The organism is Candidatus Babeliaceae bacterium (assembly GCA_041660765.1).
Classification (GTDB): domain Bacteria; phylum Babelota; class Babeliae; order Babelales; family Babelaceae; genus JBAZVR01.
Genome location: JBAZVR010000001.1, coordinates 344824 through 399925 on the forward strand (window position 1 = coordinate 344824; position 55102 = coordinate 399925).

At 37.5% G+C, this 55102-nt stretch carries 67 protein-coding genes and 1 tRNA gene (2 of these 68 running past the window's edge); 45 read left to right on the top strand and 23 right to left on the bottom strand.

Going from position 1 to position 55102, the window contains the following annotated elements; genetic code table 11:
• Positions 1-985: the 3' portion of a hypothetical protein gene (locus tag WC707_01835; GenBank protein MFA6065899.1), read on the top strand. The gene continues 194 nt to the left of window position 1, outside the view; the window shows 985 of its 1179 coding nt (coding positions 195-1179); the start codon falls outside the window, past its left edge; it ends in the stop codon at positions 983-985.
• A gap of 11 nt (positions 986-996) precedes the next feature.
• On the opposite strand, the gene WC707_01840 is transcribed toward WC707_01835, so the two are convergent.
• Both WC707_01840 and argS read right to left on the bottom strand, forming a co-directional pair.
• Positions 997-1407 (bottom strand): hypothetical protein, encoded by a 411-nt coding sequence (locus WC707_01840; protein MFA6065900.1) that lies wholly within the window; start codon positions 1405-1407, stop codon positions 997-999.
• A 91-nt stretch (positions 1408-1498) separates the two neighbouring features.
• The gene (argS, locus tag WC707_01845; GenBank protein ID MFA6065901.1) at positions 1499-3145 is read right to left on the bottom strand and encodes an arginine--tRNA ligase; all 1647 of its coding nucleotides are present in this window, start codon (positions 3143-3145) and stop codon (positions 1499-1501) included.
• 111 nt (positions 3146-3256) lie between these two features.
• Between argS and WC707_01850 the strand changes: the two genes are divergently transcribed.
• The 6 genes from WC707_01850 to WC707_01875 all read left to right on the top strand — a co-directional run bounded on the left by WC707_01850 (position 3257) and on the right by WC707_01875 (position 7178).
• Entirely contained in the window at positions 3257-4024 is a 768-nt protein-coding gene (locus tag WC707_01850; protein ID MFA6065902.1) for a hypothetical protein, read from the top strand.
• Between the two features lie 71 nt (positions 4025-4095).
• Complete coding sequence (gene mnmA / locus WC707_01855) at positions 4096-5154, top strand: tRNA 2-thiouridine(34) synthase MnmA (GenBank protein ID MFA6065903.1); 1059 nt, start codon at positions 4096-4098, stop codon at positions 5152-5154.
• A gap of 14 nt (positions 5155-5168) precedes the next feature.
• Positions 5169-5732, top strand: coding sequence for a CDP-alcohol phosphatidyltransferase family protein (locus WC707_01860; protein ID MFA6065904.1), 564 nt, complete (start codon positions 5169-5171; stop codon positions 5730-5732).
• A complete protein-coding gene (locus WC707_01865; GenBank protein ID MFA6065905.1) occupies positions 5729-6085 on the top strand; it encodes a hypothetical protein in 357 nt (118 codons plus the stop codon). Before WC707_01860 ends, WC707_01865 begins: the two co-directional genes overlap by 4 nt.
• A 32-nt stretch (positions 6086-6117) precedes the next feature.
• Positions 6118-6606, top strand: coding sequence for a single-stranded DNA-binding protein (gene ssb, locus WC707_01870; protein MFA6065906.1), 489 nt, complete (start codon positions 6118-6120; stop codon positions 6604-6606).
• Between the two features lie 128 nt (positions 6607-6734).
• On the top strand, positions 6735-7178 hold the full coding sequence (locus WC707_01875) for a hypothetical protein (GenBank protein MFA6065907.1): 444 nt from the start codon (positions 6735-6737) through the stop codon (positions 7176-7178).
• Here WC707_01875 and WC707_01880 read toward each other — a convergent pair.
• Positions 7172-8182, bottom strand: a complete 1011-nt coding sequence (locus WC707_01880) for a hypothetical protein (GenBank protein MFA6065908.1) — start codon at positions 8180-8182, stop codon at positions 7172-7174. The two genes, WC707_01875 and WC707_01880, sit on opposite strands and share 7 nt — an antisense overlap.
• 172 nt (positions 8183-8354) lie before the next feature.
• Between WC707_01880 and WC707_01885 the strand changes: the two genes are divergently transcribed.
• A complete protein-coding gene (locus WC707_01885; GenBank protein ID MFA6065909.1) occupies positions 8355-8837 on the top strand; it encodes a nucleotide exchange factor GrpE in 483 nt (160 codons plus the stop codon).
• Between the two features lie 54 nt (positions 8838-8891).
• Here WC707_01885 and WC707_01890 read toward each other — a convergent pair whose 3' ends face one another.
• From WC707_01890 to lepA, 4 genes are all read right to left on the bottom strand, one after another.
• Entirely contained in the window at positions 8892-9368 is a 477-nt protein-coding gene (locus WC707_01890; protein MFA6065910.1) for a hypothetical protein, read from the bottom strand.
• An 89-nt stretch (positions 9369-9457) separates the two neighbouring features.
• Positions 9458-9754, bottom strand: coding sequence for a DUF1653 domain-containing protein (locus tag WC707_01895; GenBank protein MFA6065911.1), 297 nt, complete (start codon positions 9752-9754; stop codon positions 9458-9460).
• 118 nt (positions 9755-9872) lie between these two features.
• The gene (locus tag WC707_01900) at positions 9873-10955 is read right to left on the bottom strand and encodes a hypothetical protein (GenBank protein MFA6065912.1); all 1083 of its coding nucleotides are present in this window, start codon (positions 10953-10955) and stop codon (positions 9873-9875) included.
• 19 nt (positions 10956-10974) lie between these two features.
• Positions 10975-12801: a translation elongation factor 4 gene (lepA, locus tag WC707_01905; GenBank protein ID MFA6065913.1), complete on the bottom strand. Its 1827-nt coding sequence runs from the start codon at positions 12799-12801 to the stop codon at positions 10975-10977.
• Between the two features lie 166 nt (positions 12802-12967).
• Here lepA and WC707_01910 point away from each other — a divergent pair, with 166 nt between their 5' ends.
• The gene (locus tag WC707_01910) at positions 12968-13789 is read left to right on the top strand and encodes a glycerophosphodiester phosphodiesterase family protein (protein MFA6065914.1); all 822 of its coding nucleotides are present in this window, start codon (positions 12968-12970) and stop codon (positions 13787-13789) included.
• Here WC707_01910 and WC707_01915 read toward each other — a convergent pair.
• On the bottom strand, positions 13781-14401 hold the full coding sequence (locus WC707_01915; protein MFA6065915.1) for a hypothetical protein: 621 nt from the start codon (positions 14399-14401) through the stop codon (positions 13781-13783). The genes WC707_01910 and WC707_01915 overlap by 9 nt on opposite strands.
• Before the next feature lie 134 nt (positions 14402-14535).
• On the opposite strand from WC707_01915, the gene WC707_01920 reads away from it, so the two are divergent.
• From WC707_01920 to WC707_01955, 8 genes are all read left to right on the top strand, one after another.
• Positions 14536-15453, top strand: a complete 918-nt coding sequence (locus tag WC707_01920; protein ID MFA6065916.1) for a hypothetical protein — start codon at positions 14536-14538, stop codon at positions 15451-15453.
• A gap of 147 nt (positions 15454-15600) precedes the next feature.
• Positions 15601-18081: a DNA gyrase subunit A gene (gene gyrA, locus WC707_01925; GenBank protein ID MFA6065917.1), complete on the top strand. Its 2481-nt coding sequence runs from the start codon at positions 15601-15603 to the stop codon at positions 18079-18081.
• Positions 18041-19171, top strand: a complete 1131-nt coding sequence (gene dprA / locus WC707_01930; GenBank protein MFA6065918.1) for a DNA-processing protein DprA — start codon at positions 18041-18043, stop codon at positions 19169-19171. The genes gyrA and dprA overlap by 41 nt, the downstream gene beginning before the upstream one ends.
• An 84-nt stretch (positions 19172-19255) precedes the next feature.
• A complete protein-coding gene (gene rpmF, locus WC707_01935) occupies positions 19256-19543 on the top strand; it encodes a 50S ribosomal protein L32 (protein ID MFA6065919.1) in 288 nt (95 codons plus the stop codon).
• Positions 19544-19581: 38 nt separating this feature from the next.
• Positions 19582-20244, top strand: a complete 663-nt coding sequence (locus WC707_01940) for a hypothetical protein (GenBank protein MFA6065920.1) — start codon at positions 19582-19584, stop codon at positions 20242-20244.
• Positions 20245-20254: 10 nt separating this feature from the next.
• Entirely contained in the window at positions 20255-21676 is a 1422-nt protein-coding gene (gene gltX, locus WC707_01945) for a glutamate--tRNA ligase (GenBank protein MFA6065921.1), read from the top strand.
• Between the two features lie 11 nt (positions 21677-21687).
• Positions 21688-21933, top strand: coding sequence for an acyl carrier protein (gene acpP / locus WC707_01950; protein ID MFA6065922.1), 246 nt, complete (start codon positions 21688-21690; stop codon positions 21931-21933).
• Positions 21934-21954: 21 nt separating this feature from the next.
• Entirely contained in the window at positions 21955-22227 is a 273-nt protein-coding gene (locus WC707_01955) for a hypothetical protein (GenBank protein MFA6065923.1), read from the top strand.
• Between the two features lie 92 nt (positions 22228-22319).
• On the opposite strand, the gene WC707_01960 is transcribed toward WC707_01955, so the two are convergent.
• Positions 22320-24305, bottom strand: coding sequence for a hypothetical protein (locus WC707_01960; protein MFA6065924.1), 1986 nt, complete (start codon positions 24303-24305; stop codon positions 22320-22322).
• A 507-nt stretch (positions 24306-24812) separates the two neighbouring features.
• Between WC707_01960 and WC707_01965 the strand changes: the two genes are divergently transcribed.
• From WC707_01965 to rsmH, 5 genes are all read left to right on the top strand, one after another.
• A complete protein-coding gene (locus WC707_01965; protein ID MFA6065925.1) occupies positions 24813-25562 on the top strand; it encodes an undecaprenyl-diphosphate phosphatase in 750 nt (249 codons plus the stop codon).
• 67 nt (positions 25563-25629) lie between these two features.
• Positions 25630-27582: a DNA translocase FtsK 4TM domain-containing protein gene (locus WC707_01970; protein ID MFA6065926.1), complete on the top strand. Its 1953-nt coding sequence runs from the start codon at positions 25630-25632 to the stop codon at positions 27580-27582.
• 116 nt (positions 27583-27698) lie between these two features.
• Positions 27699-29090, top strand: a complete 1392-nt coding sequence (murF, locus tag WC707_01975) for a UDP-N-acetylmuramoyl-tripeptide--D-alanyl-D-alanine ligase (GenBank protein MFA6065927.1) — start codon at positions 27699-27701, stop codon at positions 29088-29090.
• Between the two features lie 72 nt (positions 29091-29162).
• On the top strand, positions 29163-29669 hold the full coding sequence (locus WC707_01980; protein ID MFA6065928.1) for a DUF2807 domain-containing protein: 507 nt from the start codon (positions 29163-29165) through the stop codon (positions 29667-29669).
• 73 nt (positions 29670-29742) lie between these two features.
• Positions 29743-30624, top strand: coding sequence for a 16S rRNA (cytosine(1402)-N(4))-methyltransferase RsmH (gene rsmH / locus WC707_01985; protein MFA6065929.1), 882 nt, complete (start codon positions 29743-29745; stop codon positions 30622-30624).
• 299 nt (positions 30625-30923) lie between these two features.
• Here rsmH and WC707_01990 read toward each other — a convergent pair whose 3' ends face one another.
• The gene (locus WC707_01990) at positions 30924-31046 is read right to left on the bottom strand and encodes a hypothetical protein (protein MFA6065930.1); all 123 of its coding nucleotides are present in this window, start codon (positions 31044-31046) and stop codon (positions 30924-30926) included.
• 26 nt (positions 31047-31072) lie between these two features.
• Positions 31073-31504 (bottom strand): hypothetical protein, encoded by a 432-nt coding sequence (locus tag WC707_01995; protein MFA6065931.1) that lies wholly within the window; start codon positions 31502-31504, stop codon positions 31073-31075.
• Between the two features lie 245 nt (positions 31505-31749).
• Here WC707_01995 and spoVG point away from each other — a divergent pair, with 245 nt between their 5' ends.
• The 3 genes from spoVG to WC707_02010 all read left to right on the top strand — a co-directional run bounded on the left by spoVG (position 31750) and on the right by WC707_02010 (position 32451).
• Positions 31750-32028, top strand: a complete 279-nt coding sequence (gene spoVG / locus WC707_02000; protein ID MFA6065932.1) for a septation regulator SpoVG — start codon at positions 31750-31752, stop codon at positions 32026-32028.
• Between the two features lie 10 nt (positions 32029-32038).
• Positions 32039-32113 (top strand) — tRNA-Gln (locus WC707_02005).
• Positions 32114-32262: 149 nt separating this feature from the next.
• The gene (locus tag WC707_02010) at positions 32263-32451 is read left to right on the top strand and encodes a hypothetical protein (GenBank protein ID MFA6065933.1); all 189 of its coding nucleotides are present in this window, start codon (positions 32263-32265) and stop codon (positions 32449-32451) included.
• On the opposite strand, the gene WC707_02015 is transcribed toward WC707_02010, so the two are convergent.
• Positions 32420-32788 (bottom strand): hypothetical protein, encoded by a 369-nt coding sequence (locus tag WC707_02015; protein MFA6065934.1) that lies wholly within the window; start codon positions 32786-32788, stop codon positions 32420-32422. The two genes, WC707_02010 and WC707_02015, sit on opposite strands and share 32 nt — an antisense overlap.
• 204 nt (positions 32789-32992) lie before the next feature.
• Here WC707_02015 and WC707_02020 point away from each other — a divergent pair, with 204 nt between their 5' ends.
• From WC707_02020 to WC707_02030, 3 genes are all read left to right on the top strand, one after another.
• Entirely contained in the window at positions 32993-33298 is a 306-nt protein-coding gene (locus WC707_02020; protein MFA6065935.1) for a hypothetical protein, read from the top strand.
• The gene (locus WC707_02025; GenBank protein MFA6065936.1) at positions 33298-33420 is read left to right on the top strand and encodes a hypothetical protein; all 123 of its coding nucleotides are present in this window, start codon (positions 33298-33300) and stop codon (positions 33418-33420) included. The genes WC707_02020 and WC707_02025 overlap by 1 nt, the downstream gene beginning before the upstream one ends.
• 128 nt (positions 33421-33548) lie before the next feature.
• On the top strand, positions 33549-34169 hold the full coding sequence (locus WC707_02030; protein ID MFA6065937.1) for a hypothetical protein: 621 nt from the start codon (positions 33549-33551) through the stop codon (positions 34167-34169).
• A gap of 12 nt (positions 34170-34181) precedes the next feature.
• Here the strand turns inward: WC707_02030 and WC707_02035 are convergent, their stop codons facing one another.
• Genes WC707_02035 through WC707_02045 form a run of 3 tightly spaced genes read right to left on the bottom strand, consistent with a single transcriptional unit; the run spans position 34182 to position 36436 of the window.
• The gene (locus tag WC707_02035) at positions 34182-34733 is read right to left on the bottom strand and encodes a peroxiredoxin (GenBank protein ID MFA6065938.1); all 552 of its coding nucleotides are present in this window, start codon (positions 34731-34733) and stop codon (positions 34182-34184) included.
• Positions 34734-34748: 15 nt separating this feature from the next.
• Positions 34749-35843, bottom strand: a complete 1095-nt coding sequence (locus tag WC707_02040) for a hypothetical protein (protein ID MFA6065939.1) — start codon at positions 35841-35843, stop codon at positions 34749-34751.
• 14 nt (positions 35844-35857) lie between these two features.
• Positions 35858-36436 carry a peroxiredoxin gene (locus WC707_02045; GenBank protein ID MFA6065940.1) on the bottom strand — a complete coding sequence of 193 codons (579 nt, stop codon included), beginning with the start codon at positions 36434-36436 and terminating at the stop codon, positions 35858-35860.
• A gap of 172 nt (positions 36437-36608) precedes the next feature.
• On the opposite strand from WC707_02045, the gene WC707_02050 reads away from it, so the two are divergent.
• Positions 36609-36968: a hypothetical protein gene (locus tag WC707_02050; protein MFA6065941.1), complete on the top strand. Its 360-nt coding sequence runs from the start codon at positions 36609-36611 to the stop codon at positions 36966-36968.
• Here the strand turns inward: WC707_02050 and WC707_02055 are convergent.
• On the bottom strand, positions 36965-37603 hold the full coding sequence (locus WC707_02055) for a hypothetical protein (protein ID MFA6065942.1): 639 nt from the start codon (positions 37601-37603) through the stop codon (positions 36965-36967). The two genes, WC707_02050 and WC707_02055, sit on opposite strands and share 4 nt — an antisense overlap.
• A gap of 250 nt (positions 37604-37853) precedes the next feature.
• On the opposite strand from WC707_02055, the gene WC707_02060 reads away from it, so the two are divergent.
• Positions 37854-38798, top strand: coding sequence for an ankyrin repeat domain-containing protein (locus tag WC707_02060; protein ID MFA6065943.1), 945 nt, complete (start codon positions 37854-37856; stop codon positions 38796-38798).
• 33 nt (positions 38799-38831) lie between these two features.
• Positions 38832-39440 carry a Maf family protein gene (locus WC707_02065; protein ID MFA6065944.1) on the top strand — a complete coding sequence of 203 codons (609 nt, stop codon included), beginning with the start codon at positions 38832-38834 and terminating at the stop codon, positions 39438-39440.
• Here WC707_02065 and WC707_02070 read toward each other — a convergent pair.
• From WC707_02070 to ychF, 5 genes are all read right to left on the bottom strand, one after another.
• The gene (locus tag WC707_02070) at positions 39421-40329 is read right to left on the bottom strand and encodes a hypothetical protein (GenBank protein ID MFA6065945.1); all 909 of its coding nucleotides are present in this window, start codon (positions 40327-40329) and stop codon (positions 39421-39423) included. The genes WC707_02065 and WC707_02070 overlap by 20 nt on opposite strands.
• 122 nt (positions 40330-40451) lie before the next feature.
• The gene (locus tag WC707_02075) at positions 40452-40598 is read right to left on the bottom strand and encodes a hypothetical protein (GenBank protein MFA6065946.1); all 147 of its coding nucleotides are present in this window, start codon (positions 40596-40598) and stop codon (positions 40452-40454) included.
• A 116-nt stretch (positions 40599-40714) separates the two neighbouring features.
• On the bottom strand, positions 40715-41188 hold the full coding sequence (locus WC707_02080) for a hypothetical protein (GenBank protein ID MFA6065947.1): 474 nt from the start codon (positions 41186-41188) through the stop codon (positions 40715-40717).
• Positions 41189-41205: 17 nt separating this feature from the next.
• Positions 41206-41601, bottom strand: coding sequence for a MerR family transcriptional regulator (locus WC707_02085; protein ID MFA6065948.1), 396 nt, complete (start codon positions 41599-41601; stop codon positions 41206-41208).
• 87 nt (positions 41602-41688) lie between these two features.
• Positions 41689-42798 carry a redox-regulated ATPase YchF gene (ychF, locus tag WC707_02090; protein MFA6065949.1) on the bottom strand — a complete coding sequence of 370 codons (1110 nt, stop codon included), beginning with the start codon at positions 42796-42798 and terminating at the stop codon, positions 41689-41691.
• Positions 42799-42983: 185 nt separating this feature from the next.
• Here ychF and WC707_02095 point away from each other — a divergent pair, with 185 nt between their 5' ends.
• Complete coding sequence (locus WC707_02095; GenBank protein MFA6065950.1) at positions 42984-43244, top strand: hypothetical protein; 261 nt, start codon at positions 42984-42986, stop codon at positions 43242-43244.
• Positions 43245-43308: 64 nt separating this feature from the next.
• Here WC707_02095 and dnaK read toward each other — a convergent pair whose 3' ends face one another.
• Together dnaK and WC707_02105 are read right to left on the bottom strand one after the other, a co-directional pair.
• Positions 43309-45189, bottom strand: coding sequence for a molecular chaperone DnaK (gene dnaK / locus WC707_02100; protein ID MFA6065951.1), 1881 nt, complete (start codon positions 45187-45189; stop codon positions 43309-43311).
• Positions 45190-45436: 247 nt separating this feature from the next.
• Positions 45437-45937, bottom strand: a complete 501-nt coding sequence (locus WC707_02105) for a hypothetical protein (GenBank protein MFA6065952.1) — start codon at positions 45935-45937, stop codon at positions 45437-45439.
• A 126-nt stretch (positions 45938-46063) separates the two neighbouring features.
• On the opposite strand from WC707_02105, the gene WC707_02110 reads away from it, so the two are divergent.
• From WC707_02110 to WC707_02170, 13 genes are all read left to right on the top strand, one after another.
• Positions 46064-46684 (top strand): hypothetical protein, encoded by a 621-nt coding sequence (locus WC707_02110; GenBank protein MFA6065953.1) that lies wholly within the window; start codon positions 46064-46066, stop codon positions 46682-46684.
• A 98-nt stretch (positions 46685-46782) separates the two neighbouring features.
• Positions 46783-47316 carry a CarD family transcriptional regulator gene (locus WC707_02115; protein MFA6065954.1) on the top strand — a complete coding sequence of 178 codons (534 nt, stop codon included), beginning with the start codon at positions 46783-46785 and terminating at the stop codon, positions 47314-47316.
• Between the two features lie 60 nt (positions 47317-47376).
• Positions 47377-48354: a tRNA (adenosine(37)-N6)-dimethylallyltransferase MiaA gene (miaA, locus tag WC707_02120; protein MFA6065955.1), complete on the top strand. Its 978-nt coding sequence runs from the start codon at positions 47377-47379 to the stop codon at positions 48352-48354.
• On the top strand, positions 48335-48619 hold the full coding sequence (locus WC707_02125) for a hypothetical protein (GenBank protein MFA6065956.1): 285 nt from the start codon (positions 48335-48337) through the stop codon (positions 48617-48619). The genes miaA and WC707_02125 overlap by 20 nt, the downstream gene beginning before the upstream one ends.
• Positions 48612-50528 carry a SurA N-terminal domain-containing protein gene (locus tag WC707_02130; protein ID MFA6065957.1) on the top strand — a complete coding sequence of 639 codons (1917 nt, stop codon included), beginning with the start codon at positions 48612-48614 and terminating at the stop codon, positions 50526-50528. Before WC707_02125 ends, WC707_02130 begins: the two co-directional genes overlap by 8 nt.
• Positions 50529-50538: 10 nt before the next feature.
• The gene (gene recA / locus WC707_02135) at positions 50539-51594 is read left to right on the top strand and encodes a recombinase RecA (GenBank protein ID MFA6065958.1); all 1056 of its coding nucleotides are present in this window, start codon (positions 50539-50541) and stop codon (positions 51592-51594) included.
• Entirely contained in the window at positions 51591-52139 is a 549-nt protein-coding gene (infC, locus tag WC707_02140) for a translation initiation factor IF-3 (GenBank protein MFA6065959.1), read from the top strand. The genes recA and infC overlap by 4 nt, the downstream gene beginning before the upstream one ends.
• A 19-nt stretch (positions 52140-52158) precedes the next feature.
• The gene (rpmI, locus tag WC707_02145) at positions 52159-52353 is read left to right on the top strand and encodes a 50S ribosomal protein L35 (protein ID MFA6065960.1); all 195 of its coding nucleotides are present in this window, start codon (positions 52159-52161) and stop codon (positions 52351-52353) included.
• 42 nt (positions 52354-52395) lie between these two features.
• A complete protein-coding gene (rplT, locus tag WC707_02150; protein ID MFA6065961.1) occupies positions 52396-52743 on the top strand; it encodes a 50S ribosomal protein L20 in 348 nt (115 codons plus the stop codon).
• Positions 52744-52826: 83 nt separating this feature from the next.
• Positions 52827-53102, top strand: coding sequence for a hypothetical protein (locus tag WC707_02155; protein MFA6065962.1), 276 nt, complete (start codon positions 52827-52829; stop codon positions 53100-53102).
• Positions 53103-53113: 11 nt separating this feature from the next.
• Positions 53114-53374 (top strand): hypothetical protein, encoded by a 261-nt coding sequence (locus tag WC707_02160; GenBank protein ID MFA6065963.1) that lies wholly within the window; start codon positions 53114-53116, stop codon positions 53372-53374.
• A gap of 86 nt (positions 53375-53460) precedes the next feature.
• Positions 53461-55017 (top strand): ribonuclease Y, encoded by a 1557-nt coding sequence (rny, locus tag WC707_02165; protein ID MFA6065964.1) that lies wholly within the window; start codon positions 53461-53463, stop codon positions 55015-55017.
• 13 nt (positions 55018-55030) lie between these two features.
• A protein-coding gene (locus WC707_02170) for a TIGR00282 family metallophosphoesterase (GenBank protein MFA6065965.1) crosses the window boundary here: on the top strand, positions 55031-55102 show its beginning. It continues 759 nt past the right edge of the window; only the first 72 of its 831 coding nucleotides appear in the window; its start codon is at positions 55031-55033; its stop codon lies beyond the right edge, outside the window.

The following is a 55102-nucleotide window of genomic DNA, read 5'->3' on the forward strand; positions in this document are numbered from 1 at the left end:
ATATATAACGCGGGAAAAAAATGTTAATAATAAATTATTGCAATCAGAAGGGCTGAATACGCTCAGTAAGATTGAACTGTTGCTTTTGCAGCCGGGTTATTTGGTTAGAAGATGTAAATATGTAATCAATAATTTGTGGGAGGCCAGTAATCCGATGAGAGTTAAAAATAATAAACAATACGCTATCACTTCTGAAATTAATGAAAAAAATTCTATAGCATTGAATGATTTAAAAGATTTTTTAAAAAAATTTAATCTTAAAGCTGACGTGCACATTGTAATTAATGATACTTTTATTCATGAGAATATCTATGAGTTGATTGCAATGGTACCGAATATGATTTTTGCTGAGATGCGGCTTTCAAAAGATTTTTTTTCTTATTCTCGTGAAGATCAAGAAGTTGCAACAATGTATGCTTTAGCTAGTTTGAAGTATTTGAGATATTTCGAGATTGATTCGACCAATAAATTTGCTTCAAAATATGAAGAAGAATATAAAAAAAAACAGGGCAGCTTATTTAAACGCAATCTGTTTTTTGTTGGTAAAGTTGTTTATAGACACTTTTTTGGGATAAGTTTTCCTGATACAGCTTATATTCAGCGCAATGCCTATATTGAGGAAAAAGCACAGTCGAGTTCTTTTTTTAGGGATATGGTGCAATATAAAGAATATTTTGCTGATCAGTATTTTGCTCGTAAAAAATTAGAGTATGCTCTAAAAATTGAAGATATGTTATTTCGCATGAGTAAAGATGAAAAGTTTAATAAAGAGGTTAAATCTCATGGGTATGGTATGGCTCCTTTGAAATCGCGTTATGAGGCGGTGCGAGAAATAAGACGATTATTAGAAGCAGAGCAGCGCTGGTATGCGGGGCCGCAGGGCTATGAAAAGTATAGTGAACCTGCATATGATAAAGCGTATTATGCATGGGCAGAAAAAAACAAGCCGTCGACTCCGGCAGAATGGTGGGAATCGCGGGACTAGCTATAATAGATTTACGGAAGTTTGGCGAGCAGTCTTTCTAATACATATCGATAAAAATTTTCGCCTTCACCAGAGAGTCTTTTTGATCCAGCAATGGATCCTCCGGCGACTTCAAATTGTCGGGCGGTTTCTTGAATGTTTGCCACCAGTCTCTTTGCATCCGGCGATAAAACGTCAAAATAGATCGCTGGTGGTGGTGTTACCGATTGATACCAAGAATGAAAATAGGACATGTACCTATATAAATTGTTGAGATCTTGTTCAGTATTATGTGCTCTATAATCTTTAATCGCAGTCTCTATTGCTTGGAATGCAACAAGGCTTGCAGGTTGCGGCGCATTCATGGTACTAAAAAATGACGCATAACTTTGTCCACAGAACAAGAGACTGAATGTTATTATATTCGCTTTTATACTATTCATACTATCTTTACCCATTTTTAATAGATTTTTCAGGTTATTAATTAAAGTATATATAAAAAAATATAATTTTATCAATAGAAATTATTAAAATTTACATGCTTTCTGGTGTGGTGAGGCCAAGAAGTTCTAAGACATGTTTAAAAGTTCTTTGCGCTATAGAAACAATCAGCAGGCGGGACTTTGTTAAGCCCGGGTCTTCATGAGTAATAACTCGATTGCTTGAGTAATAATGATGAAAATGATGGGCAAGTTCAAGCAAATAGTACGACAATACGTGTGTTTGATAGGTTCTGCCAATATTTTCTAATACATCTTTGAGCGCGGCTATTTTTTTAAGTAATGCCACTTCTGGGGCGCCAATGTAGGCGATGTCTTCTGGGCCGAATGCAAATTCTGCATGTTCAGAAGCCTTTTCTAAAATGCTGCCTGCGCGGACGTACGCATATTGAATGTAATAAACAGGATTTTTTTCGCTGTGCTCCAAGGCTAAAGTAATATCAAAATCTAAATGAGCATCGGCTTTTCTATTTAAATAAAAGAATCTTGCAACATCTTTGCCGACGGTTTCTATAATGTCATTGAGTGATACTATTTTTCCTGCACGCTTAGAAAGACGTACTAACTCACCAGTTTCTTTGACGGTGACGAGCTGATACAAAATAACATCAAGTGTGTCAGGGTTATGGCCTAATGCTTGCATGATCGCCTTAAGCCGTGCAACGTAACTGTGATGATCTTGTCCGAGTATCATAATAAGGTGATCGGCGGGGCGCTGTAGTTTATTCTGAAGGTAAGCTATATCGGCAGCTATGTAGGTCAGTTCACCGGTGTTTTTCTGAACAACTCTGTCCTTGTCGTCGCCAAATTGCATTGCAGTAAACCAAAGCGCGTCATCTTTTTTATATGTGTAGCCGCGTGATGCTAGATACTCTAGTTCTTTCTGAATAGCGCCGCTTGTATGTAATGTTTTTTCGGAAAACCATATATCAAATTCTATGCCATATGAACGCAATGTTTCTGTAATGTTCTGTAATAAATGTTTTTGCGCATATTCTTCAAAAAAAGTTTGTGGCTGTTCAATAACCTGGTTGCCATATTCTGCAATGCATTGTTCTGCAAGACGTATAAGATATTCGCCTTGGTATGCATCTTCAGGCAACTGTTCATTGCTACCATTTTGCTGTAAACAACGAATTTTAAGAGACAGGCCAAGTTTGCCAATCTGGTTGCCGGCATCGTTAATATAATATTCGGTAATAACGTTGTGTCCCAAAAATCTGAGCACTTGTGCTAAAACATCGCCGATAATGCCGCCACGGCCATGGCCAATGTGTAAAGGGCCTGTTGGGTTTGCGCTGACAAATTCAAGTGAGTACGTAAGCGGTTTTATAATGGTCGGTTTAAAAAAATCTTTGTCTTGATGATACAATTCTTGTGTAAGAACTTTAAATGCTTGAATGGTAAGGAAAATATTAATAAATCCTGGACCTGCAATATCAATTTTTTGAATATGCGGGTGGGATAATGATGCAGCGAGTGCTTGAGCAACAGTTCGCGGATTGGTACCTATCTCTTGTGCAATAATAAGAGCGGCATTGGTGGTTATGTCGCCAAAATCAGCTTTTTTATCATCAGTATTTATAGTTATATCTATTTTTTTGCAGGTTTCTATCGTGATATTATATGTTTGTTGTATATGTGTCAGTATAATGTGCTGTAAGTTTTCTAGTATATTCATGATTAATTGCCTTAAGTAAAAGTTTGGTACTATTAATTATATCACAAATATATTGTCTTTAGCCACAGCGGTCTGTTATGTCTCATAAAAATTATGAACGAGGGTTGTAGTATGAAGTTTGTTTCTTGCATGGTATTTATTGTTGGGTCTCTTGGATTGAGCTGTTCTGCTGAAGATAATAATTTTTTTGACCAAATGATGTTTGATCAAGTGCGCGGATCCAGCATAAAAACGGTGAATAATTTACGCGTGTTTGGTTGTTTGAGTGCCAATAGGCTTACTGTCTATGACCAATCAACGCTGGGAGGCTTAACAACGCTTTCTAATATGCATATTAGAGGCAATGTGGTATTAGACGGTAATATGATTGATAGTCAAGGCATATTGCTGATTGGTCCTGGTGGCGTTTCGCCGGGAGCAACGGGTCCGACGGGCCCTACTGGTGCTACGGGTGCAACGGGAGCCGGGCTTTCAGCCTATGGCTATGCGTTTACACCAACGCCTGCTGCAGCCGTGTTGGCAAATGGAAACATTGTGTTTACTACCAATGGCCCTTTGGTGGGCGTTACTAATTCTGCAGGCGGTTTGACCATTACCAATGCAGGAACCTATAAAATAAGCTTTATTATAACGAATAATGCTGCAATTACTGCAACGCAGTTTGCTATTGTGAGCCAAAATCTCTCAGGAGCTGTTCCTGGTGGGATCTATGGCACGGCGAGTGGCGGGACGAGCAACCAGCTTTTTGGTCAGGCAACGGTAACGTTGACAGCTGGCGATGTTATTAATATTCAAAACATCTCGGGCGCCACTTTTACCTTTGGTGATGTAACCAATTTGGCGGTAAGCGCTTCGATTAGTATAGAGCAGGTCGGGTAGTCGCGCTTTGTAGAAAAAAATGGTATACTTACTAAAAAAATATAATTTTCAGTACGTATATCGAGCATACAATGAAAACGGCCGTATTAATTTCTGGTGGTGTTGATAGCTCTGTTGCCTTGCGCTTATTGCAGGAACAGGGGCATGATATAACTGCGTTTTATCTTAAAATTTGGCTAGAGGATGAACTTGCCTTTTTGGGTAATTGTCCATGGGAAGAAGATTTGGCGTATGTTCGCGCAGTGTGCGCAGAGGCAAACGTCCCTTTGGAAATTATATCATTTCAGCAGGAATATCATGATGAAGTCGTTGCTTATACGTTAACAGAAATCAAGGCTGGTAGAACTCCTAATCCGGATATATTTTGTAATCAACGCATTAAATTTGGAGCTTTTTATAAAAAAATAGGCAACCAGTTTGATCATATTGCAACGGGACATTATGCCCAGGTGCGCGTCGTCGATGGTATTTATTCATTACATGCTGCTCCGGATCTCATTAAAGATCAGACCTATTTTTTGTCACATCTTTCGCAAGAACAGTTGTCCCGCGCGCTTTTTCCCATAGGTGGTTATACAAAGCCTCAAGTGCGAGAACTTGCAGAACGCTTTAATTTACCAAATAAGGCGCGCAAAGATAGCCAGGGTATTTGTTTTTTGGGAAAAATTAAATTTAGCGATTTTGTTAAGCATCATTGTGGAATCACGCCCGGATTACTTGTTGAATATGAAACAGACAAGATCGTCGGAGAACATGAAGGATATTGGTATTATACGGTGGGCCAACGACAGGGTATTGGTCTTTCTGGGGGGCCATGGTACGTGGTGTGTAAAAATACTGAAAAAAATATTGTATATATTTCGCGCCAGTATTATAGTCCTGATAAAATTCGTAATTCTTGTGAGCTTGCAGCGTGTCATTGGATTGCCGGTGTGGTGCCTCAGGTAGAAAGATTAGAAGTAAAATTGCGGCATGGAGCTCAGCGTTATACGTGCAGTTTGATTCAGGAAGCTGAACGGGTTATATTGAAGCTCGATGATCGTGATCAGGGAATAGCCCCTGGACAATTCGCTGTGTTTTATCGCAACGATGAATGTTTAGGCGGAGCAATGATAGTAAAAGTATTATAAGAAAAAAGGTTGTGATGACAAGTAAAAAAATTACGTTATCAACGGTTTTTACGCTTTTTCGTATATTTCTTGTTCCTTTCATTGGGCATGGTATCGTATATGGTTCGTGGGTTTATTCATGCATGTTGTTTATAATTGCGGCGGCCACTGATGTTATTGATGGTGCGCTGGCTCGTTTATTAAATGAACGAACGACATTGGGAGCATATCTTGATCCATTAGCAGATAAAGTTTTGATACTATCATGTTATACCGCTTTTGCCAGCACTCAATTGCCTTGTATTATTATGCCGTGGTGGTTTGTTATTGTGTTGTCTATAAAAGAGGCAATGTTGGTAATCGGAGCTTTTGTCGGCAAGATGATAAAGGTTTCTTATCATGTAAGACCCACATTGTTAGGTAAGGCAACGATGTTTTTGCAAACAATATTTATAGTATTGTTGTTCGCGTGTTTGATTATGGGTTGGAATTTAAGCGGTTTTTTATATATATGTATATGGATCATTACGGCTGTTGCGTTTGCATCTTTTGTTGATTATGCGGTGCGTGGCTTGCAAGAAATGTGGTTATTATTATGAAAAAAAAAATAATAAGCTTATTTTTTCTTAGTGGAATTATATGGTATATTGTTGGTGAGTCATTTACTGTTATGCCAAAAAAAAAGAAAATGTCCTATCAGAAATTGCAGGAATGTTTTGGAGAGATTCTTGAAGATATCGCTCATATGAAAAGTAAAGTTATAGAGTGTAACGCTCGAGCAACTTCTAAAATTATGACGATTGAGCGGCAACTTTTGGAAAATAATAAAGAGAGCGCTTTTGCGCGAGCAACGCCTGATGAGCGTGAGGTGATGGTCGAAAAAGCACGTAAGCATCGAGAAGAATTATCTCAATGGGTGCAACGTTCTCATGATTTTGAAATAAGTATTTAATAATTTTTATCTCTATTAACCGAGGAAATTACATGGCAGGATATAATCGTATCATTATGATTGGTAATTTGACGCGTGATCCAGAATTTAAGCAACTTCCTTCTGGCCAGGGGCTTTGCAAATTGGGTCTCGCTTCCAATAGACCATTTAAGAATAAGCAGACTGGTTTGCTCACGCAAGAAGTTTGTTTTGTTGATGTTGATGTGTGGGGGCCACAAGCGGAAAGTTGCCACAAATATTTACAAAAAGGGCGACCGGTTTTGATTGAAGGTCGTTTAAAATTAGATAGTTGGAAAGATGATGCTGGGCAGAATAGAAGTAAGCATTCTATTGTTGCGGATCGTGTTGTGTTCCTTGCGGCAGGACAAAGTGCTGAAATTGGCGATAGCGAATCAATTACCGACGAATCTTTTAATGTTGGTCAAAATAATAATCGATCCAAAGATTATGCGAGACCAGCACAGTCTGGTGCTGGCGTCTTTAAAGATGAAGCTCCATTTGAAGACGATTTACCATTTTAATATAAAGAAATAGGCGATAATATAAAATTATCGCCTATTTCTTTATTGTTTTAATTGACAAATATAGTATTTTTTTAAGATTATAAAAGTAAAGGCTTTCATTGTGTAAATAAAAGAGGTGGTTGTTTATGGAGTGTATTAAGCTAACGATATTATTATCACTGAGCTTTCAAGGTGCTTCAGCGCAATTGTTTTATGCGGATACTATTTCTGAAAATATGCTCATGCGAGATCAGTATACTATTGAATGTATATCTGAGTTAGTTCTGACCGTGTGGTCTAGGATTGACCTTTTGCGAGCTATTAGTATTTCTTATCAGGATCGAGCAGATTATTGTGAGCATTTTGTCGATGTTTTTTTACAGCTGTACGGTTCTGTGGCATTGTTTTATACATCTCATTCTGATTTTAGCCCCTATGTTCAGCAGTTAGAACATATTGAATGTATGTTGGACTCTATTAAAGAGGCATTTGGAGGTCTTTTTTGTGATATGGTTATTGATGAAAGTCGATGCATGTGGATTGTTATTAAAAAGGTAGATGCTCTGATTGGGAGCATGTTGCATCAATAGCACCATGATATATTAACGCCGGTATATCCTCCCACAAGAGAAGTATCAAAGATTTTTTTACCAGCAAGTATGTGATTATAAAAAAAGCCAATATGAGGTAAATTGGGATGTTCGAATGATGCCCAATCAAATTCTATGAGGCCGTATAGTGTATGCATAGACCAGTTTGATTGATGCGCTGCGCGTTGACAGGCAAAGCTATAACCTGCTATACATGACAATCCGCTGCAAAAATGATCAGCCTTACCGTAAACTTGTATATTTTCGATATACTTTTGTGAGTTCAAGAGCCATACAATATCATAATGAGTTCCCAGAGTTATCCATTCATAAAGCCCTGCACTAAGATCAAAAATAATTGGAAAACCTGCATGACCATTATTGCCAGATGAGACTGCATAGGGATGGGAATCCAGGTTGACGGTGTTACTTGTGGGAAACATAAAGCCTGTTTGGCCTGTAATATCGATATAATCGAGAAATTCAGTTTTTTCGTAATTACATGTCCATCCGCCTAAAAGGTAGAGATCTCCGGCATGAGTGTTTTTATATCCTGGGATGTGAGCACAAGCGATCATATCGCCTATGCATGGATTTTCTGGAATTGCGTGCATAATGGTTTGTCGCGCTATATTTGTTACGCTGATGCGTCGCATAGGAAAGTAGAGACGCAGGAAAAAGCCTTTAATAATATTTTGATAATAATATAGTTGCAATTCGGTGAGCTTAAATGTGCCGCATGTGCTATATGTTATGGGCGATTCATTAGATATTGGTTGTATAGTAGTGTTATACATGTCCAAGAGATTTGATTTTTGCTTGCAGGCATTTCTACTGGTGTCTGTTTTTCCATGGCCGAGTGTAGCAAATGCAGTTGTTAAAAATTGTTCTTCAAATCGTGGTTCCCAGCAAAAATAACTTGCTCTAAAGAAATGGTCGTCAAAGCAGTTGGTTACTTGACTAATAAGTAGTGATAGAAGTATATATCGATTCGGGTATTTCATTACGTATCTTTCTCTATATAGCTTTTTTCGCTCGTCCCGAGCATTGAGGGATGAGTAATGGTTTTGACTATACAACAAATAACAGAAAAAAGAATCCGATATATTTTTTTTTCTGTTGATGTAAACTGAACAAATATGTATATGTAAAGAACAATCGCCCAAAGGGTTATTTATGGAAAATACGCATTCTCAAGAAAATCAGTCTGAATTAGCACTTAAAGAGTGCCAAGAAAAACTACAGGTTGCTCAGGAAAAATATAGTTATTTAGTTGCCGATTTTGATAATTTTCGCAAAAGGACGGAAAAAGATCGCCTTACCTGGATGCAAACTGCCCAAAAAGGTGTTATCGATGACGTCCTCGTTGTTTTGGATAACTTTGATCGTGTTTACGCAGATTTAGCTCAATTACAAGATACAGATAAATCGCGCTTTGCAGGGTTTGAGCTTATCCACAAAGATATTGCCAAGTTTTTGTCACGCTACGATATTACCGAAATCACGGATATAACTGTTTTTGATCCTGAATACCATGAAGCGGTTATGCAAGTTGCTGATACGGGCAAAGAGCCCGGCACCATTATTAACGTGCTAAAAAAGGGCTACAAGCGTAAAGACTCTGTCCTTCGTCCTGCTCAAGTCAGCGTCGCTCAATAGTCAATTACATCGAAAAAAATCTAGTGAGCCCCTTTTAAACAGGGGCTCTTTTTTTTATTCATATTCAAGTGATACTTTTTGATTGGGGTTAAATGGCGCTGTACGATTGTCGGCGGTAATGAAAGTACCGCAATTCTTTTTATCGAATGACCAGAGGTTTATGGTAGTAATGTTAGCTGATGTGTGCGTAAAAATTTTGCTATTTTTGACGTTTATTTCGAATGGGCTCAGTTCCCATAATGTATGGTTTTTATCAAAAAATATATCGTAGAAGCGCTTATTTGGTGCGAATATAGAAAATGTATTTTCTGAATTTGGTTTTATTTCGATGGTTCTTTCTTGGCATAATGTCTGATTTTTATGATGACCGATTTCTCTATTGCTAAGCATCCGAGTTATGTTAGCTGGCGTGCGCTTAAATTTAAAAATGTACGATCTTTCACTTCTATTATTAATGGTAATTTGTCGCGTTTGCATTGCCTGTAGTGATGCAAAAGAAATAATAAGTGAAAAAAAATATATTTTATACATGATCTATTTCCTGGTTTTAAGTGTTTATATAAGTAGACAGATAGTGTATATTTATATAAATAACTAGGCAAATAAAAGCATAAAAATAATTATATAACTTTACTAAATCTTAATATTTCTTTGCCGTCGATAGTAATTGTTTCCATAAACATATCAAGTGGCCGTATCCATATGGCTTGATCACCGAATTCTTCTGAATCGTAGAGCGCTTGGTAGACGACGTAATGTTCCAGCGTTTCGCTGTGATGCGCTACGGCTATAACTTTATATAATTTATTCTTATAGTGTTTATAAATTGCACCAACTTCAGGAAGCGGGATATTTTTTTCGATAACAAGTGTGCTTGTTGATAACATAATACACCCTAAAATAAAACTAGTTTTCATGTAATACTCGTACGTTAATATATCTCGCTATGGTTCGATACGATTTCTGCGAAATCACTCACCACGAGCGAGAACTCTCATCCCATTCGCTTATCTCGAGAGATATCACAGCTTTTTTTTATTTAAAATAGTGTAAGATGCCTACAATAAATTCCATGAAAATTAAAATAATAATAAGAATGGAAAAAACATCTTGACGCATGACATCAACTTTATTTTGATACACACTACCAATATCATGAATAATGCTGAGCTTGTTATTGATAGATTCTTTCCAATTGGTCAAATCTAATTTTTGCACGAGCAGCGAGTATAGTTCTGAGTAATATTGTTCGCCAACGAGCTTAATACTATTTTCTAAGCGTTCGGTAATAACCGAAATATCAACACGCAGTTTACCTAATTCTCCAACTGGGTCATTGATGATGGTGCCCCAAAAAGGCAAATATGCTTGTATCGGCAATGTTTTTACTTCTTGTTCATAAACGGCATTCAATTTTTGATCAAGTACACGATCAAAATATTGCAGTTCTAAATGTTGCATGTTGGCAAACTCAAAAAGGTCCAAAATTTCTTCATATTCATCGTCGTACACAAAAGCAGCTTCTGTATCGATGATAATGAGATCGCCACGGTAATAACCGAGAGCTGTTTCCAAAATTTCATTTTTTTGATACTCAGATAACGTTTCTGTTTCAAAGCGTAGTGTTGATGCAATAATGTTGCCATACGTTTCTTTAATTTTTATGGCGTCAAATATATCCGGTTGTGTATTAACCTGTATGAGAACGTATGATTTTCTGAGATGAAAAAAACGCGGTTGTTTAATGGCGCTTTTTACACTTTTAAAAATCGCTCCAGCATCACTGACACTTTGATTATGATATGCATCGTCAATATCATTAATGTCGGTACGCAGTTGTTGTAGCGTTGAATTGAAAGGAATTTTGTAACGAAGCGTAATAACCCCAAAATTATGTAACTTCGCAATTTCTGCATGAATTGATTGCTGTTGGCTGGGCAGTTCAACAGCAAGAGGAATATGATAATTTTTGAAATATTTAGAATGAATCATCTGATGGCGTGTAATGAGATTATGTTGTTTTACATAGTCTAAATTAATGTCATCGCCTACATCAAAGCTATGGAATATATAGATATGGCCGGTAAAATTATGACGATCAATACTCATCTCTGACATAGTCTGTTCTCCGTAAAAATTATTCATCCTTTTTTAATATCGTTAAGAATGCTTCTTGCGGTATCTCTACGTTACCGACATTCTTCATTTTCTTTTTGCCTTCTTTTTGTTTTTCCAAGAGTTTGCGTTTACGTGTTATATCGCCGCCATAGCATTTTGCGGTAACGTTTTTACGTAATGCAGACACCGTTTCACGCGATATCACTTTTGCACCAATTGCAGCTTGGATAGCAACTTCAAAAAGTTGGCGTGGAATAACGTTTTTTAGTTTAGCTGCTAATCTTTTACCTGTATCATATGCTGAATCTTCATGCACGATAACAGACAGAGCATCAACCGGTTTTCCATTAAGCAAAATATCCATTTTTACAAGATTTGCCTCTTCGTATCCAGCTTCTTCATAATCCAAGCTTGCGTATCCTGATGATAATGATTTGAGTTGATCATAAAAATCAGTGGCAACTTCATTAAGTGGTAATCGATATACAATAATGAGGCGGTCTTCATTAAGATACGAGAGCTCTTTTTGTTTTCCGCGTTTATCAGCACATAGTTTCATAATAGCGCCCAGATATTCTTTGGGCAAAATAATGGTGGCATCAATAATCGGTTCTAATACAACATCAATTTTTTGTGGATCTGGAAAATCTGATGGACTTTCAATATTAACAATTTCATGTGTGTATGCAAGCTTGATTCTATATAACACGCTTGGAGCAGTGACAATCACCGATAAGCCATATTCTTGCTCAAGGCGTTGTTTAAATACGTCCATATGCAAGAGGCCTAGAAAGCCACACCTAAATCCGAGCCCAAGTGCAACGGAGCTCTTTTTTTCTACTTTTACACTGGCATCATTGAGTGTTAATTTTTCTATAGCATCACGTACCAACTCAAAATCGCTGCTATCTACAGGATAAATACCCGCAAAAACCATAGGCTTTGCCGGTTTAAATCCAGGGAATGGGGCAACAGTTTGTCGAGTATGACAAATCGTGTCGCCAACGCGAGCTTCACGCACTGTTTTCATACCAGAAATTAAATAACCAACTTGTCCAGCGTACAATGCTTCGAGCGGTGTTTCATTGGGGTACATGATACCCAATTCTAATACTTCGTATTGTTGATTCGTCTGCGCTAATTTTATCATGTCCCCTTTTTTTATCATGCCGTCATGTACCGCAATTAAGCAAATAACGCCGCGATAATCATCGTACCATGAGTCAAAAAGAAGCGCCTTGAGTGGTTCAGTAAGATGCCCTTTTGGAGCTGGCATGCGTTCTACAATTGCTTGTAAAAGGCCGTCAATACCAATGCCCGATTTGCCCGAGGCGCGTAGAATTTCTGAAGGAACATAATCAAAAAGCGTATTAAGTTCTTTTTCTACTCGCTCAGGATCTGCATTGGTCATATCTATTTTGTTGATCACAGGAATAATGGTTAAGTCTTGATCAAAGGCAAGATAGAAGTTGGCCATAGTTTGCGCCTGAACGCCTTGAGAAGCATCGACTAGTAACAGGGCGCCTTGGCAGGCATAGAGCGATCGAGAAACTTCGTAGCTAAAGTCAACGTGCCCGGGAGTATCAATTAAATTGAGCAGATACGTTTGTCCTTTATAATCATAAAACATGGACGCGCTTTGTGCTTTGACAGTAATCCCGCGTTCTTTTTCGACTTGTAATTTATCTAAAAATTGTTCATTTTTCTGCCGCGTTGATAATGTCCCGGTAACCTCCAAAAGCCTGTCGGCAAGGGTTGATTTACCATGATCGATATGCGCGATGATAGAAAAGTTTCTAATTTTATCTGGTGTGAACTGATTAAGTTGTATTTTTTTTGGATCCATAGGAGTAATTGAGTATTTCTAAATGTGTAAATATTATTGTTAGTTTACGCAAACCCCGAACTATTGTAAATAATTCTTCAAAAGTGACGAAACTTGAGTTTTTTGCACTACAAATTTTACAATAAAATTGATATTTTATACGTCATGTCGTTACAGAGGGGGTGGAGTGAAGCGGTTGTGTGCGGTGGGATTATGTATGATGGTGGCAGTTTTTGCGAAAGTACCTGTGGATAAAAAACTTATTAATAAAGAAGTTGTTGATAATGCACCTCTTGTTATTGGGCATCGGGGGGCGAGTGGGCACGAGCCGGAAAATACCTTGCGTTCATTCAAACGAGCGATTGATATGGGTGTGCCCATGATTGAGCTTGATGTGCGTGTCTGTAAAACGGGTGAGCTTGTTGTTATTCATGATGCGACAATTGATCGTACAACTAACGGTACCGGAAGCATTAAAGCATTAACGTGGGATACTATAAAAAAATATGATGCGGGGAGTGGTGAGCGTGTTCCATTATTGTCAGAAGTTTTTGATCTTGTTGATGGGCGCGTTATCATTAATGTAGAGCTTAAAGATGAGCGCGCTGCGGAACCGGTTGCGCAGTTGATTAATGAGTATATGCGCAATAAAAAATGGTCACCTGATGTTTTTATCGTATCTTCTTTTAATCGTCGTGCGGTGCGCACGTTTAAGCGGCATTGTCCTATGGTTAATACAGGACTTATTTTTGAACGCAACTCGACGGTGCGTCTTGATCGGGTGAAGCGTGTTCAGGCGCATTATGCAATTATCCATCATCAATCAATAACAGAAGCATTTATTAATAATGCGCATACATGTGGGATCAAAGTTTTTGTTTATACCGTCAATGATAAGGCTGTCGGTAAAAAATTGCAGCTGATGCATATTGATGGAATTATTAGCGATTATCCTGATATTTTGTTGCCCTTCGATACATCGATTCTGTCGGATCGCCACTCAGGGTGAGCGAAATTGTGAAAGCGTCTTTTTTTTATTGTACATGCGGTTTAATAGAATATGTGTTGGTAAAACAATACAGAATGGGACGAATATCATGAGAAAGCCAAGCCAGGCAAGTGGGGTGATCATGTGCAGGTTATGCGCTTGCGGAAAAAACATCCAATTGATGTTGTCTGCCGGGTTGGTATAAAAATAGGTTACGGGTGCAATAATCCAGTATAAAAAAGTAAAATAGAGAGGCGCTCGTTTATCGTAACCGTAATGTTTAAGATATATAATCCAGATAACGGGCGTAACGATGTGAAAGAGCGACAAGCCGCGAATTATGAGGGGATATGCTGGGTTGAACATGTAGTCGGCAAGAGAAAAGAGATTAATGTTAAAAATAAGCTGTGCTACATAATCTAGACACCATATTAATTCAAGAGCCAGAATGCCTACAGCGGCAATGCTGATAACGAGCTGCGAGTGTAACCATAATGCAATTACCGTTAGAAATAAGCCTACATCTGACAACCATAAAAAATTTTGTGGCCCGTAGTAATGCCAATACGCGGGGATAAGTATCAGTGTGAAAATCGTTAAACAAAATTGTAGATATTTGTTTTTTTTCATCATGTATATAATTGTAGATAACTTAATGTGTGCAAAGCAAGATATTTAATGGTATAGGGCGCTTTGTGCTTTTTGTTTTTTAAGATAAAATTTAAAATACTATTTTATCTTATTGTTTTTTACGTATAGGTTCTTGTATGAAAATAAATTTTAACGCTATTTGTGTTTTGATTTTAGTAAATTTATTAGTTTATTCCCACGTGCAATGTGGCGATATTGATTCTATCGATCAAGAGTTAAAGCAAAGTGTTGGTGACCATGAACAGTTTAAAAAATGCTGGATAAATCGTCAGGGCATGATTTTAGCCAATTCAACATTATATATTTCTGTGCTAGAGCATATGAAGTATGAGCGTGAAGAAGCTGTGCAAGCGATTGATGATTGGAAGTCTACAACTGATGCACGAAAAGACGGTAAGTTTAAGCATGTTAAAGCAAAAAAACTAGTGCCGGGTGCAGGGGCGGCATTGTTTGGTTGCACGGTTGGTGGGTTCGCAGGAAAAGTTTTGGTTAATAGCTTTATGCCGTTTTTATATAATTATTGGCTTGGCAATACTCATGCGCAGGCAAATTGGGTAACATTCGCTTCACCATTAGTTGTTATTGCTTCTGGTGTATGCGCTTTTGCTGGCATGCGGTCTGTAAAAAATTTGTGGAACTACACAGAATTTCTTAATAAAGAAGCAGTAACTCAAGAAGAAAATTTTGCGAAAAACCAAGAATTTATAACGTTACGATTGGCTGATAAAGTTCGTACGGTCAATAATATTGCAAGAGGTGTTATGTTAGCATTGCTACCGGATGTTCAGACAGAAAAAGAAGCTGACAAGCGATGCCAGGAATATATAAAGATTTGTGAAAAGAATAAGCGGCAACACGAATGGAATAGGTATATTGAGAGCGACAAGTATCCGACTAGCAATTTTGTCCCAGGTCAACTTCAGGATCTTCCAGGCATAGCTGACGTGGAACAAGATTATAATGAGCGGGTTATGATTGGTAATAATTTTTCTCCAGCACGGCAGGAAGAAATTCGTAAAATCCTGGGGATGTAGGGCTAAAAAATTTTGTCTAACTATGCTAGTATAGAATTATAAGAATACATTGATTTTAGTGGGGGGAATTTGTTAAAAATTGCTTCTAAGTGTATTCTAATCAGTAGATAAAAAATTATGAAATACTACCTGTGAAAGGTTTATTTAATGGAACCAACGACCAAGCGTGATGATGTAGTAACAAAATTAGTTCTTGTAGAAGAAGAACTCAAAACGTCTTTTCTTGATTATGCCATGTCCGTTGTTGTTGCACGTGCAATTCCCGATATTCGTGACGGCCTTAAGCCTGTCCACCGTCGTGTCTTGTATGCAATGTATCAATCAGGGTATCACTTTAATAAGCCGTACCATAAATCAGTACGCGTAGTCGGTGACGTGTTAGGTAAATACCATCCACATGGCGACCAGGCGGTGTATAATACGATGGTTGGCATGGTTCAGGATTTTTCTAAGCGTTATCCTCTCCTTGACGGACAAGGTAACTGGGGTTCTATCGACGGTGATAATGCTGCAGCGATGAGGTATACCGAAGTTAGGATGCAAAAAATTTCTCAAGAAATTTTGGAAGATTTAGACAAAGAAACCGTGCCATTTGTACCAAACTTTGATGAATCTACGGTTGAGCCGGTTATATTGCCCAGCAAGTTGCCAAACTTATTGATTAACGGCACGGCGGGTATCGCGGTTGGTATGGCAACGTCTATTCCTCCGCATAATCTTGGTGAAGTTGTTGATGCATGTTTAGCTCTGTTAAAGGACCCGTCAATTTCTGATCAAGAATTATTTGAGCTTGTTCCCGCTCCTGATTTTCCAACAGGGGGCATTATTTGTGGAAGAGCTGGAATTGTTAAAGCATATATGACTGGTCGCGGCAATGTTATTTTGCGCGGTGTGGTTGATATTGAAGAAACAAAAAGAGGCACGTCGCTTATTATTACAGAATTGCCGTATCAAGTGGTGAAAGCTGACTTGGCTATTAAAATTGCTGATCTGGTAAAAAATAAAGTGATAGAAGGCATTACTAACATTCGCGATGAATCCAATAAAAAAGGCATGCGTCTTGTTATTGATATTCGCAAGAATGAAATGCCGCAGGTTGTCATTAATCAGTTATATAAATTTACGTCGCTTCAAACGTCGGTTACCATGCTGTTATTGGGCTTGTTAGATAATCGACCGCTTGTCTTTACTTTGCGACAACTTATTACAGAATTTTTGGTTCATCGTGAAGTAATTGTTCATAGAAGAACGGTTTTTGATCTTAAGAAAGCGCAAGCGCGCCAACATATTTTAGATGGTTTTATTATTGCTCTTAATAATGTTGATCAAGTTATTGGTCTTATTAAATCTTCTGCTACAAGCGAAGAGGCTCAACTTAAATTACATGAACATTTTAAGCTTTCTGAAGAGCAAAGTAAGGCAATTTTAGAAATGAGATTGCAGCGCTTGACGGGGATGGAGCAAGAAAAAATTCATTATGAGCTGAAAATATTAAGCGAAGAAATTGAGTTTTTAGCATCAATTTTAAGTGATCGAACCATACTTATTAAAGAAATAGAAAAAGAATTAATCGCCATTAGGGCAGCATATGCCGATAAACGTAGGACGCGTATAGAAGCGCCTATCGACATTCTGAGTGAAGCTGATCTTATTCCTGATGAAGACGTTGTTGTTACATTAACACGCAAAGGCTACATGAAACGAGTTCCTCTCGCAGTGTACGGTGTTCAACATCGTGGTGGCAAAGGCAAAATGGGGATATCAGCACTTGATGAGAGCGATGACGTTATTGAAGATCTTTTTGCGGCAAAAAATCATGATGAATTATTATTTTTCACTAATTTAGGGCGTATTTATTCATTGTCTGTTTTTCAAGTTCCAGAAGCGTCGAGAACTGCTCGTGGTCGAGCTGTTGTTAATTTGCTTTCATTGAATCCAGATGAGCGCGTGGTTAAGCTGTTGTGCGCGCGTGATTTAGAAGATAAGTATCTTGTATTATTGACTAAAAATGGCGTTATTAAGCGTACGGTTGCATCAGCCTTTGCTAAAATACGAAGCACGGGTATACGTGCGATTACTCTTAATGATGGTGATGAGTTAGTATTTTGCTCGTTAAGTTCCGGTAATGATTCTATTGTTATTGCGACAGCGCGTGGCCAAGGTATTAGATTTCCTGAATCTGAAGTAAGAGCTATGGGCAGGCAGGCGGCCGGTGTTCGTGGCATTCGTTTGAGAAGCAAAGATCACGTTGTTGGTATGCAAGTTGTTCCTGAAGAAAAAGATATTCTTTTCGCTACAGAGCAGGGCTATGGAAAGCGTGTTCGTGTTGGTGACTTTAGAATCGCCCATAGAGGCGGAGTTGGTGTTCGCACCATTCCAACTGACGCGCGTAATGGTTTTGTGATAGGTCTTGTTGTTGTTCATGACGAGTCTAGTGTTCTTTTGATTGATGTTCTTGGTAAGATCATTCGATTAGCTTCTAAAGAAGTAAGAACAATGGGTCGCCAGGCAAAAGGGGTGCGATTGATTCGTCTTGATGAAGGGCAAAAGCTTTCAACGATAGTGGTAGCAGGCGAAAAAGAAGACATTGAAGTCGAAAGTGCTGTGGTTGCTGGTGAACAACAATAAAAATAGCATTCTTCACTTGTCGCTGATTCCACAGGTGGGGCCGGCGACGGTGGCAAAGCTTGTTGAGCGCATTGGCATCGATAATATGCATACTATATATGCATATCGATTTGAAGATTTTGTACGCATGGGGTTATCGCCTCATGCGGCGAGACTTGTGTGTGACGGGCTTGCATCGAAAAAAATAGTTGATGATGAGTTGCAGTTGTGTGAAAAACATGCAATCAAGTGGACGACGGTATATGCAGTAGATTATCCCGTTTTGTTGCGGCATATAACATTGCCTCCCTCTGTTTTGTATTGGCGGGGTGGCTCGTTTGAACACTATCCCAAAATGGTGGCAGTTGTTGGTTCTCGTTCAGCAAATAATTATGGAGAGTCTGTTATACAGCAGGTTGTTCCTGAGCTGGTAAAGTCTGGATGGACGATAGTGAGTGGAGGAGCTTTGGGCGCTGATAGTATGGCCCATAAAGCCGCAATTGCAGCGGGTGGGACAACGGTTGCTATTATTGGTGCTGGGTTATTGAGGCCGTATCCCCTTTCGCATAAATCGCTTTTTGAAAAAATTATTGAAACGGGTGGCATGTATGTCAGCCCATTTCCATTAACTATGAGTGCATTGCCAGGAAATTTCCCTGCGCGAAATCGTATTATTTCTGGGATGTGTAAGGGTGTTGTTGTTGTGCAAGCGGCGTATGAGAGCGGAACGCGCACGACAGCGCTCTATGCTTTAGAGCAGGGACGCGAAGTTTGCGCAGTTCCTGGGCGCATAGATGATCCGTTGAGTAGCGGTTGCCACCGACTCATTAATGAGGGTGCTACGTTGATTACGCAGGCGTCAGATGTTTTGTCGACATTGGGCGATAGTAATGTTCAGAGATATGCGACAAAAGTTGTACAGGATTGCGTGCAGCAGAAAATACCATGTGATGATCCTATTGTACGCGCATGTCAGCAGTCCATCAGCTTTGATGAACTATTGCAGTTTGTGCCAAATCATGCTGATTTGCATGAGCGGCTGTGTGCTTTGCAGTTTGAGGGCGTTATAGAGCAAGATTTTATGGGGCGTTGGCGTGTAGCGTCACGTTAGTCTTTTTTGCCATATGCCTATTTTTGATGTACAATAATCATTAAAAAATTGTGTTATTACTTAATTTTATTTGGAGTATATATTATGCCAGTACCAAAACGTAAAGTCTCTCGTGCTCGTAGAGATAAAAGACAAGCTAATAAGGGAATAGAACCACATTTGGTTATTACCTGTTCACACTGTGAAGCGCCTTCATTGCCTCACCAGGTTTGTGAAACATGCGGTTATTACAAAGGGAGAAAGGTTCTTGCGACAAAATTAGATCGTTCTGTAAAGAGAGATCAGTTGAAGTTAGTGCAAGCCCAGCGTAAAGCAGAACGTGAATCAGCGGGCGACAATCAAGCTGGTGCCCACGGTACAGAAGCCGCTTAAAAAAATAGTAATACTTGCCCATTTTTGAGGAGTACAGGATGACAGTATCTCATGGATTGTTGAATGTTTTTCATTATCTTACTCGTTACGAAACATTAAAAAAAATAGCCCTAGGCCTTCTGTTTGCAGGTGCCTTTGCCGGTGGTTATGGATTGTATTATTGGTATTCGATTCGATGTGATAAAGAAGCTCAAAAAATATTTGCTGAATGTTTGGAGCATTTTGAGAGAGCATCAGCTTCTGAAGACAATGCAGCGTGGGATGATGTTGTGCGTGCTTTTGATGTGGGTTTTGATCGTTACAAAAAAACTTCCTTCGGGCCATACTTTTTGGCCTTTAAGGCAGATGCTTTAGTCAGACTGAATAAGCAGGCGGAAGCTATAACGACTATGGGGCTTATGGTGGAGAAGTTGTCAACCGCTTCTCCTTTATATTATCTCTACGCAATAAAACATGCTCTTTTGAAAATCGATAGTAGCGATACTATTATAAAGAGTGAAGGCTACGCCGATTTGGAAAAACTTTCTGAAGCGAAGAAGAACCCTTATCAAGATATGGCATTATACTATATTGGGTATAATGCATATGTGTATGGAGATCCTGAACGGGCTCAAAAGGTATGGACAAAGTTGATTCGTCTTCACGGAGCTTCTTCCATATGGAGCCAAATGGCACAGGCAAAATTAGAATTTACTGCATAAGAGGCCATGCATGGACAAACGTGATACAAGAGTGAGGGTCCGTTTTGCGCCCTCTCCGACCGGTCACCTTCATGTTGGAGGGTTGCGGTCGGCATTATTTAATTGGCTTTTTGCCCGTCATCATGGCGGGTCTTTTTTACTTCGTATTGAAGATACCGACAAAGAGCGGTCGCTACCGGAATATACCAATTCTATTACAGAGGCTTTATCCTGGTGTTCACTCATCAGTGATGAGCCCATTGTCATTCAATCAGAGCGCGCTGCTGAGCATGTAATGGTTGCTCAACTCATGTTAAAAAACGGAAGAGCGTATAAATGTTATTGTACGCAAGAAGAGTTGCAGCAGCGATTGGGTGCAAATGCTGCTGAAGGGCTTGGTTATGTTAAGTATGATCAGGCATGCCGCAATACAGAAGATAGAGCTGGGGTGCCTTACGTTATTAGATTTAAGTTACCTGATACTATTCAGGAAGTTGTTTTTAATGATCTTGTTCATGGTGATATAGTATTCAATCTTGATACGCTGGATGATTTTATTATTGTGCGGTCTGATGGAACGCCCATGTACAATTTTGTCGTGGTTGTTGATGATGCGTCTATGAATATTACTCATGTTATTCGTGGTGAAGATCATATTTCTAATACGCCAAAACAAATATTATTATATCAAGCATGTGGATTTACCGTTCCGCAGTTTGCGCATGTGCCCATGATTTTGGGACCACAGGGTAATAGATTAAGTAAACGCGACGCAGCGACGGCTGCGCTTGATTACAGAAGGCAAGGATTTTTACCTGAGGCTTTATGTAATTATCTTGTTCGATTGGGCTGGTCGCATGGTGATCAAGAAATTTTTAGTATGGCCGAAGCTATTTCGCTTTTTTCTTTGAAAGAAGTTGGTAAAAAAGGCGCCATTTTTGATATGAAAAAGCTTGAATGGTTGAATGGCATGTACATGCGCTCTTATACAGCTCAAGATTTATTGCATAAAATACAGCACAACTTTAATCAAAATTTTGTGGATCGATTCCATCTATGGACGCAAGAGCAGCTGTGTGCTGCGATAGATTTGTATAAAGAGCGAGTTAAAACCTTGCGAGAGTTGCAAGATTCTTTATATATTTTGCATGATGGTCCTATCATTGAAAATCTTGTAGACGCGTCTCGTTCTTTGGCGCAACAGGTGCAGGTACAACAAAATATGCAGATGTTTGAAAAAAAACTTATGGATATATCAGATTTTACCAAGCCGGCGTTGGAGCGTGTTGTTCAAGAAATGTGTCATGATCAAGGGTGTAAAATTTCCGACATTGGGCAGCCTGTTCGTGTTGCTCTTACAGGAGTTACATCAAGTCCATCATTTTATGACCTTATGTGTATTCTTGGTAAAGAAGAGACACTAAATCGGTTGCGCATGTTACAAAAAGCATAAGGAGATATTCTATGCCCTTTGATCGTCAAGATACGTATGCAAAAATTGTGAGCATTATCGCTGATCAGTTATCGATTGATAAAAATAGTATTATAGAAGATTCGTCGCTTGAAAGTTTGGGCGCTGATTCACTTGATAGAGTTGAAATAGTAATGAATGTTGAAGAAGCGTTTGGCATTCAAATTCGTGATGAAGATGCTGACACTATTCAAACGGTTCGACAAGCAGTTGATTACGTACAGCACTTAAGAAAATAATTTATTTTGGGGAAGTTATTTATGATGCAAAAAAAAATATTATTTTTTTTATTATTAAGGGGAGCGCAGCTGTGTACTATGGAGCAAGCTTTTGCGAATATTAGTACGACAAAAGCACCCACGATGGAAACTCCCATTATACAAACTATGAATAAATTAGAATCAAGATCTTGTCCGCAAACACTTAAGCAACATGTCAAAGATTCGTGTTGTAATTGCGTCGAATGCGTAGGCGCATGCGTATGCTGCCCGTGTAGTTCTTTACTCATTCTTTGTTGTGGTGTGGCACATTAAGAAAATAATTTATTTTTTTTAAATAGATACAAGAAGAGGCTCGGTTATTAACCGAGCCTCTTTTGCTAGTTTTGTGTGCACTAAATGTTAGATTAGAAGGTTATACCACCTTTAATCCATACACCCCATTGGCTGAGGCTTGCGCTTTCTTTGCGTTGTGCAAATTCAGCTTCACCGCCAACACCCAAGTAAGGGGTCCAGTCACAATCCATCCATGCGTAGTCCACATGAGCATACACTTTGTGTGTAATGATGCGGTCTGATGCAGCAGATTGTGGGTCCAAGTTTGCAATAGTTACAAGTGCTGGAGTTTCAACGCCATTGACTCTGGAGTCATAAACGATATCGCCCGCAGCGCTTAAAGCAGCAACGGTTGTTGTATTAAGAACAACTGTTGTACCAGGAACGACAGAAACAGAAGTAGGAGTTGATAATAATGTTGCATTATCAACTGGTCCACAAGCATATGCAGTTGCAGTGCTTTCTGTTGCTGCATAGACTGCAGGTGTTACAGGGCCAGCTGTTACAACGCCCGATGTAACTGTGTAGGTTGGTGCTTGAACAGGTGCGCATCCTTTGATACCCCAATTGAGTGTATCAAGATTGGTTTGACCACAGAGGGTACCACTCTTAATGCTGCAGATTTTTTCATGTGCACGGCCGTAGAAGTTGTAACCAAGACCGGTGCTCCATCCACAAGTATTTTGATAGAGAAGTTCAACTAATGCTTCACCTTGTACGCTTACACTGACATCAGCACGACGTGTGTTGAAGTTAATTGCGTTGATCAAGTTGTTTGCATAAGTACCGTCAGTATTAAATTGCTTTAAGAGAGAATATCTGCTGAAGCAGCCATTATTTCTAAAGTCGAATGAACGTACTTGGCAACGTTTGATCAGGTGAGTTGCGTAGCCTTCAAGATATACGGTAAGCGAATGATCTTCACAGTTCCATACATCAAAGACGCCGGTTAAACCGCCACCAACTTTCCAGTGATCGTCACCGATTGTTGGTGCAAAAATGTTTTTTGCATGACGGCTGTCAAAGCGTGTACCTGTTGGTGCAACAGCTTTGAAGTATGCGCCAACATGGTAGTTGTCGCAGTTCCAGAAGTTCCATCCAAGCAACATGTCAACGTCAGCAACTTTGTTGCGTGATAGGCTGCATGGACTGAATCTGCCGAAATTCCATGGTGTTTGCATGTCACCAAAAAGGAAATCGCCACTTAAAGCTTGTTGCACGCTTGATGCAGCAGCTTGTGTGCCAGCAGAGATCACTTTAACGGCGCCAGCAGGGAACGGTGTTGTTACAAGTGTTGATGTTGAAAAACAATCACTTGATGAATTACATGATGATCCGCATGAGCTGGTGCCACATGATGAATTGCCACATGAGGAATTTGAACCACATGAGCTATTACCGCATGATGAGTTGCATGATGAGATGCATGTTCCCGTTGTAACCGCTCCGCCAAGGAATTTCCAGCTGGAGTGAGCAAACGGTACATACGCACGGAAGTAAAGACCATTCCACCATTCATCTAAGCCGAAAAAGGCTTGGAAATCGACGATTTGGTTTTTAATTTTAGGATGGAATGCCACTGTTGTTGACGCAAATGGTGAGATACCAAAATTGTCAGCAAGAATGTCACGAGATCCGCGTGTTCCTGTTGTAACCGCTTCTGATCCTACAAATTTAGCGTTATTGCAGCTGTGTGTACCAAGAAGATTTTGAACAGGGCTATTGCGGCCAAGTCTAAATGTTTCTTGAAATTCGTATGCTACGTTGAATGCTCCGCGGAAGCAGTCATTGTCAAAATCGAAAAAGAAATATTGTTGCATGCTTCTTTCTCGCGCCAAGTTATCACCAACGGAGCGCAAGAGTTGTGTCGAACTGCACGTGTTGCATGTTACGCATGCATTGCAGTCTGACGAGGAACCGCATGAGGAATTACATCCTCCGCAGTCACTTGTTGTTGCGCTGACTGTACCGCAACCACCAGAGTTGCAGCCATCAGCAGAGATCATACTTGTTGAAACAAGCATGACACATAAAAAAGATTTTATAAGTTGTTTCATCTAAATACTCCTTTTCATACTAACTGAACTCAACCTTCTGATTGAGAAACAACTGATATGGTGGGAAAAATTTTTCCCTGTTTGGTAGGCAACCACACCTACATGATGTGAAAATTTTGATGTATTTTTGATACTCCTCCTTTCGCTTCATCCGGTTGCAAATAACCCATGACAAGGTCATAAATATAACTATTTATGGTTTGGGATTATGCATCTTCATTATCGGTGTATAATCTAGTCAAAAGATTTAGATATTGCAACATTTGATAATGTCAATATCTATGACCCTATTGAAAAGCCTTTATTTGTGGGCAAAAAACGTTTACGATGATTCTATCTTTATTAAGAATAATTTTACTGTTTTTTTAATTTTTGAACGCGAGCATTGGGTCGACTTCTTTTCAATGATTACAAATTATGTCGTTTGAGGTAAAATTCTTAGAAGGAGTTTTTGGAGCTCCTTTTTGAAAAATATAGTTCTATATTTATTGCATCATGGTGTATACGATGTCTCGAGCATTAGTGTTATTTCAGATAATTTTTGAATCTCTTCCTATTAGTAGTTCTTCGCACATATTTTTTTTAAGTACACTTTTTGATAGCGCTTGTATGTTGCCAGAGTCGGTATATTATGCAGCGCATGCACCGACGGTAATGATGTTGGGGTGTTATTTTGCACGGGAACTTTTTTTTATTACCCATAACTATAAGCAGCTGTGGGACCAGCTTGTTGTTTGGGCGTTAGGTATAGGTATTGCCAATAGTATTACTATTATTGGTTATATAGTGTTACATGTTGTGCATGTTCCATTTTCAATGCAGGTGGGGCTCATGATAACAACAGGGCTGTTGTTATCGCTTGTGTGGTGCAAAAAATTGGGTAGTGATCGGTTGTCTATTAATCAGGCTGTGGTAATTGGCATAGTGCAAGCTATTTCGCTATTGCCGGGTATTTCAAGGCTTGCGATGACCTATGTTGTGGGGCGATGGATTGGCTTGTCCTGGTGGGCATCATTTCGTTTTTCTTGTGCGCTTGAGGCAACACTTTTTGCCGCGGCTTCTGCAAAAAGTTTGTTATCGCTCTTGCTGAGTGGCTATAGTTTTACCCTATCTTTCGTAACTATTATGAGCATTGTAATGGCCATGTGTATAGCGTATCTTTTGTTATGGTTTGTTGAATACCTTATGAAAACGGGTCACCTTTGGTATTTTGGATGGTATATGATAGTGCCAACCTTTTTTTCTTTCTTTTTTTAAATTATTAACAACTCTTGCTTGAATATTCGAGATATTTTTACACTAATATCTGGTATGAGGAGAGTTTATGAAATTATTTGGACGCATTATACAACTCGTGACTGTTTTTTTATACATATTTATTGTTATTGCGTTATGCACCCACAATGCTTCTGATAATTCATGGACATTCTTTTCTACCGATAATTTTTTTTATAATAGATTAGGATTTTTGGGCGCCTATTGGGCGTCATTGTTACTATATCTTTTTGGTTACACTGCGTATTTTTTTATACCAATTGGTTTTGTAATATGTTGTAGGGTGTCGCATGTAGTATCAGCTAGTTCTATAAAAATAGCTGATCTGTTTTTTATGGTAACTACATTATGTACGTTGAATGCGCTCTGGGGTGTTGAATATATGCCTCACGTGACTCCAGGAGGATATATTGGTATTACCTGTGCACATATTTTGTTGAAAATATGTGATTTTTATGTAGCGGGTTTTTTATGCATTACGTTATTGCTGATAGGTATAATTATTATTTTTCCATGGAGTATTTGTGCGCACTATTTTTTTGCTGAGCAACAAGAGGACATAGCGTTAGAAAAAAATACATGCATAGATCAAAAAATTTCTATTCCAGAAAAAAAACATCGTGAAGATCAAGAAGCTGTTTATTCTTTGCCGTATACATTATTTAAGCCGCATAATAAGTCATCGAACTATGTACAACAGAGCAATCATCATGATCTTACAAAAATTTTGGAACAAAAATTAGAAAGTTTTGGCATTAATGGTTCAGTGGTGGGCTGTTTTGTGGGGCCTGTTGTAACCTTATTTGAGTATGAACCGACCATTGATACAAAAATTAGCAAAATTATAGCATTAGAAGATGATTTAGCATTAGCGCTACATGCGCATAGTCTGAGAATAATTGCCCCAATTCCTGGTAGAGCGGTTATTGGCTTTGAGCTTGCAAATGAAGTGCGTTATGCGGTAACAGGTGATGCGCTTATTGCAAGTACTCACTTTATACAACATGTGGGTAATTTGCCTCTGATTATTGGTGAGGATACTTTGGGAGCGCATGTTATGATAGATCTGGCAACACTGCCACATTTATTGGTAGCAGGGTCAACCGGATCAGGAAAATCTGTAGCGCTGAATATGATGATAGCAAGCCTTCTGTCTCGATGTAGCCCAGATTATTTAAAACTTATTTTAATAGACCCAAAAAAACTTGAATTTGCTGCGTATGTTGATATTGCACATCTTGTCTTTCCTGTTATAACACACGTTGAACGCGCACGTACTGTTTTGCGTTGGGCTGTTCAATCTATGGATGAGCGTTATGAAAAACTAGCGCAACACGGATTGCGTAATGTCTATGAATATCATAAGCAATATGGATTTGAAGGCATGCCGTTTATGGTTATTATTATTGACGAACTTGCCGATTTAATGATGCAAGCTCGTGACATAGAAGACTCTATTGTACGACTTGCTCAAATGTCTCGCGCATGCGGCATTCATTTAATTATAGCAACGCAAAGGCCGTCGGTTGATGTTATTACAGGGCTTATAAAAGTAAACTTTCCTGCACGTATTGCATGTAAAGTTACTTCTAAAACGGATTCGAGAACCATTTTAGATAGTAATGGGGCTGAAAAATTGCTGGGTAAGGGTGATATGCTTTTTTTAACAACACAGGGCACCATTCAACGTGTTCATGGTGCCTATATTGAGGACTCTGCTATTAGTAGTATCGTGCAACATATCAAACAACAAAGAATTGTAGAATATATACCGTTTGAATCAGCTGCGCAGTTATCAGCAATTGATGATGTTGATGCTAATCTTTATAAAGAAGTTATTACTTTTATTGAGCAACTTCAGAGTGATGAAATTTCTATATCCTTGTTGCAAAGAAAATTTAAAATCGGGTACAATCGATCTGCAAGAATAATGGCTCTGCTCGAAGAACGCGGCGTAATCATGCATGACTATGGTAGTAAGATGCGGAAAATTTTACGTTAATAAATCGTCTTTCTTCTTTTTTTTTATTTATTTTCTTGACAAATGAACAAAATAACGTCAATTTTGTGCTCATTATGGAACAATATTGTGATACTATATCGGTACGGAGATGGCTAATGTATCTTGATCAAGATTTTTTTAAAACGGTTGTGCCGAATGCACTTTTTTTTGGCGCAGACATGCCAAAAAATGCTTACTTTTCTGTTGACTCTCGCTTGATAAATTCGGGTGATATGTATATTGCATTACGAGGATCACGCCATGATGGACATGATTTTATTAATGATGTAATTAAAAAAGGAGCATCGGGTATTATTATTGAACAGGATAAAAAAGAATGTCTTAATATTATTGATAAAAAAATATTAGATACTCTCTTTGTTGCGCTTGTTCCCAATACACTTCAGGCGCTTGTGCAATTGGCAACAGCGTGGCGAGAACAATTTAGTTATCCTGTTTTTGCTATAACGGGCTCTGTTGGTAAAACATCAACAAAAGAATGTTTGACTGCAATACTTGAAGCAAGTGGTAAAAAATATCTTACTTCATTTGGCAATCAAAATACATTGATTGGTATTTCATTAAATATATTAAAAATGCGTCCTGAGCACGAAGTCGCTATTTTTGAGATGGGTATTAATAAGCGCGGTGAAATGGCGCACATGGCGGCATTGCTTAAGCCAACCAATGCTCTTGTTACGATGATTGGGCATAGCCATATGGAAGGGCTTGGTTCGGTACAAGATATTGCATCAGAAAAAAGAGACATATTTAAATTTTTTAAAGAAGACAGCACTGGTATCGTTAATGGCGATCAACCATTATTGGCAAATGTTTCTTATATACATCCTGTTATTAAGTTTGGTTGTAAAACAATGAACCAAATTCAAGCACGTAAAGTACAGGTTAATGGTGCATCGCTCCATTTTGTGCTTAAAATCTACAACAATAAATATAAAGTCGTGTTGCCAACAAGTCATATAGGTTTTGTGTATAATACGTTAGCGGCAGTTTCTGCAGCGTATTTGCTCAAAATTTCTGAAGCAATAATTGTAGAAACTATTCAAAAGCCATTATACGTAGAAAGTAGATTTGAAACGTGTAAATTAAGGGACAATAAGGGTATCGTTATTAACGATTGTTATAATGCTTCTCCTGAAAGTATGAAAGCAGCGCTTTTGGCATTCGAAAAAGTAGAATGTACTGGCGAAAAGATGGCGATTTTGGGTGACATGCTGGAGCTTGGCGTAACGTGGCGTTTTTGGCATAGACAACTTGGTCGCTTGTTAAGAAAAGCACCATCAGTAAGGCGCCTTATTCTCGTTGGTGATCATGTTAAGTTTACGTTAAAGACAGTGCCAGTTAATATCAAAGTTGAACATGTTCCAACCTGGCAAGCTGCTACAGAAAAGTTAGAACAGGCATTAGCGCCGGACTCTGCTATTTTGGTAAAAGGCTCCCGCGGCGTCGGTCTTGATAATTTAGTTAACTCAATTAAGCAAGCGTAATTGTTATAAAATATGTAATAACAGGGCATACGTTGAAAACATACGTATGCCCTATACTATTGGGTTTTTTGTATGTTATATTTTGCCACATTGATAATTGGAGTGCATGCTTTTTGTGCAATTAATAAACCCGTTATAGTATCTTTTGCAGAAAAAGATACTATAACAATTAATAGTAGTTTTTTAGAAAATAAGCTTGTCAAAGAAATTATAGCTAAAAAGTTAGTGGTTAATATGAGTTCTTTCTCGAGCTTGACCATTGAGAGTGTTAACGTAGAAGAGTTGAATATTAATATATCGGGCGGAGCGACAGTGCATTGTAAATCCGGAATAATTAAAGCCCAGAATATTAATATATCAGGCTTTTCAAAGCATAAAGCAGAAAATATTAAACATGAAACATGTGATGTTAATGCGTCGGGATTTTCTCGAGTGCAGGTGGGCTGTTGTGAAAATAAAATAGAAGCATATGTATCTGGTTTTTCAAGATTAACCTATCGCTACCTAACTGGTACCACAAAAAATATTCGTTCTGATAACTCAATAATTTCTGGTTCTTTGTGCAAAGAACTTAGTTGAAATAATATGTATGCCCTGTTACGATATTAGTTATCGCGTCACATTATTAATTATTAGGTTAAAAAAGTATTCTATGCAATCAACGTATCATAAACCGGTTCTCGTACAAGAAGTTTTGGATTATTTAGCACCACAGAAGGGCGGGGTGTATGTTGACGCCACGTTTGGTGGTGGCGGGCATAGTAGGGCTATTTTAACAGCTCAGCCAGATTGTATGATAATTGCATGTGATTGGGATGCCAAAGCTATCGAAATGAATAGAGTTGCATTGGAAACAGATTTTCCCGGGCGAATTTCATTTGTATGGGGCAATTTTGCCAATCTTGAACATCTTTTAAAAAAACATGGTACTGGTAAAGTTGATGGCATTCTTGTTGATTTTGGTACGTCTCAATATCAAATCAAAGAACGAGCAGGATTTTCTTTTTCAGCCAAGACCCATTTGGACATGCGCATGTCCCCAGCGCATCAAAAAATAACGGCAGCTGATATTCTTAATAAGGCAACAGAGTCTGAGTTGATTACTATTTTTAAAGAGTTTGGGCAAGAACCTCATGCTCGTAAAATTGCGCGCGCAATATGCGAGGTGCGGCAAGAAAGACGTTTTTTTTATACGTCAGATGTGACGGAACTGGTGCTTAAGCTTGTACCGTATACTGTCCGTGGAATAAATCCAGCAACGCGCGTATTTCAGGCGTTGCGTATTGCCGTTAACAAAGAACTTGATAATATTAAAAGTTTTTTATTACAAGCGCCGCGGTTGTTAAAGTCAGGCGGTAGGCTTGTGTGTATTAGTTTCCATTCACTTGAAGACAGGCTGGTTAAGCAGTTTATTAAAGACCACGATCAAGAATTTGAAAATCTGACGCCAAAAGTTATTGTTGGAACGCCAGAAGAGATCAAAGCAAATCCATCGGCTCGTTCTGCTAAACTGCGCGCTGCGCGGCGTTTATAGTTCTTATATTTTGTAAGGCGTAATGAGATAGCTGTGTAATCCCTGTTATACCGATAACAGCAATACCAATAGGTAATATGGCGCCCCATGACGTCGGGGTAAGCGCAATAGTTAGGCATAGAGCATATAAGGCAACACCACTTATATAAAGTCCCCCGAAAAGACAGTACGCAATTGCAGGAATAACTAATAATGTTTTAAATGCGAGAAAAATTTTACTAAAAACAGTATTTGTTTGCCGCGCGCCTTGTCGAGCGTTATTGTATTCAACTTGTTTTTCAGTACTATAATTTTTTTGTTTATTGTGTGCTTTTTTTAGCGTGCCAGGCAGCTTGCACAGGGTTTTTTGCTTCTATTTTTAAGACATAAAAACCTGAAACTACTGATATAAGAAGAAAAACAGTTGTTTTAGAGAATGACATAGCGGGCCCCTCAGGCTTATTTTTGATCAATTGTAAGAGTGGTAGTTTTTGATATTACGAACAAGCAGATAGGTGCTCCCAGCACTTATAGAAAGTGGTAGTATGCCGTACGTGATGCCAGCTGCTATTGCGTAGGAGACCATAAATCCATTTGATATAAAATAAAGAGCGCCAATTGCAAAATACATTCCTACTGCGGCGGTGCATAGAGCTATGGGAACTAATAGGGCTGTTGCAAGCATGGGCCAGATTTTGTTTGAAATGAAATCTCTTTTTTGCTGAGCGTTTCGATTATGGAGTGTTACGCGCTTTTCGCGCCTAACTCTTTTTTGTTTGTTGTGTGTTTTTTTAGCGTGCCATGCCGCTTGCACAGGGTTTTTTGTCTCTGTGTTTAAGACAGCAAAACATGCACTAGCTGAGCATATAATAAGAAAAATAGTTTTTTTAGAGAATGACATTGTTGGATCCCCATGCCTGTTTTTGACAACCCTTAAATAAATTATCAAATTGAACTAGTTTGATTATTTTAATATATAATTACATATTAATGAGATTTTTTAATTGTGTCAAAGTTGCTTCGATTCAATATTCGATTCAATAGTTATGTTATTGCTCAAAAAGTGATTGACAAATGGGCCTAATACTCTTAGAATATTCATCAGTTGTTCTTAAAGTGGTAAAGCACTATTAAAAGGCACCGACGATGAAAATAACGGAAGTCAAAATTTATCCTGCGAAGGAAAGTGGAAGACTAAAAGCGTATGCCACCATTGTCTTTGAAAATAGTTTCATTGTACGTGACTTGAAAGTTATCGAAGGATACAAGGGTTTCTTTGTATCGATGCCTTCTCGCCGCCGCAAAGATGGTTCTTTCAGAGATATCGTTCATCCGCTGAATTCTGACACTCGAACAGAGATTGAACACCGTATTATAGAGGAGTTCGAGAAGACAATGAAGCATGAAGAAGGAATTAGTAATTAAAAATTGTGTTTGGGGCGTGGCCAAGCGGTAAGGCACCAGTTTTTGGTACTGGCTATCGGAGGTTCGAATCCTTCCGCCCCAGCCATTCTACATGTATCAAGGCCTTTCGGCCCCGCCAGTTTATGGTCATCGAATTACAGCGGCATCCCCGCTATTTTTTTTAAAGTGAACCTGCTTGACGAATTACGTCAGTGGGTTATTTTTTTGATTATAAGCATATTGGCCTGGTGATACATGAAAAATATATGCTCACGTGGAGCGCAAAATATAGAAAACCTGTTTGTATGGCGAACAGTCGCTGCAGTAAGACAATCTATAAGAAACACGTGCGCGGAGCTCGATGTTGTATTATCAAGGGATCAGTCTGGAAAGATCATGCGCAAGAGTATGTTTAGTACGGTCTTCTTGGCATTTTTAGAATAGAATTACATGCTTTATAAAGGGCCACATATTTTCGTTCGATAAGATCATGATCTCTGTTTGCGAAAATATCTTCTTTGAGGACTTGTAAAGCAAATTTTTGCATATCAAGAGCATTTTTAACTTTTACTATAATTTCAAGTGCTATGATGGTCTTTTTTTCACGAAAAATGTCCTCGCTTTTTTCAAGTAAATTTGTAAGAAAGGCAACATCCCCATGAGCATCCTCGAGCAAAAATATCTGAGCGGTATTTTCTTCTTCTGTTACTATATCATTGCTGAGTGCGTGACAAAGAGGATGCGATAAAAGTACAAATGCAAATATTTTCAATGATTTCATTATTTTATAAGCTTTCAAGTAAAATATAATAAATAAACATAATATAATATTGATTAGTGTAAATGTATTTAAATATTAGTCAAAATAGAATTAATGCATTTTATCTGCGCGTACTTTGCGTAGCCAAAAGTACATAAAAAGGTATAATTACGCTTGAATTGAGCAATAATTTTATAAAATCAATTAAAAGACTGGATTAAAAAAATGTATAAAATTAAAATTTCGTGCACGATATTACTGCTGAGTGCAAGTAATTGTTTTTCGATGCAAGATGCAACTTCATGGCGAATTGGTAGCAATAGTGTATGGAAAGCGAATGTGTCAAATGCTCGTTGTGTATCTCAGGATTTACAGGAGTTTCAGAAAGCTCAACAAATAATTTGTGTAGAAGCGCAGCAAAAAATGGAAGAACTTGCGGAAAAGTATGCGTCTTTGTTTATTTTAGAAGATCAAAAGCCAGCTATTTATTTACATATTGACATAATACCTGAATGCGTAAGGAATAATTGATGAAAATGCGTACGTTTTTGCAAAAAAAATTATGGCGGAACAAGGCTGTTGATATGATGGAGCGCAATCATGGCTCTAAAGTTAATTGGCGTGCTTTGAATAATAAAGTAATTAGAGGCTAATTGTGCCGGTACGCTTATGGTTTATCTATAGCGGTTAGTTCGTTATCAGCTCTTGAAAAACAGTGAGTAGGTGAATTATGTTGATGTTGGTTATGTATGGCGCGGGGTTTTTTTATGGAAGGTACGTTATGAGAAAAATAGTTGTTCTCTTTTGTTTGAGTTTGATAAGTGCTACTGGTTTTATGGGGGCAATAGATAAACCAAAATTAATTGCAGAAATTGAGCATGATATTTATAGAACATTTCGGCAAGAAATTGGCTTAATAAGCAAAGATGTCGATTCTATGGCTCAGGGCGATGTTGCTTTGGAAAAAGACTTAAAAAATTTGTACGCCGAGTTTAACAATCCCGATGAAAGACAAGCGCAAAAAAAGCTTGATGAATTTTGTCAAAAATGGGGACTTGAGCCCATTAAGATCAGTAGAATTACAGAGCTTGGGGTAATAGATAAGCCAAAGTTAATTTCAGAAATTGAGAACTATATTTTTAGAAAGTTTCGGCAAGAAGTGCATTTTGTGAGCATAGATGTAGGCCCTATGTCACAGGGCAATGCGGAATTGGAAAAAGATTTGAAAGATTTTTATGCTGAATTTATTAAGGCAGTTAGCGAAGATAAGGTGCAAAAAAAGCTTGATGTATTGTCTGAAAAATGGGGGCTTGGGAGCGTTAGAGTTAATAAGTTTGAATTGGGTAATCAATTGATCACTTTAGCGCATGACATGGCGTTGTTCAATAACTTGCTAGAATAAGAATGGCATATTTTAAAATATTGTTTTTATACCCTCTTGCCCGGCTTGCCAGTTTGCAGGGCATGAGATACCGTGTATCGTGACAAACTGGACAGCGTCGATCGCGCGTAAAAGTTCCGCCACGCTTCTGCCAAACGCCATATTATTTACTGCACCATATTGAATTGTTAATTGCGGGTCTATGAGAAAACTGCCCCGTAGTGAAAGCGCTTGTTTGTCGTCATATACTCCAAAACTTTTTGATATAGATTGAGTAATATCTGAAACCATTTTAAATGAAACGCCTTCGATACCTCCCTTTTCTTTTGGTGTTCTGAGCCAGGCTGCGTGGGTGTATACCGAGTCTATTGAAATAGCAATAATATCAACATCTCTTTTTTTAAATTCTTCTATAGAATTTTGGAGTGCGTATACTTCTGTAGGGCATACCAAACTAAAATCTACGGCATAAAAGAAAAAGAGCGTATAGTGTCCTTTTAAATCCTGCTCGGTAATTATTGAAATGTTATGATTCCATATCATTTTTGCTGTAAATGAGGGACATTCTTTTCCAATAATAACCATTGATTCGCCCTTTTATTAATTAATGAGTAAAAGCCATATTACTATGATCAATTGAATTGCCAAAAATAACAGAAAAAACAAACCCCTTATGACATTAAGTGATGTTGTTGTCGCCATAATAAGTTCTTTAATGGTTGTAACGCTTTGTTTTTTATATAGATAATTCATAGAGATCATTTGTAATGCCAAAATAGTAATAACAATGGCAAATGATGATGTGAGCATGGCGTCAGCCAAAGTAAATACACCAGAAATGGGTGCCATTTTTTGAAGACCATCCGAATAAAATATAAGTGCAGTAGTACTACCTATGCTGAGTGAAAGAATCAAAGAAAATTGATTCATAACATCAAACGTTAATGATAAAAGGCCGATAAAGAATATTAAAAATAATGGAAGAAAAATGAAAAAGATTTCTTTGAGGGAGGAGCGCTTAAAATCGTAAGAAAATGCTGCAACTTCATAGGTTGCTTTTTTATCATTAAGTACATGTAATGTGGTAGTTCCATAAGCAGTTGATGTTTTGGTATTGATCCAGTCTTTGGTGAATGTATTTTTCTTGAGAATTTCATTGTTAATGGGCATATATAATAATGTGCCATAGGGGATGTGTTTGTTGCTTAATATAAAATTAAGCTGGTGGTAGTCAAAGGGGTAGTGCCTATAATTAAAGGAGCCATGATATTCAAGTTTAATATCGTAGGCTATGACCATTTTATCGTTATAATCTGGATATTGGTATGGGGTTGACTTTGAAATAAATGAGCCATTTTCAAAGCTAAATGTATCGAGCAATGTTTTATCAAGGCTTTTATCTGCTATAAATAATACCGTTGCCATGACCGTAAAATTATTTTTAATGATTTCAAATTGGTTAAAATTTTCAATTAAAAATGCAACTTTGATAATATTTTTTGGATCATAAACGGCTTCGTTAATAGGAGTAATTTGGGGAGAAGAGTCCGATATTCTAGCGCGTGATAATGCAATGATAAAAACGATAAAAATGATGATAGTTGCTGTAAAAAGAGCGCCAAATAATACCCTAAAATCCGCTATTTTTTCAAAATATAGTTGCTTCTTTTTAAAATATATTTGTGCATAATTCATATGCTCTTTCCTTTTTATTCATGAGATGATAATAGAATAGAAGTTTTGCCAGGAGCCCAATCCATAGGACATAATTCTTTATGTTCCTGCGTGAATTGAAGAGCATCAATGGTGCGTAGTAGATCGGCAACGTTGCGCCCAATTTGGAATGAATTTACGGATCCATATTGCACAATACCATTTTTATCGATTAAAAAAGTACCTCGCAACGCAGAGCCAGCCTCTTCATCGAGCACATAATAAGCCCGAGATAATGATTTATTAACATCCGCTATGAGTGGAAAGGTTATTCCTTCTATACCGCCCTGATTTTGTGGCGTTTTTAACCATGCCATGTGTGCTTGGATAGGGTCTACTGACGCTCCCAATATTTCAACATTTCTTTGTTTAAATTCGGGTAGCGCTGCTTGCAGTGCGTGCATTTCGGTTGGACATACAAAACTAAAATCTGCTTCATAGAAAAAGAGCATAAAAAATTGTCCATAAAAATCAAGTGAGCTTATTCGTGTAACTTTTCCATTGATGATGGCATCCGCTATAAATTCTGGTGCTTGTTTCCCTACGATGCTATCGGCATTGCGTTGAATGTTCATGCGCTATCACTTTCTTTATGCGTATTTTTTACAAGCATACTGTTCTTTTTTTTAAACATACAAGAGTATGAAAAGCCGCGAGTTTTATATATACAATTGAATAATGCAAGTTATACTATAAAAAGTGGTTATGTATTATTACTATGTTTTTATTTTATTGAGATTTGTTATTATGATTTTTCATAAGAGTGTGTTATATGCAGTCATTATTAGTTCTTCAATGAGCCCACTGTGTAGTTTTGAATGGTCAGATTATAAAGCCCCATTATTCCTCTGCGGGCTTGGGTTTTCAAGTATGATAGTTGGAATGTATTTTGATTTTAAATCAAGTGGTATAAAGCAAGAGTTGAAACAGAAACGTAAGTCAGGCACTAGTAATTTTCAGGAGATTGAGGTGCTTGAGCGTGAAGAAGATATGTATGTTGCAAAAACCGCAGGTTGTATTTTTTTCGGTCTTACCTGTTTGGGGGGAGCGGCGTATTTGTGTAAAGCTCACAACGATTATATGCGTTTTGGACCTTATAAACCTTAAGTATTTTTCTTTGAGATGAAAATTGAGCGCAGCATATGTAATATATGGTATAGGTAATTACTTGTATGCACTGTGCACAATTTATGTTCCCTGTATAAATCTTGGGCTATTTTTTCTATTTCTTCTGCATAGAGATAGCCTTTTTTTTCCAGATAACCATCTTCATCATCGTCTTGTGATAGCTGGCACGCTTTTTCTTCTTGTACGCACTTGAAGCATTGGGTGGCATACAAACTTTCTAAATCGGCTCTGCGTTCTTGATCTTTGCTGCTTGAACATGCTGCTCCCGTGCACGTGGCATCGCCGTATTTAATATGTATTGCTTCATGAAACATAGTGCAGCGTTTGCTGCCATAGGGCTCATTGTGTAATCTGTGTTGGTTGACGTATATACCATCGCGAGCGGCATAAGCAGTAGCTATATTGAACTGTGGATCTAAAACCGACATTTTTTTAATGGGAACTTGCTTTTCTGGCGGTATGCCAACAGCGTCCTGAGCTTCTTTCCCTAATACGGTATATATTTTATAAATGGTACTTTTCTTTACGGGTTGATCTTCTGTGTGTATCGTACATGACCTACAAGAAATAAATAACAAAATGTAAGTATTTGGTATTGAGAATTTTATTTTCATAAATTTTTCTTTTGTGCGTTGTTAATAAGGGTTTATATAATTGTAATAGGCTGGTATATTATGGCAAGTAGTTATAATCTGCATCTTTATTTTATACGTTGGGCATAATTTAAAATTTGTAGATGGCGTTGAAATGCTGCAATCAGAGCGTGCACCAGTATCAAAAACTGGTGTTTGTGGTATGTATGATGGTAGACTTCCTTGAGAAGTGGTTGATTGTATTCTTTCTTTTATTGATGAGTAAAAATATATGCAAAAAATTATTGTATTGATGATTATGATGTATTGTAGTTATAGCGTGAGCTGCGAGTCGCGCTTATTGCAATATCGTACGTATGGAGCTCCATGTTCTGATTCTCTTATAAAAGCAGCCGAATTTGGAGATAAATTTCGGGTATCACATTTACTTGCGGCTGGAGTTCCTGTTGATGTAACAAATCAGTACGGCCAAACCCCCTTGTATTTGGCCGCTTGGCATGGTTATATGCCACTAGTAAAATTTTTACTTAATAATAACGCCAACATTAATCATAAAACTACAATGAGGAATAGTGTTTTGCATGAGGCGCTTTTGCGTGGGCATGATGACATTGTAGAGGTACTTATTGCCCATGGTGCTGATATACATATACGGGATAATAGTGGAAAAACTGCACTTCATTGGGCAGTGGCAACTGGAAAAGAAAATATAGTAAAGTTGTTGCTTGCGTATGGTGCTGATAGTTTTATCAGCGATAATGATGGTTGTACTGCTTTTACTATTCCTATTTCTCAGGTTAACAAAAAGAGGTGTTCGTGCAAAAATAACAGATGTGCCCGGATAATGTTAAAAGTATATACCGCATTGTATAAACATGTAGATCAAAATCCTCCGGGAAAGTTATATGTAGCATATCAACAAGCACTAGAAAATGGTTATTATTCATTGGTAGAGAAATGTATAATAAAGGGTGTAAAGCCACACAAAGAACATGTACAATTGGTAAAAAAAATATATATAAAAAAAAGCAATAAAAAAGATACAGGTGTTGCGCCTTATAGGGCTATTGGACGGTTACTGATAGGTTATTTACGCTATATTGATGGAGTTAGTTTTTGTAAACAATCGCCGATATCAAAATCAGGTATTTGTGGTATGCATGGCGGCAAGCTTCCTAAAGATGTTATTAATCGCATAAACTTTTATTTATCATAAGCTGTTATAAAAATTATATATATTGGGGACTATATGGCTATATTGTATTTGGCATCGCAATCATATTCTCGCGCGATGTTACTCAAAGAATCACAGATTGATTTTATTGTTATTCATCAAGACGCGGATGAATCTCAGTGTGATTGGAATTTGCCAATCGAAAAAGTGGTAGAGTCTATAGCAGTTCATAAGATGGAGCATCTCGTGCTGCAGCCACATGAGCAGAATGCTGTTGTCTATGTATTAACGGCAGATACATTAGTGCAGGATGCCTATGGAGCGTTGCATGGAAAGCCAATTGATTACCAAGATGCCGTTGAAAAAATAAAAAAATTACGAAACGGTACGCGTATCGTAACATCATTTTGTCTTGATAAAAAAAGATTTTCTGGTGACCATTGGATTATTGAGCAGAGAGTTCAGGTTACCGTTGAAGCGTCTTGCTCTATGATTATTCCCGATAATGCTATCGACGATTATCTTGCTGCTCTTCCTCTTGCGCTCAAATGCGCTGGTGCAATGGCATTAGAAGGTTATGGCATGCAATTTGTAAAATCATTATCTGGCTCGTATTCTGCATTGCTTGGCCTGCCGTTGTATGAATTGCGACAGGCGCTGCAAGCTATTGGATTTTATGATTAATGAATGAAATTGATTGATCATAACTATATGTAGGATCTTGTGCGAACTCATAAAGACTGAATAGGTCGCCGCAGAGAGATTTTTCATCGCCGGCAAGTACTTCTCTAAACTGTGGTCCATACGGTGCTAGGTAATGATATATGTGCGGTTCGCTTTTTTCATCTTTTTTGAAATGTCGTGGTCGATACCAGATGTTTTTTTCTGGAGCAGAGTCTTTTGGATTATTGCAACGAATCCAACCAGTATGAAGCATGACATTAAAATATTGATAATCAAAAATGATGCTTTCTATAATAGGGTTTTCTATGCGTTGAAAGCGGCCTTTTATTTTTATGTTATAAGTAGGGATGGGTAGATTTTTTTTTATGTAATAGTAGGGAGGGTGTGCTTTATAATCAGGTGCTACATTGTATTCCAAAAATGGTAATAGGCGCACAATGTCTTGTTCTGTTACATACATAGTATCGTCTAATGCCACAAGTTCTATAATATAACGTTGTATTTCTGGAGGAATTACTAGAGGTACTGTCTTTAATGCTAAAAGTGCAGAATATATGTGTGAATTGCGGCAAGATATTTTTTTTTTTTCTAATTTAAAAACTTTTTTTTGTAATAATTCTGTTGCGAGCGCTTGTGACTCAAGTACTTTGTAGGCTGCAACGGGCACTTCTATAAGATCAGTATTATTGGCGTTCCGTATTATTTCCTCAGGGAAGTAAAAAAAATACCCATCGGTGGTTTTGGTTGGTGGCATTACCACTTTTTCATGAGTTGGGCATTTTATATTTTCTTGTATAGCGCTTTGATCGTATAATTTTGCAATATCGCTCATGGTTTTGAGTGGCGAGCAATATAGGGTGAGTAGTAATATTAAAAAATATTTTTTCATAACGTGCACATCGTGTTATATGGTTGTAAAAACTATGTGCATTTATTTTATCAGAAAAAGCATGACTTGCACCAATAATTCGTACAAATCATGCTTTTAGAGTTTATTTTTCTTATAAAAGCTTATATTTTCTTTGATGCAAGTATTTGGCTTGCGACGCTTTGTCCACTATGCGTGCTTTTGTCAGATTTTTGATGAATCATATTGTTTTTCATGTACCAATCTAATACAACGCACATGGTGATGATGAGAAACAGACGTTTTTTCATAAAGCCCCCTATTTATTTTTTATTGCTGTCATTTATAATAATAAATTTATTTAATTTCAAATTGCAACAATAATATTAATTTGGGCGAAATATTTTAAAAAAACAAGACCATTTGCTTAATGCAAAATTGATTTTTTAGCGGGCTTCCAGCGCTTAAGCAGTTCTTTATATAAAACATCTTTGGGACTTTCGCCCTTATTGTTTTTTGCAGCCGAGGTTGCCTTGGCGATACTGCTATGTATTGTATCTGATTCATACATATGGGTATCAATATTATCAATTTCTGGCAACATGGAGCGTTGCATAACATCATCAAAAGTATGTTCGTCCATTGTTTCGATCATTAATAGCTCTAACAATGAAAAAAAATCGATAATGCTTTGTTGAAGTTCTTGAGGTGCTTGATGTTCTGGGGTAGAAGAATGGCCTTTAAGCATACGTAGTTTTTTTTCAAGACCATGACCAAGCGCTTTATAAATAAGCTTTTTTAATGATTCTTGCTCGTGGTCTAATAGCCACAATAAAAGTTGTAGTAATTCGTATGAAATGACAAAATGATTATTGTTGTCAAAAAATTTTTGCTGTGACATAAGACTCCTTAAAACATTTATTCTTTACTATCTTCGAGTACTTTTTTTTGCTGTTTTAACTGAGTTAACTGTTGAGTTGCTTCTTTGATGGTGCTTTGAGCTACAATATTTTCTTTGATTAATGCATTTTGTGCATCATCAAAAATGCTATTCATCTCTTTTTGCATTTTTTTTATTTGCTTTTGTAATTTGAGTATCATATCCACCCCCGCTAGGTTAATCCCTAATTTATGCGTTAGATAGATAATTTCTTCAAGTCTGTTAACATCTTCTTCAGAAAAAAGACGCGTATTCCCCTCGGACCTTTTGGGAGAAATTAACCCTTCTTTTTCATAAAGCCGTATTGTTTGCTGGTGAACAGAAAACATCTCCGCAATAGCAGAAATTGAAAAAAAGCCTTTTTTTCTCTTCATAATTAATCTTTAAACGTGAATATAAACACTATCAAGCCTATAATATATGATAGTATATCATATATTATTAAACAATATGTACGGGTTTTAAGTATTAAACCTGACGTGGACGATATCGCCATCCTGAACCTTATAATCTTGCCCTTCTATTTTTACTTTACCGCTTTCTTTTACCTTATTTATGGTTCCGCAAGCAAATAGATCAGCGCAGTTAAAAACTTCGGCGCAAATAAAGCCTTTTTCCAAATCTGAGTGAATTTCTCCGCTTGCTTGACGTATGGAGGTGCCGTTTTTAATGTGCCAGGCATGAATTTCTTGAGGCCCACAGGTGAAAAAGGTTATCAATCCTAGGTTTTTATAGCTTTGTTCAATAATATCATCAAGTCCACGTTTTTCTAGCCCCATCATAAGAGCTATTTCATGAGCTTCATTAGACTCCAATTGAGCAAGTTCTGATTCTAACTTTGCGCTAACAACTATAACTCTTTCTGGCCCAAAGTGTTTGATTAAGGCTTGAACATATGGGTTGTTGTTGCGAGGGTTGTTGGCTATGTCTTGTTCTGAGATATTAGCAATAATGAGAAAGTTTTTACCGCTGAGCAAGTCGACTGTTTTAATCGGTGATTCTTGCAATAATTTTTTAACCTGTTCAAGTTGAGAGTTATTGAGGGCGATTTCGAGATTTTTAAGAAGACTTGCTTCTGCTTCTAATTCTTTAAGTTGAGCTGGTTGTAGATGCGCTTTCATTGAAGATTGTAGTTTGACAATTCTTTTTTGCAGAGATTCAAGGTCTTTGAGCATTAATTCTGTCATAATAATATCATAATCTTGAATAGGATCGATACTGCTTTGAGTGTGTGTGATTAATGGGTCTTCAAAGCAGCGTATAACGTGGAGTATGAGGTCCACTTCGCGTATATGACTTAAAAATTGGTTGCCGAGCCCTTCTCCTGATGCTGCTCCTTTTACAAGACCCGCAATGTCGACAAATTTAACGGTCGTTGGTAATTGTCGTTGTGATTTGTAAAGCGCCTGAAGCTTGCCCAAGCGATCATCTGGAACAAAGGTACATGCCACATGAGGGTCTATGGTGCAAAATGGATAATTTTCTGCGGGCACCGATGATTTGGTAAGGGCGTTAAAAAGCGTCGATTTTCCAACATTTGGGAGGCCTACAAGTCCAGCGGCTATACTCATAACAGTTCTTTCTTAATGTGTTTTTTGATTACAGATAATCTTATGCTATCTAGTATAGCGTACTTTAATTTTTTATAATAACGCTTATTCTGTAAATTTTTTTTAATTTTTATAAAAAAAATATATACTCGTTGTTCTGTAAATATATGATTAACATACAATTAATTTTCATCCAAGGGGTTTTTATGCTTTTTATGCGTACTACGATTTTTGCTAGCCTGCTTTTTTGCGGTGCTTCTGCGATATATGCTTGTAATTCAGATTGGTTTTATGGGTCAGGCCCTGAGCGTTTGGCTTTTGTAATTATTCATGCGCCAATTGCTCACAATACTTTGATTGCTACTTCACCTACACCAGTTGCGGTAGGAGCTCCGGCTGTGGTCGGTGCTGTGGTAATTAAAAGCGCCATTGCACAGGATGCGTCACAGTCGGTAAAAAAAGAATAGCGCTTTTACCTATTAATATAAAAAGGGGGCTTTAAAAAAGCCCCCTTTTTATGTAAGAGTGTTTTTACTCGGTAATATCGGTATCAATTGGTCCTTGTTGGTCAGCCTGTTCGCTTGGTCCTTCAGTTTTTTCTTCTGCGGTTTTTTCTTTGTACAGAAGTTCTGCAACTTTGTGGGAAGCTTGTAGGAGCTCGTCAGTTGCTTTTTGAAGTTCTTCGCTATTTTCGCTATGTTCTTGAATGGCTTTACGAGCCACTTCTAGAGCTGATTCAACTTTTGTTATTTCGTCAGCGCTTATTTTTTCTTTATTTTCTCTGACAGTTTTTTCAATATCATGAATAAGTCCGTCAAGCTTGTTTTTCTTTTCTATTGTTTCGCGCAGTTTTTTGTCTTCAGCTTCGTGTTCTTGTGCGGCGCGTACCATTGTGTCGATCTCTTCTTTCGAGAGGCCGCTACTTGAGGTTATGGTGATTTTTTGTTCTTTGCCAGTTCCCTTGTCTCGCGCTGTTACGTGAACAATGCCATTTGCGTCTATATCAAAAATTACTTCAATTTGAGGAACGCCTCGTGGGGCTGCTGGGATGCCTTCTAATCTAAATTGCCCCAGTGACTTATTGTCTTTTGCAAGCTCTCGTTCACCTTGAGTGACACGAATGTCTACTGAGGTTTGGTTGTCTTCCGCTGTGCTGAAGATTTGTGATTTTCGGGTTGGAATGGTTGTATTCCGTTCTATTAATCGAGTTGTTACGCCACCCATTGTTTCGATACCAAGAGAAAGGGGGGTAACGTCGAGTAGTAAAAGATCGGTAACTTCGCCGGCAAGTATTGCGCCTTGAATGGCAGCGCCAATGGCAACTACTTCATCAGGATTTACTGATTTGTTAGGTTCTTTGCCGAAAAAGTCTTTTACTAATTGTTGAATTTTTGGAGTTCTGGTTGATCCGCCTACTAAAATAACTTCATCAAGTTGATCTTTTGTTATTTTTGCATCACTCATTGCTTTTTTGCATGGAATAAGCAGTCGTTCAAAGATAGAGCTGCAGAGAGATTCTAGTTTTGAACGTGTTATTTTTATAACTAAATGTTTTGGTCCTGATGCGTCAGCAGTGATATAAGGCAGGTTTATTTCTGTTTCGTGCGTGCTTGAAAGCTCGATTTTAGCTTTTTCTGCGGCTTCCTTAAGTCTTTGGAGTGCCATGCGATCATTATTAAGATCTATGCCTTGTTCTTTTTTAAATTCAGCAATGAGATAGGTTATTATTGTTTGATCAATATCGTCGCCACCCAAATGAGTATCACCATTAGTTGCTTTGACTTCGATAACGCCATCATGTATCTCTAGTATTGATATATCAAAAGTTCCACCACCAAAGTCAAAAACAACGACTAAGCCATTTTTCTTTTTGTCTGCACCATAGGCCAATGCAGCAGCGGTTGGTTCATTTATGATTCTCTTTACGTCTAAACCAGCTATTGCGCCAGCTTCTTTTGTTGCTTGACGTTGCGCATCGTTAAAATAAGCTGGGACTGTTATAACTGCCTGAGAAATTGAGTGTCCAAGATAATTTTCGGCGGCTTGTTTGAGTTTTGATAATATTGCCGCGGAAATTTCTTGAGGAGTATATTCTGTGCCATGCGAAGAAACGGCAACATCGCCTTGTGCTCTTTTTACGAGCTTATAGGGCATCTGTTTTATTTCTTGTGTCATCTCTGAGTAGTTGTGACCGATAAATCTTTTGATAGAATAAATAGTGTTTTCCGGATTGGTAATAGCCTGACGCTTTGCTATAACACCTACAAGTCGCTTGCCGTCTTTTGTAAAGGCTACGATGGATGGAGTTGTGTTTTGCCCTTCTTGATTAGGTATAACAACGGCAGATCCGCCTTCCATAACAGATACTACAGAATTTGTTGTTCCTAAATCTATTCCTATGATTTTTGACATATTTTTTCCTTTCTTATTGTCGTATATATTTTATGTTTATAGTCTAAGTTTATTAATATAAATGTCAATAATCCTACTCAAGTAATTTGAGTGCCCTTCGCTCAAGTTTTGCTAGGTCGATGTGTCGCATAATTTATCTTTATTCGATTTTTTAATTACACTAAGGCTGCGTCACACATGCGGTATAACGCTGAGGTTTAGCAATGATGTGTGACGCAGCCTTAGTGTAGAATCTATTCTTTATTAACTATATGAAATTTATTTTTTTAACTTTTTTAGAATTCTTTTCTAGTCTTTCTTCGAAATCTTTCAATTCGATTTCATGTTTAAAAATAGCTTTTGATTTTCTAGTGTATTTTCGACGTATTTTTTTATAAAATGCCTCGATATCAATTTGTAAATTTACGGTGTCTTTTTTAAGCTTTTCTAGCTTTGTTCGAATGGTATGATCTTTACTAATATTTTCATCCAACTTTTCGATTTCACTAATTATCGTACATATGGTTGCGTGCATAATTTGTGAGCGCTGCATGATAATGTAAGCTTTCTTATGGTCGTATAAGCAAGGCGTTATTATATTATTATTTATCCAATTGTAAGAAAAATTCCATGCATCGGCTACTGCTTCTTGCGCGCTATTCCACGCCCTATAGGCAATATCTACATAAGTTGGCTCTTGCTGCATGGTGTATAAGGGTGCGTTGCACATTAAAGAGCAATATAAAAATATGGTATAATGATATTTCATGTAAACTTCCCTTAAATTAAATGTATTTTGTTGTTAATAAAGTATATTAAAAATTAAAAATAAACCTAGGAAATTACAATATTTTTTACTTTACTCGTATTGCAAGTTTATGATATATATAAAAACATGATTAGGTGGTTGTATATTATTTTTTTTATAATAATAAGCTCTTGCAGCTCTTCGGTAAATACAACTACCCACAATGATGTTATACAACGTTTACATAAACACATAAAAGAAATTGTCGTAGTCAATAAAAAAATAAAAAAAAAATTTATATGTGTTGATCTTGTTATTGGAAACGCGTATTTTCAGCATGATCTTGTGCGATGGGCGTCAAGAAAAATAATCGAAGAATCTTCTTCAAGTGCGCTTGTTGCTATTTGGGATATTTTTAAGTATCACAATAGGCCAAGCAATGACAATGACTTTTTATTTATAACAGATATCACAAAACTTATTTTTTTGATGTATCATTCATTGTTACATGAACTATCGCAAACGTCCTTAAAGGTTTCCTTATATGACATTGCGCAACTTTATTCTCAAATAGCAGCATTGCCGATCAAAGATCTTCTTGATATTTTAGATAAATTTTTATCTCAACTCAAAGCAATATTACATGTATATGCACCATCGCCACATGAAAGTTTTTATGAATGGATGAGCGATCATTGGTGGATGCCACCAGTAATATTGGCGTCCACAGGGGTTACCGTGTGGCAATGGTATCTCGGCAAGCCATGATGACAGAACATGAAATAGTTTTTACGAATTACTTTTTGTATGATATAGTAAAATATGGGTAAAGCTTTTTTAAAGATCATGCTTTAAAAAGGAATCCCATGTTTGCTTTACATGAAAAAGTAGTATATCCAGGACATGGAGTTGCGCAAATTAGCCGTATATTTAAACAAAATATCGCGGGCAATAACACGCTTTTCTATGAATTAACTTTTTTAAACAAAGATGTTACCATTCTTGTTCCCACAAGCAATGTCGATGCGGTAGGAATTCGACCGTTAACTTCTCAAGAAAATATATCTGCCGTTTTAAATATCATTTCCCAACCAGCAAGAAAAATGAATAGTTACGACTTTACGGCTAGTAGCTGGAACAAAAGAAATAAAGAATATCAGTTAAAATTGCGAACGGGCAGCCTCAAGGCCTTGCTTGAAATATATCGAGATCTTAAATTAATAGAAACTTACAAGGAGCTTTCTTTTGGTGAAAAAAATTTACTACAACAAACAGAAGGACTTTTAGTTGAAGAAATATCATTGGTTCAAAAACTAGGCCAAGATAAAGCAATTGAGCAATTGCGCTCGCTATGTCCATCAAAAAACAGATATTCTATTATCAACGAACACATTTCTTAAATAAATATCATAAAAAGCATCTTTATAAAGATGCTTTTTATGATATAATATGAAATTACTATGGATAAATTTATTGTTATTATTATGGGTCCAACCGGAGTTGGAAAATCTGATGTCGCTCTTGAACTTGCAAACGCTCTTGATGGCGAAATTATTAATGGTGATGTCGGACAAATGTATACTCCTTTGACAATAGGAACAGCAAAACCTGATTGGAAAAATTCTTCTGTTCGGCATCATCTTTTTGATATTATTAATGAATGTACAAGTATTACCGCCGTAATGTACCGAACATTATTCAATAAAGCCTGCGATGATATTGTTGCGCGAAATAAAATGCCAATTTTGGTGGGTGGATCAGGCTTTTATATAAAGTCGTTATTTTTTCCGCCGCGTGAAACAAGTATTTTGCATGATAGCAATGAAAGTGAATCGATGTATTCTCATATGTCGACACGTGATTTATGGACTCAACTTTCATCTATAGATAGCAAAAGAGCTCAAGCTATACACGCAAATGATCGTTATCGTATACTACGAGCGCTTACGTTGTATCAAAAAACAAAAATTTTACCATCGCTTTTACAGCCAGAATTTATTGCAAATTTTTCATGCTATATCATTTTTTTAAATCGCGATCGTGATGATCTTTATTCAAGAATTGACGCTCGGGTAATAAGTATGATGGACGGCGGTTGGATCAATGAAGTAAATGCTTTATCTGCTAATTGGAAAAGTTTTTTAATAGATAAAAAAATAATTGGATATGATGATATTATCAAATATATTTACGAAAAAAAACATGCGCATCAAGATCTTCATGAACTTATTGATCATGTGCAAAAAAATACGCGCAATTATGCAAAGCGGCAACTAAGTTTTTGGAGAATGTTCAAAAAATTATTAGATGGTCAACTTTCTGAAAAAATACAATATGACGAAGATAACTTGACTTTATTAGACCTTAATTTATATATAAAGCAACTGTCACAAAAAATTCGTAACGCAAAAGGTGCGCATGAATCAAAAAAAGGATGATAACTTTCTAGAAATTCATTATACTTATGTTCCATGGGCTTTGTCGGGATTTTTTCTCATAATTTTCGGAATTTTTGTTGGGGGATATTTTTTAGGAAAAAAATCTGCCATCCAAGATATTATGCATCAGATGAAGCAAGAGTCATTTGCTGATAAAATTTATTCATCAATTTCTACACTTTATGATACCTACGACATCGATGAAGAGGAAAAGCCTGAAGAAGAAAAAAATTATACAGAACAGAAAGGTGATATACATGATTAGTTTTATAAGGAAAAATATCAGTTCAACGGTGTACAAATCTTTGTTATGGATTACCATTATTTCCGTGGCCGGGTTGTCATCATTAACCGGTCTTTTTAAACGATTTTCTGGTATGGGATCCAATATAGTGGCGCGCGTCGATGGTTATGATATAACTATGCTGGAATATCGCAGAAAGACAGCCGAGGAAGAACAACGATTACGTTATATACGTCAGCAATTTGGCGATTATGCTCCCATGATTTTACAATCATTAGGTCTTAGTCAACGTCCCGAAGAACAGGCGCTTAAAACACTTATCCAAGAAGCGTTAATTAATCATTGCGGTGATCTTTTAAGTCTTCATGTTTCACCTGAATACATAACAAAAAAATTATATGACCCAGTTTTTATGGCGCAAACGCTCAATGATTTGATGCCTCCGTATCTTTTTGATCAACTTGGTGGCATAAGACATGAAGCTTTGATAAAACATTTGCAGCGCCAAGGATTAACGCTCGATTATTTTGAAGATGCGCTCGAGCGAGCATTGATACGTTCTATGGTAATTTCTATATCATTAGGTGCGTTATACATCCCTCAGGCTGCATATAAAGAATTGTATTTAAAGGAACAAGGCGCTAAACAATTTTCACTTATTGCGGTTCCTTTTGATCGGTATCTTAAAAAAGAACACAACGAAAAAATAAATTTAGAAGAATTAACGGCTTACTTCGATCAGCAAAATAAGCAATTTGATAGATACAGTATTCCAGAAAAGCGAAGCGCCACTGTTTGGAAATTTATTCCAGAAAAATATGGAATAAAAATATCAGATGGAGAAATAAAGTCGTACTATGATAGTCATAAAGATAGTTTTATTTCTACTCCTGAAGAAGTGTCTATTCGTCGTATAATAGTTAAAGACGAAGCGACAGCTCAAAAAATAATACAAGAGCTCGTTAAAAATTCTCATGCATTTGTTCAGCTCGCTTCTCAATATTCACTTGATAAAAAAGCATTAGTAGAAAAAGTGCGCAGGGGGGGTAAGCATGATCAACAGATCGAAGAGGCCGCCTTTACATTAGAATCTAATGGATCGTTTTCTCCTATTATTCAAACAGCTCAAGGGTTTGAAATTATAGGAAGGGTTTCTAAAGATTTACCAATATATACACCTCTTGATAAGGTTCGTGAAAAAATTCTTACAGCTGTTCGTCTCGAAAAGTTCAATAAAACATTCAATGTTGAGACGTCACAGCATCTTGCTCAATCTTTAGAACACCCTGCGGCATTAACTGATTTTATAAAAATAAAAAATGCAGAAAATGTTTCTATTGTAAATAAGCAACACGATGGCACATTGCTCGCTAAAAAAATGTTTGACCTTCCTATTGGTAAAAAAATATCGGTGATAGATAATGGAGTCGGATATATTGTAGAGGTTTCTGCCGTACAGCAACGATATATACCTTCGCTTAATAGTATTAAAGATAGGGTGGTTCAAGATTTGTACCACGAGCGCGCCCGTGAAAAAATGTCAGCCGACCTTGCTCAGGGGAGAAAGGCGTTAATGGGTAGCGATATTGTCGCCGTTGCAAAAAATTTACAAGGGAGCGTAGAGGTGCTTGAATTTTTACCTGCACATAAACATGAGCTTGAAAAGAGAAATTTGCCGCTTGAACGTATGGTGAATATGATTAACGTTGGAGCTACAATTGACCATGTTACATCGGAATACGGTTATTTAATTCAATTAAAGAATATAAATTACAATATGGCAGTTTTTCCTGAATTTATAGCTCAAAAAAGACGGGCTTTGTTTAATGATTATGCGGGTATCATTCTCGAGAGCCTAGTTGCTTCTTTGTATAAAAATGGTACAATAAACATTAATCAGTCTATTGTAGCATCAAATCCTTATAATTAGAGATTTAAACGTGAGTGAAAAAAATATAAAAGAGTCAGAATTGTTATCTAAGAAAAAAATGCTGGAAGCAATATTTTCTCAAATAGATAAACATTATGGCAAGGGTTCTGCTATGTATTTGGGCGGCACCCCTACGGATGTTTATGATGTTATATCAACTGGATCATTACTTCTTGATGACGCATTGGGCATAAAAGGTTTTCCGCGTGGGAGAATTGTAGAAATTTATGGTCCAGAGGCTTCGGGTAAAACCACTATAGCTTTACAAGTAATAGCTGAGGCTCAAAAAAATGGTGGGATATGCGCCTTTATCGATGCAGAGCATGCGCTTGATTCTATTTATGCTTCAAAGCTGGGCATAAACACGCACGACTTAATCATTTCTCAGCCCGATTACGGAGAGCAGGCTCTTGATATAGCGGAAATGCTTATTAGGTCCAGTGCTGTTGATGTCATTGTGGTTGATTCAGTCGCAGCTTTAGTTCCAAAAGCTGAGCTTGAGGGCGATATGGGTGATGTGCATGTTGGACTTCAGGCTAGATTGATGTCGCAAGCTTTAAGAAAACTTACCCCTGTAGTGCATAAGTCAAAAACTGTTTTAATATTTATTAACCAGATTCGACACAATATTAGTGCGATGGCATTTGCGAGCAAAGAAGTAACTACTGGCGGCAATGCCCTCAAATTTTATGCGTCCTTACGACTTGATGTTCGTAAGATTGAAAGTCTAAAAGACAAAAACGGCGTACAGTACGGTAATAAAGTTCAAATTAAAATAGCAAAAAACAAGATGGCGCCTCCATTTAGAGTTATAAAATCAGATCTTTGGTTTGGTAGAGGTATTAATAAAGAGATAGACTTGCTAGATGCTGCGTTGGCATATGGCGTTATTAGTCAGTCGGGATCATGGTTTTCTTGTGACGGTGAAAAAATTGCACAAGGAAGAGATACTGTTGCAGCTATGCTTGAAGATCAACCAGGGTTTTTTGCAAAAATTATGGGTAAGGTTCAAGAAATGCGCAGTTCAGGAGTTATGAAAGATAAGATTATTCAGGGAGAAGAATGACAACGGTTAAACCTAAAAACGATGCCCCATTAATTAATGAGAAAATTCGTCATGAAGAGATGCAGCTTATTACTCATGAGGGCAAAAATCTTGGCGTAGTTTCTCGAGAAGATGCGCTTAGGTTTGCGCGTACTGTCGGACTAGATCTCGCGATTATTGCAGAGCAAGGGGCAGATGGTGTTCCGGTTGCCAAGATAATGGATTTTGGCAAGGTCCTGTATGCAAAGAAAAAACAACAGGCCGAAGCAAAGAAGAGGCAGCAGGTTATTCAAATTAAAGAATTAAAATTGCGCCCCAAGATTGCCGAGCATGATTATCAAACCAAAATGAATCAGGCTATTCAGTTTTTGAAAGAAGGCAAGCGAGTTAAAGTTACATTGATGTTTAAAGGACGGGAAGCTGCTATGAAAGATGAGCGCGGTTCTGAGCTTTTTAATAAAATTCAACAAACATTTGATGATCAAGCTCTTTCTAAGAATTTAGTACAAGAAAAAGATGCAAAGTCACCGCAATTGTGGTCACGTGTATATTATCTTAAAAAATAAACATTGCAGGATAAATTTAATGAAAATGAAAATGAAAACGCATTCCGGTGCAAAAAAAAGATTCAAAAAGCTAAAAAGTGGTCGTATAAAAGCGGCTAGAGCCGGTAAGCGTCACTTACTTACTAAAAAAACAACAAAAAGAAAACGTGGTCTTCGTAGTCCTTTATATATAGCTCTATGTGACCAGCACCATATTTCATCATTGTTGCCTTAATATTTTGATAATTAAACATAATTTTACTATAGGAATACAAGCATGACACGAGTTAAACGTGGTACGGTAACGAAAAAACGTCATAAGAGATTATTAAAAAAAACAGCGGGCTTTTGGGGCCAAAGAAAAAATATTTTTCGAAGAGCTAAAGAAACTTTGTTGCGTGCAATGGCCTTCGCTTTTAGAGGCAGAAAGTTGCTCAAGCGTGATATGCGATCTCTCTTTATTATGCGTATAAAAGCGGCTGCGCAATCCCATAATATGAAATATAATCTTTTTATTCACGGTCTTAAAAAATCACATGTGCTTCTTAACAGAAAAATGTTGAGTCAGATAGCAGTGTATGATGCGCAGACCTTTGAAAATATCGTACGTTTTATACAAGCGTAATTGACCCCTTGACACGGACAAAAGCTTTATATTAGTATCTTGCTTAAAAGGTTTTGTCCTGTTGAGTAAAAGGGAGATGCGGCATGGAAGCGTTACATATTCTTGAACAGAAAATCGCACATTTGATTGAAAGCAAAAGACGTGATATTGATCTTATAAAAGAGCTTAAGGATAAAAATGATATTTTGAGTCAGGAGGTTTTTCAACTTAAAAATCATTTAGAAAAAGTTGAAAACTCTTTACTTTTGGGGCACCAAAATCTTGAAGAGCTTAATCAAGAAAAAGAACTTACTAAGATTGCCGTAGATGATCTTATTAAAAGTATCGTTTTATTAGTTGATCAAGAGCTTCCTCAATGACTCTCCCTGTTATGAAAAAATATCAAGTATTGATTGGTGGGCGCGCTTATTCTGTCATCAGCGATGAATCAGAGGAGCTTATTAATGCATCCGCATTGTTAGTTGATTCTCTCATAGATGCATCTACCAGTGATCGCGGAGCAATTTTAACATCCCTGCGATTGGCATGTCAGCTTAAGGCGCTTGAATATCGTATAGAAGAGTATCATATTCGGGATAAAAGGCTTATCGACGTCATAGATCAAGAAAATAGACGTTCAGAACTGTTTTAGGCTTCTAGGCTGTTATTCTACCTCTACGGTTCGTTTTTATAACACATATAAAACAACAGTGAGAACTGTTTTATGAGGGAAATATAATGGTATCTTTGATAGGCCTTGGTGGAGCGGCCGCCCTTGTTGGCGGAGCTCTTCTTATAATGTTTGCAAAAAAAAAATTCGATCAAGCCCGTCGTTTTATTGTTGAATCGCAAGAAAAATTAGAACTTGTTAAAAGAGATATCGACACAGAGCGCCGAGAAGCTTTGATTAAGCTTAAAGATGAAATTTATAAAAAAAGAACAGAGTTTGATCTCGAAATTAAGCGTGAGCGAGCTGAACTTGAACGTCTTCAAGTAAAAGTTAATCTCAAGTATGAAGGTATTGAAAAAAAGGATCTGAGACTTGAAGATTTAAGAAGAGAGTTGCAGCAAAAAGAACGTACTATTTCTCGAACTGCTGATCAGCTGCGCATTAATGAACAGCGTCTTAAATCTTTGTACGATGAGCTTATTGCTAAATTAGAAAATTTAAGTGTTATGTCAAAAGACGAAGCACGCCGGGTGCTTTTTGATACGTTGGAAGCTGAAGTGCGGCATTCGCATGAAAAATGGATTCAAAAAGTAGAAGAAGAAGCACGTCAAGTTGCAAAAGAAAAATCTATTCATATTGTTGTAAATGCAATGCAGCGCTACACCGCCGAACAAGTTGCACCGCATTCTTCCGGCGTTGTCCATCTGCCTAATGATGAAATGAAGGGGCGGATTATAGGAAAAGAAGGGCGCAATATTAAGGCGCTTGAAATGGCAACCGGAATGGAATTTGTCATAGGAGATACGCCTGAAGTTATTGTTATTTCTGGGTTTAATCCTATACGCCGCGAAGTTGCGCGCAGATCATTAGAAAAATTAATATTGGATGGTAGAATCAATCCAACTAGAATTGAAGAAACAGTCGAGCAATGCGAGCAAGAAATAGACGAAATTATCGAAGAATATGGTAAGCAGGCTATTTTACAATTCAATCTTCAGGGTGTTAAGCCGGAGATGGTTTCTTTGTTAGGTAAGCTACATTTTAGAACAAGCTTTTCTCAAAATGTGTTAATGCACAGCATCGAGGTTGCCATTTTCGCTCGTATGATTGCTGAAGAACTAGGATTGTCTCGACCTGATATTGCATTGCGTGGTGGTTTGTTTCATGATATCGGTAAAGCACTTTCTGCTGAACACGATGGACCTCATGCTCTTATCGGCGCAGAGGTTGCAAAAAGATGTGGTGAAGATCCATTGGTAATCAACGCGATTGCTGCTCACCATGAAGAAGTTCCTGCTATTTCTGTGTACAGTATTATTGTTATGATTGCTGACACAATCTCTGCTTCCCGTCCTGGTGCGCGAAGAGAAACATTGTCTGCTTATATTAAGCGACTTGAACGGTTAGAAGAAATCGTTTATGAATTTGAAGGTATTAAACGAGCATATGCAATTCAAGCGGGTAGAGAAATCCGTGTTATTGTAGAAGAAGACGTTTTAAATGATGACCAGGCTCTTAATTTAGCGCGCGATATAGCTCGTAAAATAGAAGTTGATATGGCGTTTCCTGGACAAATTAAAGTGAACGTTATTCGTGAAAAACGTTCAATCGAATATGCACGATAGGTATTAGATTATAATGAAAATAAGAATATTATTATTGGGCGATATTGTGGGTGCTCCTGGCAAAGCCATGGTGCAAAAACATTTA

What these genes read in the sequence shown, in the direction of transcription:
- miaA (MFA6065955.1), top strand. Translation starts at nt 47,377, where the DNA reads ATGGATAAATTTATTGTTATTATTATGGGTCCAACCGGAGTTGGAAAA.
- WC707_01885 (MFA6065909.1), top strand. Translation starts at nt 8,355, where the DNA reads ATGGAAAATACGCATTCTCAAGAAAATCAGTCTGAATTAGCACTTAAA.
- WC707_02155 (MFA6065962.1), top strand. Translation starts at nt 52,827, where the DNA reads ATGGAAGCGTTACATATTCTTGAACAGAAAATCGCACATTTGATTGAA.
- rplT (MFA6065961.1), top strand. Translation starts at nt 52,396, where the DNA reads ATGACACGAGTTAAACGTGGTACGGTAACGAAAAAACGTCATAAGAGA.
- WC707_02055 (MFA6065942.1), bottom strand. Translation starts at nt 37,603, where the DNA reads ATGAAAATAAAATTCTCAATACCAAATACTTACATTTTGTTATTTATT.
- rny (MFA6065964.1), top strand. Translation starts at nt 53,461, where the DNA reads ATGGTATCTTTGATAGGCCTTGGTGGAGCGGCCGCCCTTGTTGGCGGA.
- WC707_02080 (MFA6065947.1), bottom strand. Translation starts at nt 41,188, where the DNA reads ATGTCACAGCAAAAATTTTTTGACAACAATAATCATTTTGTCATTTCA.
- WC707_02105 (MFA6065952.1), bottom strand. Translation starts at nt 45,937, where the DNA reads ATGAAATATCATTATACCATATTTTTATATTGCTCTTTAATGTGCAAC.
- WC707_01995 (MFA6065931.1), bottom strand. Translation starts at nt 31,504, where the DNA reads ATGTCATTCTCTAAAAAAACTATTTTTCTTATTATATGCTCAGCTAGT.
- rpmF (MFA6065919.1), top strand. Translation starts at nt 19,256, where the DNA reads ATGCCAGTACCAAAACGTAAAGTCTCTCGTGCTCGTAGAGATAAAAGA.
- WC707_02050 (MFA6065941.1), top strand. Translation starts at nt 36,609, where the DNA reads ATGATTTTTCATAAGAGTGTGTTATATGCAGTCATTATTAGTTCTTCA.
- acpP (MFA6065922.1), top strand. Translation starts at nt 21,688, where the DNA reads ATGCCCTTTGATCGTCAAGATACGTATGCAAAAATTGTGAGCATTATC.
- WC707_02070 (MFA6065945.1), bottom strand. Translation starts at nt 40,329, where the DNA reads ATGAAAAAATATTTTTTAATATTACTACTCACCCTATATTGCTCGCCA.
- ssb (MFA6065906.1), top strand. Translation starts at nt 6,118, where the DNA reads ATGGCAGGATATAATCGTATCATTATGATTGGTAATTTGACGCGTGAT.
- WC707_01875 (MFA6065907.1), top strand. Translation starts at nt 6,735, where the DNA reads ATGGAGTGTATTAAGCTAACGATATTATTATCACTGAGCTTTCAAGGT.
- WC707_02075 (MFA6065946.1), bottom strand. Translation starts at nt 40,598, where the DNA reads ATGAAAAAACGTCTGTTTCTCATCATCACCATGTGCGTTGTATTAGAT.
- WC707_01895 (MFA6065911.1), bottom strand. Translation starts at nt 9,754, where the DNA reads ATGAAAACTAGTTTTATTTTAGGGTGTATTATGTTATCAACAAGCACA.
- WC707_01890 (MFA6065910.1), bottom strand. Translation starts at nt 9,368, where the DNA reads ATGTATAAAATATATTTTTTTTCACTTATTATTTCTTTTGCATCACTA.
- WC707_02035 (MFA6065938.1), bottom strand. Translation starts at nt 34,733, where the DNA reads ATGGTTATTATTGGAAAAGAATGTCCCTCATTTACAGCAAAAATGATA.
- WC707_01915 (MFA6065915.1), bottom strand. Translation starts at nt 14,401, where the DNA reads ATGATGAAAAAAAACAAATATCTACAATTTTGTTTAACGATTTTCACA.
- WC707_01860 (MFA6065904.1), top strand. Translation starts at nt 5,169, where the DNA reads ATGACAAGTAAAAAAATTACGTTATCAACGGTTTTTACGCTTTTTCGT.
- infC (MFA6065959.1), top strand. Translation starts at nt 51,591, where the DNA reads ATGACAACGGTTAAACCTAAAAACGATGCCCCATTAATTAATGAGAAA.
- argS (MFA6065901.1), bottom strand. Translation starts at nt 3,145, where the DNA reads ATGAATATACTAGAAAACTTACAGCACATTATACTGACACATATACAA.
- WC707_02045 (MFA6065940.1), bottom strand. Translation starts at nt 36,436, where the DNA reads ATGAACATTCAACGCAATGCCGATAGCATCGTAGGGAAACAAGCACCA.
- WC707_02065 (MFA6065944.1), top strand. Translation starts at nt 38,832, where the DNA reads ATGGCTATATTGTATTTGGCATCGCAATCATATTCTCGCGCGATGTTA.
- ychF (MFA6065949.1), bottom strand. Translation starts at nt 42,798, where the DNA reads ATGAGTATAGCCGCTGGACTTGTAGGCCTCCCAAATGTTGGAAAATCG.
- gyrA (MFA6065917.1), top strand. Translation starts at nt 15,601, where the DNA reads ATGGAACCAACGACCAAGCGTGATGATGTAGTAACAAAATTAGTTCTT.
- WC707_02040 (MFA6065939.1), bottom strand. Translation starts at nt 35,843, where the DNA reads ATGAATTATGCACAAATATATTTTAAAAAGAAGCAACTATATTTTGAA.
- WC707_01990 (MFA6065930.1), bottom strand. Translation starts at nt 31,046, where the DNA reads ATGTCATTCTCTAAAACAACTGTTTTTCTTCTTATATCAGTAGTTTCA.
- WC707_02010 (MFA6065933.1), top strand. Translation starts at nt 32,263, where the DNA reads ATGAAAAATATATGCTCACGTGGAGCGCAAAATATAGAAAACCTGTTT.
- WC707_02085 (MFA6065948.1), bottom strand. Translation starts at nt 41,601, where the DNA reads ATGAAGAGAAAAAAAGGCTTTTTTTCAATTTCTGCTATTGCGGAGATG.
- WC707_01840 (MFA6065900.1), bottom strand. Translation starts at nt 1,407, where the DNA reads ATGAATAGTATAAAAGCGAATATAATAACATTCAGTCTCTTGTTCTGT.
- WC707_02110 (MFA6065953.1), top strand. Translation starts at nt 46,064, where the DNA reads ATGATTAGGTGGTTGTATATTATTTTTTTTATAATAATAAGCTCTTGC.
- WC707_01965 (MFA6065925.1), top strand. Translation starts at nt 24,813, where the DNA reads ATGTCTCGAGCATTAGTGTTATTTCAGATAATTTTTGAATCTCTTCCT.
- WC707_01955 (MFA6065923.1), top strand. Translation starts at nt 21,955, where the DNA reads ATGATGCAAAAAAAAATATTATTTTTTTTATTATTAAGGGGAGCGCAG.
- WC707_01880 (MFA6065908.1), bottom strand. Translation starts at nt 8,182, where the DNA reads ATGAAATACCCGAATCGATATATACTTCTATCACTACTTATTAGTCAA.
- WC707_01865 (MFA6065905.1), top strand. Translation starts at nt 5,729, where the DNA reads ATGAAAAAAAAAATAATAAGCTTATTTTTTCTTAGTGGAATTATATGG.
- rpmI (MFA6065960.1), top strand. Translation starts at nt 52,159, where the DNA reads ATGAAAATGAAAATGAAAACGCATTCCGGTGCAAAAAAAAGATTCAAA.
- WC707_01970 (MFA6065926.1), top strand. Translation starts at nt 25,630, where the DNA reads ATGAAATTATTTGGACGCATTATACAACTCGTGACTGTTTTTTTATAC.
- WC707_01850 (MFA6065902.1), top strand. Translation starts at nt 3,257, where the DNA reads ATGAAGTTTGTTTCTTGCATGGTATTTATTGTTGGGTCTCTTGGATTG.
- WC707_01920 (MFA6065916.1), top strand. Translation starts at nt 14,536, where the DNA reads ATGAAAATAAATTTTAACGCTATTTGTGTTTTGATTTTAGTAAATTTA.
- lepA (MFA6065913.1), bottom strand. Translation starts at nt 12,801, where the DNA reads ATGGATCCAAAAAAAATACAACTTAATCAGTTCACACCAGATAAAATT.
- WC707_02060 (MFA6065943.1), top strand. Translation starts at nt 37,854, where the DNA reads ATGCAAAAAATTATTGTATTGATGATTATGATGTATTGTAGTTATAGC.
- WC707_01900 (MFA6065912.1), bottom strand. Translation starts at nt 10,955, where the DNA reads ATGTCAGAGATGAGTATTGATCGTCATAATTTTACCGGCCATATCTAT.
- WC707_02030 (MFA6065937.1), top strand. Translation starts at nt 33,549, where the DNA reads ATGAGAAAAATAGTTGTTCTCTTTTGTTTGAGTTTGATAAGTGCTACT.
- mnmA (MFA6065903.1), top strand. Translation starts at nt 4,096, where the DNA reads ATGAAAACGGCCGTATTAATTTCTGGTGGTGTTGATAGCTCTGTTGCC.
- WC707_02025 (MFA6065936.1), top strand. Translation starts at nt 33,298, where the DNA reads ATGAAAATGCGTACGTTTTTGCAAAAAAAATTATGGCGGAACAAGGCT.
- rsmH (MFA6065929.1), top strand. Translation starts at nt 29,743, where the DNA reads ATGCAATCAACGTATCATAAACCGGTTCTCGTACAAGAAGTTTTGGAT.
- murF (MFA6065927.1), top strand. Translation starts at nt 27,699, where the DNA reads ATGTATCTTGATCAAGATTTTTTTAAAACGGTTGTGCCGAATGCACTT.
- WC707_02015 (MFA6065934.1), bottom strand. Translation starts at nt 32,788, where the DNA reads ATGAAATCATTGAAAATATTTGCATTTGTACTTTTATCGCATCCTCTT.
- WC707_01960 (MFA6065924.1), bottom strand. Translation starts at nt 24,305, where the DNA reads ATGAAACAACTTATAAAATCTTTTTTATGTGTCATGCTTGTTTCAACA.
- WC707_02020 (MFA6065935.1), top strand. Translation starts at nt 32,993, where the DNA reads ATGTATAAAATTAAAATTTCGTGCACGATATTACTGCTGAGTGCAAGT.
- gltX (MFA6065921.1), top strand. Translation starts at nt 20,255, where the DNA reads ATGGACAAACGTGATACAAGAGTGAGGGTCCGTTTTGCGCCCTCTCCG.
- WC707_02125 (MFA6065956.1), top strand. Translation starts at nt 48,335, where the DNA reads ATGAATCAAAAAAAGGATGATAACTTTCTAGAAATTCATTATACTTAT.
- WC707_02130 (MFA6065957.1), top strand. Translation starts at nt 48,612, where the DNA reads ATGATTAGTTTTATAAGGAAAAATATCAGTTCAACGGTGTACAAATCT.
- spoVG (MFA6065932.1), top strand. Translation starts at nt 31,750, where the DNA reads ATGAAAATAACGGAAGTCAAAATTTATCCTGCGAAGGAAAGTGGAAGA.
- WC707_01980 (MFA6065928.1), top strand. Translation starts at nt 29,163, where the DNA reads ATGTTATATTTTGCCACATTGATAATTGGAGTGCATGCTTTTTGTGCA.
- WC707_02095 (MFA6065950.1), top strand. Translation starts at nt 42,984, where the DNA reads ATGCTTTTTATGCGTACTACGATTTTTGCTAGCCTGCTTTTTTGCGGT.
- WC707_02160 (MFA6065963.1), top strand. Translation starts at nt 53,114, where the DNA reads ATGAAAAAATATCAAGTATTGATTGGTGGGCGCGCTTATTCTGTCATC.
- WC707_01940 (MFA6065920.1), top strand. Translation starts at nt 19,582, where the DNA reads ATGACAGTATCTCATGGATTGTTGAATGTTTTTCATTATCTTACTCGT.
- WC707_02115 (MFA6065954.1), top strand. Translation starts at nt 46,783, where the DNA reads ATGTTTGCTTTACATGAAAAAGTAGTATATCCAGGACATGGAGTTGCG.
- dnaK (MFA6065951.1), bottom strand. Translation starts at nt 45,189, where the DNA reads ATGTCAAAAATCATAGGAATAGATTTAGGAACAACAAATTCTGTAGTA.